At 46.3% G+C, this 55,258-nt stretch carries 66 protein-coding genes and 1 riboswitch (2 of these 67 running past the window's edge); of the genes, 15 read left to right on the top strand and 51 right to left on the bottom strand.

Annotated features, from left to right (window positions below):
- From MHB78_RS10695 to MHB78_RS10645, 11 genes are all read right to left on the bottom strand, one after another.
- Positions 1-476, bottom strand: partial view of a response regulator transcription factor gene (locus MHB78_RS10695; RefSeq protein WP_046129841.1) — the 5' portion only. The gene continues 247 nt to the left of window position 1, outside the view; 476 of the gene's 723 nt are visible here — the first part of the coding sequence; it begins with the start codon at positions 474-476; the stop codon falls past the left edge of the window.
- A gap of 145 nt (positions 477-621) precedes the next feature.
- A complete protein-coding gene (gene ccsB / locus MHB78_RS10690) occupies positions 622-1,797 on the bottom strand; it encodes a c-type cytochrome biogenesis protein CcsB (RefSeq protein ID WP_046129840.1) in 1,176 nt (391 codons plus the stop codon).
- Between the two features lie 12 nt (positions 1,798-1,809).
- Positions 1,810-3,450, bottom strand: coding sequence for a cytochrome c biogenesis protein ResB (locus tag MHB78_RS10685; protein WP_046129839.1), 1,641 nt, complete (start codon positions 3,448-3,450; stop codon positions 1,810-1,812).
- Complete coding sequence (locus MHB78_RS10680) at positions 3,450-3,986, bottom strand: thiol-disulfide oxidoreductase ResA (protein ID WP_096892169.1); 537 nt, start codon at positions 3,984-3,986, stop codon at positions 3,450-3,452. Before MHB78_RS10680 ends, MHB78_RS10685 begins: the two co-directional genes overlap by 1 nt.
- 85 nt (positions 3,987-4,071) lie before the next feature.
- Positions 4,072-4,806 carry a 23S rRNA pseudouridine(2605) synthase RluB gene (rluB, locus tag MHB78_RS10675; RefSeq protein ID WP_046129837.1) on the bottom strand — a complete coding sequence of 245 codons (735 nt, stop codon included), beginning with the start codon at positions 4,804-4,806 and terminating at the stop codon, positions 4,072-4,074.
- 162 nt (positions 4,807-4,968) lie between these two features.
- Complete coding sequence (locus MHB78_RS10670) at positions 4,969-5,505, bottom strand: spore maturation protein (protein WP_046129836.1); 537 nt, start codon at positions 5,503-5,505, stop codon at positions 4,969-4,971.
- A gap of 4 nt (positions 5,506-5,509) precedes the next feature.
- Positions 5,510-6,097 carry a nucleoside recognition domain-containing protein gene (locus tag MHB78_RS10665; RefSeq protein WP_046129835.1) on the bottom strand — a complete coding sequence of 196 codons (588 nt, stop codon included), beginning with the start codon at positions 6,095-6,097 and terminating at the stop codon, positions 5,510-5,512.
- Positions 6,085-7,236 (bottom strand): D-alanyl-D-alanine carboxypeptidase family protein, encoded by a 1,152-nt coding sequence (locus MHB78_RS10660; protein ID WP_046129834.1) that lies wholly within the window; start codon positions 7,234-7,236, stop codon positions 6,085-6,087. Before MHB78_RS10660 ends, MHB78_RS10665 begins: the two co-directional genes overlap by 13 nt.
- 113 nt (positions 7,237-7,349) lie before the next feature.
- Positions 7,350-7,838, bottom strand: a complete 489-nt coding sequence (locus MHB78_RS10655; protein ID WP_046129833.1) for a YpuI family protein — start codon at positions 7,836-7,838, stop codon at positions 7,350-7,352.
- A 102-nt stretch (positions 7,839-7,940) separates the two neighbouring features.
- The gene (gene scpB, locus MHB78_RS10650; protein ID WP_046129832.1) at positions 7,941-8,534 is read right to left on the bottom strand and encodes an SMC-Scp complex subunit ScpB; all 594 of its coding nucleotides are present in this window, start codon (positions 8,532-8,534) and stop codon (positions 7,941-7,943) included.
- Positions 8,524-9,285: a segregation/condensation protein A gene (locus MHB78_RS10645; protein ID WP_099047110.1), complete on the bottom strand. Its 762-nt coding sequence runs from the start codon at positions 9,283-9,285 to the stop codon at positions 8,524-8,526. Before MHB78_RS10645 ends, scpB begins: the two co-directional genes overlap by 11 nt.
- 355 nt (positions 9,286-9,640) lie before the next feature.
- On the opposite strand from MHB78_RS10645, the gene MHB78_RS10640 reads away from it, so the two are divergent.
- On the top strand, positions 9,641-10,165 hold the full coding sequence (locus MHB78_RS10640; protein ID WP_046129830.1) for a DUF309 domain-containing protein: 525 nt from the start codon (positions 9,641-9,643) through the stop codon (positions 10,163-10,165).
- A 14-nt stretch (positions 10,166-10,179) separates the two neighbouring features.
- On the opposite strand, the gene MHB78_RS10635 is transcribed toward MHB78_RS10640, so the two are convergent.
- From MHB78_RS10635 to MHB78_RS10610, 6 genes are all read right to left on the bottom strand, one after another.
- Positions 10,180-10,554, bottom strand: a complete 375-nt coding sequence (locus tag MHB78_RS10635) for a GNAT family N-acetyltransferase (RefSeq protein WP_046129829.1) — start codon at positions 10,552-10,554, stop codon at positions 10,180-10,182.
- A 102-nt stretch (positions 10,555-10,656) separates the two neighbouring features.
- Complete coding sequence (gene ribE / locus MHB78_RS10630) at positions 10,657-11,121, bottom strand: 6,7-dimethyl-8-ribityllumazine synthase (RefSeq protein ID WP_046129828.1); 465 nt, start codon at positions 11,119-11,121, stop codon at positions 10,657-10,659.
- 34 nt (positions 11,122-11,155) lie between these two features.
- Complete coding sequence (locus tag MHB78_RS10625) at positions 11,156-12,352, bottom strand: bifunctional 3,4-dihydroxy-2-butanone-4-phosphate synthase/GTP cyclohydrolase II (RefSeq protein WP_046129827.1); 1,197 nt, start codon at positions 12,350-12,352, stop codon at positions 11,156-11,158.
- 19 nt (positions 12,353-12,371) lie between these two features.
- Complete coding sequence (gene ribE, locus MHB78_RS10620; protein WP_046129826.1) at positions 12,372-13,019, bottom strand: riboflavin synthase; 648 nt, start codon at positions 13,017-13,019, stop codon at positions 12,372-12,374.
- Positions 13,020-13,030: 11 nt separating this feature from the next.
- A complete protein-coding gene (gene ribD / locus MHB78_RS10615; RefSeq protein ID WP_046129825.1) occupies positions 13,031-14,119 on the bottom strand; it encodes a bifunctional diaminohydroxyphosphoribosylaminopyrimidine deaminase/5-amino-6-(5-phosphoribosylamino)uracil reductase RibD in 1,089 nt (362 codons plus the stop codon).
- 117 nt (positions 14,120-14,236) lie between these two features.
- A riboswitch (FMN riboswitch) is annotated at positions 14,237-14,386 on the bottom strand.
- Between the two features lie 101 nt (positions 14,387-14,487).
- Positions 14,488-14,832, bottom strand: a complete 345-nt coding sequence (locus tag MHB78_RS10610; RefSeq protein WP_046129824.1) for a hypothetical protein — start codon at positions 14,830-14,832, stop codon at positions 14,488-14,490.
- Positions 14,833-15,428: 596 nt separating this feature from the next.
- On the opposite strand from MHB78_RS10610, the gene MHB78_RS10605 reads away from it, so the two are divergent.
- From MHB78_RS10605 to MHB78_RS10595, 3 genes are read left to right on the top strand one after another with little or no spacing between them, the layout of a single operon-like run.
- Positions 15,429-15,725, top strand: coding sequence for a transposase (locus tag MHB78_RS10605; protein WP_046129823.1), 297 nt, complete (start codon positions 15,429-15,431; stop codon positions 15,723-15,725).
- Between the two features lie 8 nt (positions 15,726-15,733).
- The gene (locus MHB78_RS10600) at positions 15,734-16,114 is read left to right on the top strand and encodes an IS3 family transposase (RefSeq protein ID WP_099047054.1); all 381 of its coding nucleotides are present in this window, start codon (positions 15,734-15,736) and stop codon (positions 16,112-16,114) included.
- Entirely contained in the window at positions 16,096-16,614 is a 519-nt protein-coding gene (locus MHB78_RS10595) for an IS3 family transposase (RefSeq protein WP_099047055.1), read from the top strand. The genes MHB78_RS10600 and MHB78_RS10595 overlap by 19 nt, the downstream gene beginning before the upstream one ends.
- A gap of 56 nt (positions 16,615-16,670) precedes the next feature.
- Here the strand turns inward: MHB78_RS10595 and MHB78_RS10590 are convergent, their stop codons facing one another.
- The 4 genes from MHB78_RS10590 to MHB78_RS10575 all read right to left on the bottom strand — a co-directional run bounded on the left by MHB78_RS10590 (position 16,671) and on the right by MHB78_RS10575 (position 19,282).
- A complete protein-coding gene (locus MHB78_RS10590; protein WP_128748174.1) occupies positions 16,671-17,108 on the bottom strand; it encodes an Hsp20/alpha crystallin family protein in 438 nt (145 codons plus the stop codon).
- A gap of 131 nt (positions 17,109-17,239) precedes the next feature.
- Positions 17,240-17,488: a hypothetical protein gene (locus MHB78_RS10585; RefSeq protein ID WP_046129821.1), complete on the bottom strand. Its 249-nt coding sequence runs from the start codon at positions 17,486-17,488 to the stop codon at positions 17,240-17,242.
- A complete protein-coding gene (locus tag MHB78_RS10580; RefSeq protein ID WP_046129820.1) occupies positions 17,478-18,608 on the bottom strand; it encodes a tetratricopeptide repeat protein in 1,131 nt (376 codons plus the stop codon). The genes MHB78_RS10585 and MHB78_RS10580 overlap by 11 nt, the downstream gene beginning before the upstream one ends.
- A 236-nt stretch (positions 18,609-18,844) precedes the next feature.
- Positions 18,845-19,282, bottom strand: coding sequence for a peptidylprolyl isomerase (locus MHB78_RS10575; protein WP_046129819.1), 438 nt, complete (start codon positions 19,280-19,282; stop codon positions 18,845-18,847).
- A gap of 280 nt (positions 19,283-19,562) precedes the next feature.
- Here MHB78_RS10575 and MHB78_RS10570 point away from each other — a divergent pair, with 280 nt between their 5' ends.
- Positions 19,563-20,459, top strand: a complete 897-nt coding sequence (locus tag MHB78_RS10570; RefSeq protein WP_046129818.1) for a DUF1002 domain-containing protein — start codon at positions 19,563-19,565, stop codon at positions 20,457-20,459.
- A 54-nt stretch (positions 20,460-20,513) separates the two neighbouring features.
- On the opposite strand, the gene MHB78_RS10565 is transcribed toward MHB78_RS10570, so the two are convergent.
- From MHB78_RS10565 to MHB78_RS10555, 3 genes are all read right to left on the bottom strand, one after another.
- Positions 20,514-21,317, bottom strand: a complete 804-nt coding sequence (locus MHB78_RS10565) for a poly-gamma-glutamate hydrolase family protein (protein WP_046129817.1) — start codon at positions 21,315-21,317, stop codon at positions 20,514-20,516.
- 167 nt (positions 21,318-21,484) lie between these two features.
- Entirely contained in the window at positions 21,485-22,915 is a 1,431-nt protein-coding gene (locus MHB78_RS10560; RefSeq protein ID WP_046129816.1) for a HAMP domain-containing sensor histidine kinase, read from the bottom strand.
- Positions 22,915-23,595 (bottom strand): response regulator transcription factor, encoded by a 681-nt coding sequence (locus tag MHB78_RS10555; protein WP_046129815.1) that lies wholly within the window; start codon positions 23,593-23,595, stop codon positions 22,915-22,917. Before MHB78_RS10555 ends, MHB78_RS10560 begins: the two co-directional genes overlap by 1 nt.
- A gap of 210 nt (positions 23,596-23,805) precedes the next feature.
- Here MHB78_RS10555 and MHB78_RS10550 point away from each other — a divergent pair, with 210 nt between their 5' ends.
- A complete protein-coding gene (locus tag MHB78_RS10550) occupies positions 23,806-24,714 on the top strand; it encodes a PepSY domain-containing protein (protein ID WP_046129814.1) in 909 nt (302 codons plus the stop codon).
- Positions 24,715-24,848: 134 nt separating this feature from the next.
- Here the strand turns inward: MHB78_RS10550 and lysA are convergent, their stop codons facing one another.
- Positions 24,849-26,171, bottom strand: a complete 1,323-nt coding sequence (gene lysA / locus MHB78_RS10545; protein WP_046129813.1) for a diaminopimelate decarboxylase — start codon at positions 26,169-26,171, stop codon at positions 24,849-24,851.
- 362 nt (positions 26,172-26,533) lie between these two features.
- On the opposite strand from lysA, the gene MHB78_RS10540 reads away from it, so the two are divergent.
- On the top strand, positions 26,534-26,851 hold the full coding sequence (locus MHB78_RS10540) for a hypothetical protein (RefSeq protein WP_046129812.1): 318 nt from the start codon (positions 26,534-26,536) through the stop codon (positions 26,849-26,851).
- Between the two features lie 39 nt (positions 26,852-26,890).
- On the opposite strand, the gene MHB78_RS10535 is transcribed toward MHB78_RS10540, so the two are convergent.
- From MHB78_RS10535 to MHB78_RS10445, 19 genes are all read right to left on the bottom strand, one after another.
- Complete coding sequence (locus MHB78_RS10535; RefSeq protein WP_046129811.1) at positions 26,891-28,360, bottom strand: spore germination protein; 1,470 nt, start codon at positions 28,358-28,360, stop codon at positions 26,891-26,893.
- Entirely contained in the window at positions 28,320-28,922 is a 603-nt protein-coding gene (locus MHB78_RS10530; protein ID WP_046129810.1) for a stage V sporulation protein AE, read from the bottom strand. The genes MHB78_RS10535 and MHB78_RS10530 overlap by 41 nt, the downstream gene beginning before the upstream one ends.
- A 6-nt stretch (positions 28,923-28,928) precedes the next feature.
- Positions 28,929-29,279 (bottom strand): stage V sporulation protein AE, encoded by a 351-nt coding sequence (gene spoVAE, locus MHB78_RS10525; RefSeq protein ID WP_046129809.1) that lies wholly within the window; start codon positions 29,277-29,279, stop codon positions 28,929-28,931.
- On the bottom strand, positions 29,279-30,298 hold the full coding sequence (spoVAD, locus tag MHB78_RS10520; protein ID WP_046129808.1) for a stage V sporulation protein AD: 1,020 nt from the start codon (positions 30,296-30,298) through the stop codon (positions 29,279-29,281). Before spoVAD ends, spoVAE begins: the two co-directional genes overlap by 1 nt.
- Positions 30,299-30,310: 12 nt before the next feature.
- Positions 30,311-30,760, bottom strand: a complete 450-nt coding sequence (gene spoVAC, locus MHB78_RS10515; protein ID WP_046129807.1) for a stage V sporulation protein AC — start codon at positions 30,758-30,760, stop codon at positions 30,311-30,313.
- A 13-nt stretch (positions 30,761-30,773) separates the two neighbouring features.
- The gene (locus MHB78_RS10510) at positions 30,774-31,196 is read right to left on the bottom strand and encodes a stage V sporulation protein AB (RefSeq protein ID WP_046129806.1); all 423 of its coding nucleotides are present in this window, start codon (positions 31,194-31,196) and stop codon (positions 30,774-30,776) included.
- Positions 31,186-31,806, bottom strand: coding sequence for a stage V sporulation protein AA (locus MHB78_RS10505; RefSeq protein ID WP_046129805.1), 621 nt, complete (start codon positions 31,804-31,806; stop codon positions 31,186-31,188). The genes MHB78_RS10510 and MHB78_RS10505 overlap by 11 nt, the downstream gene beginning before the upstream one ends.
- Positions 31,807-31,949: 143 nt before the next feature.
- On the bottom strand, positions 31,950-32,714 hold the full coding sequence (gene sigF, locus MHB78_RS10500) for an RNA polymerase sporulation sigma factor SigF (RefSeq protein WP_046129804.1): 765 nt from the start codon (positions 32,712-32,714) through the stop codon (positions 31,950-31,952).
- Positions 32,715-32,726: 12 nt separating this feature from the next.
- Complete coding sequence (gene spoIIAB / locus MHB78_RS10495) at positions 32,727-33,167, bottom strand: anti-sigma F factor (protein WP_046129803.1); 441 nt, start codon at positions 33,165-33,167, stop codon at positions 32,727-32,729.
- Complete coding sequence (gene spoIIAA / locus MHB78_RS10490) at positions 33,164-33,517, bottom strand: anti-sigma F factor antagonist (protein ID WP_046129802.1); 354 nt, start codon at positions 33,515-33,517, stop codon at positions 33,164-33,166. Before spoIIAA ends, spoIIAB begins: the two co-directional genes overlap by 4 nt.
- Before the next feature lie 93 nt (positions 33,518-33,610).
- Positions 33,611-34,783, bottom strand: coding sequence for a D-alanyl-D-alanine carboxypeptidase family protein (locus MHB78_RS10485; RefSeq protein ID WP_046129801.1), 1,173 nt, complete (start codon positions 34,781-34,783; stop codon positions 33,611-33,613).
- 148 nt (positions 34,784-34,931) lie between these two features.
- The gene (locus MHB78_RS10480; RefSeq protein ID WP_046129918.1) at positions 34,932-35,747 is read right to left on the bottom strand and encodes a purine-nucleoside phosphorylase; all 816 of its coding nucleotides are present in this window, start codon (positions 35,745-35,747) and stop codon (positions 34,932-34,934) included.
- 20 nt (positions 35,748-35,767) lie between these two features.
- Positions 35,768-36,952: a phosphopentomutase gene (deoB, locus tag MHB78_RS10475; RefSeq protein WP_046129800.1), complete on the bottom strand. Its 1,185-nt coding sequence runs from the start codon at positions 36,950-36,952 to the stop codon at positions 35,768-35,770.
- A gap of 188 nt (positions 36,953-37,140) precedes the next feature.
- Positions 37,141-38,031 (bottom strand): site-specific tyrosine recombinase XerD, encoded by an 891-nt coding sequence (gene xerD / locus MHB78_RS10470; RefSeq protein WP_046129799.1) that lies wholly within the window; start codon positions 38,029-38,031, stop codon positions 37,141-37,143.
- 6 nt (positions 38,032-38,037) lie between these two features.
- The gene (locus MHB78_RS10465; RefSeq protein WP_046129798.1) at positions 38,038-38,262 is read right to left on the bottom strand and encodes a YqzK family protein; all 225 of its coding nucleotides are present in this window, start codon (positions 38,260-38,262) and stop codon (positions 38,038-38,040) included.
- A 124-nt stretch (positions 38,263-38,386) separates the two neighbouring features.
- The gene (locus MHB78_RS10460; RefSeq protein ID WP_046129797.1) at positions 38,387-38,836 is read right to left on the bottom strand and encodes a Fur family transcriptional regulator; all 450 of its coding nucleotides are present in this window, start codon (positions 38,834-38,836) and stop codon (positions 38,387-38,389) included.
- A gap of 118 nt (positions 38,837-38,954) precedes the next feature.
- A complete protein-coding gene (spoIIM, locus tag MHB78_RS10455) occupies positions 38,955-39,611 on the bottom strand; it encodes a stage II sporulation protein M (RefSeq protein ID WP_046129796.1) in 657 nt (218 codons plus the stop codon).
- Positions 39,612-39,742: 131 nt separating this feature from the next.
- Entirely contained in the window at positions 39,743-41,053 is a 1,311-nt protein-coding gene (locus MHB78_RS10450; RefSeq protein ID WP_046129917.1) for a PTS sugar transporter subunit IIC, read from the bottom strand.
- Positions 41,054-41,080: 27 nt separating this feature from the next.
- On the bottom strand, positions 41,081-41,380 hold the full coding sequence (locus MHB78_RS10445; protein ID WP_046129916.1) for a PTS sugar transporter subunit IIB: 300 nt from the start codon (positions 41,378-41,380) through the stop codon (positions 41,081-41,083).
- Positions 41,381-41,640: 260 nt separating this feature from the next.
- Here MHB78_RS10445 and MHB78_RS10440 point away from each other — a divergent pair, with 260 nt between their 5' ends.
- Together MHB78_RS10440 and MHB78_RS10435 are read left to right on the top strand one after the other, a co-directional pair.
- A complete protein-coding gene (locus MHB78_RS10440) occupies positions 41,641-43,098 on the top strand; it encodes an NCS1 family nucleobase:cation symporter-1 (RefSeq protein WP_046129795.1) in 1,458 nt (485 codons plus the stop codon).
- 92 nt (positions 43,099-43,190) lie between these two features.
- Positions 43,191-43,751: a GNAT family N-acetyltransferase gene (locus MHB78_RS10435; protein WP_046129794.1), complete on the top strand. Its 561-nt coding sequence runs from the start codon at positions 43,191-43,193 to the stop codon at positions 43,749-43,751.
- A gap of 54 nt (positions 43,752-43,805) precedes the next feature.
- Here MHB78_RS10435 and MHB78_RS10430 read toward each other — a convergent pair whose 3' ends face one another.
- From MHB78_RS10430 to MHB78_RS10415, 4 genes are all read right to left on the bottom strand, one after another.
- The gene (locus MHB78_RS10430; protein ID WP_046129793.1) at positions 43,806-44,612 is read right to left on the bottom strand and encodes a TylF/MycF family methyltransferase; all 807 of its coding nucleotides are present in this window, start codon (positions 44,610-44,612) and stop codon (positions 43,806-43,808) included.
- Positions 44,613-44,705: 93 nt separating this feature from the next.
- Positions 44,706-45,170 (bottom strand): GNAT family N-acetyltransferase, encoded by a 465-nt coding sequence (locus tag MHB78_RS10425; RefSeq protein ID WP_046129792.1) that lies wholly within the window; start codon positions 45,168-45,170, stop codon positions 44,706-44,708.
- A 4-nt stretch (positions 45,171-45,174) separates the two neighbouring features.
- Positions 45,175-46,341 (bottom strand): TIGR00375 family protein, encoded by a 1,167-nt coding sequence (locus MHB78_RS10420; protein ID WP_065894572.1) that lies wholly within the window; start codon positions 46,339-46,341, stop codon positions 45,175-45,177.
- Positions 46,338-46,895: an NUDIX hydrolase gene (locus MHB78_RS10415; RefSeq protein ID WP_099047111.1), complete on the bottom strand. Its 558-nt coding sequence runs from the start codon at positions 46,893-46,895 to the stop codon at positions 46,338-46,340. The genes MHB78_RS10420 and MHB78_RS10415 overlap by 4 nt, the downstream gene beginning before the upstream one ends.
- Positions 46,896-46,971: 76 nt before the next feature.
- Here MHB78_RS10415 and mciZ point away from each other — a divergent pair, with 76 nt between their 5' ends.
- From mciZ to MHB78_RS10395, 4 genes are all read left to right on the top strand, one after another.
- A complete protein-coding gene (gene mciZ, locus MHB78_RS10410; RefSeq protein ID WP_046129790.1) occupies positions 46,972-47,094 on the top strand; it encodes a Z-ring formation inhibitor MciZ in 123 nt (40 codons plus the stop codon).
- An 89-nt stretch (positions 47,095-47,183) separates the two neighbouring features.
- Positions 47,184-47,780 (top strand): TetR/AcrR family transcriptional regulator, encoded by a 597-nt coding sequence (locus MHB78_RS10405; protein WP_046129789.1) that lies wholly within the window; start codon positions 47,184-47,186, stop codon positions 47,778-47,780.
- 6 nt (positions 47,781-47,786) lie between these two features.
- Positions 47,787-48,140 (top strand): DoxX family protein, encoded by a 354-nt coding sequence (locus MHB78_RS10400; RefSeq protein ID WP_099047057.1) that lies wholly within the window; start codon positions 47,787-47,789, stop codon positions 48,138-48,140.
- A gap of 82 nt (positions 48,141-48,222) precedes the next feature.
- A complete protein-coding gene (locus MHB78_RS10395) occupies positions 48,223-49,143 on the top strand; it encodes an aldo/keto reductase (RefSeq protein WP_046129788.1) in 921 nt (306 codons plus the stop codon).
- A gap of 399 nt (positions 49,144-49,542) precedes the next feature.
- Here MHB78_RS10395 and MHB78_RS10390 read toward each other — a convergent pair whose 3' ends face one another.
- Positions 49,543-50,835 (bottom strand): MFS transporter, encoded by a 1,293-nt coding sequence (locus MHB78_RS10390; RefSeq protein ID WP_046129787.1) that lies wholly within the window; start codon positions 50,833-50,835, stop codon positions 49,543-49,545.
- Between the two features lie 114 nt (positions 50,836-50,949).
- Complete coding sequence (locus tag MHB78_RS10385; RefSeq protein WP_046129786.1) at positions 50,950-52,338, bottom strand: PLP-dependent aminotransferase family protein; 1,389 nt, start codon at positions 52,336-52,338, stop codon at positions 50,950-50,952.
- A gap of 342 nt (positions 52,339-52,680) precedes the next feature.
- On the opposite strand from MHB78_RS10385, the gene MHB78_RS10380 reads away from it, so the two are divergent.
- A complete protein-coding gene (locus MHB78_RS10380; RefSeq protein WP_065894573.1) occupies positions 52,681-54,087 on the top strand; it encodes a right-handed parallel beta-helix repeat-containing protein in 1,407 nt (468 codons plus the stop codon).
- 111 nt (positions 54,088-54,198) lie between these two features.
- On the opposite strand, the gene MHB78_RS10375 is transcribed toward MHB78_RS10380, so the two are convergent.
- Positions 54,199-54,447: a YqkE family protein gene (locus tag MHB78_RS10375; protein WP_046129784.1), complete on the bottom strand. Its 249-nt coding sequence runs from the start codon at positions 54,445-54,447 to the stop codon at positions 54,199-54,201.
- Between the two features lie 149 nt (positions 54,448-54,596).
- On the opposite strand from MHB78_RS10375, the gene MHB78_RS10370 reads away from it, so the two are divergent.
- Positions 54,597-55,258, top strand: partial view of an alpha/beta hydrolase gene (locus MHB78_RS10370; protein WP_046129783.1) — the 5' portion only. Its footprint extends 268 nt past the window's final position; the window shows 662 of its 930 coding nt (coding positions 1-662); it begins with the start codon at positions 54,597-54,599; its stop codon lies beyond the right edge, outside the window.

Raw genomic sequence — 55,258 nt, 5'->3', positions numbered from 1 at the left:
GTTCCGTCCGCCATGACCCGGTGGGCGTCATGATCAATTGACAGATGGTTAAAAACAAGCACATTTTTTGCCGTCGTATCCGTATTGAGATAAGAGGTTTGCGATGATCTCCTAAGAAGCGCTTTAACCCTCAGCACGACTTCCCGCGGGCTGAACGGTTTCACGATATAGTCATCCGTTCCGACTTCAAAGCCCTGCACCCGGTTGGCTTCTTCCCCTTTCGCCGTCAGCATGATGATCGGCGTTGCTTTTTTATCGCGAATTTGACGGCATACTTCAATGCCGTCCGTACCCGGCATCATCAAATCAAGCAAGATCAAGTCGTAATGCTGGCCAAGAGCTTTATCGATGGCTTCATCTCCGTTCTCGGCTTCTTCAATTTTGTAGTTTTCCCTTTCGAGATACATTTTTAATAGACGTCTGATTCTTGCCTCATCATCTACTACTAATATTTTTGTCTCTTTTGTCTGTTCCATCGGTAAACCTCCCGAAATTGAATCTTCTTACATTCATTTTAGTAGAAAAGCTGCTGTAATCCAAGTGAGATTTGCTTTCCAACGTTTGAACGCCTAAAAATACCGGAGGTTCAAGGATGATCCCGAACCTCCTTAACACGAGGGATCATGCGTAGGAATGCAGACCTGCGATCACAAGGTTTACAAAAATAAGATTAAACATAATGATGGCAAAACCGATGACAGCGAGCCAGGCTGATTTTTCTCCGTGCCATCCTCTTGAAAGCCTGAGATGCAGATAGGCGGCATAAAACAGAAAGGTAATGAGCGCCCATACTTCCTTCGGGTCCCAGCCCCAGAATCTGGTCCAGGCAATCTGCGCCCAAATCATCGCAAAAATGAGCGCGCCCAACGTGAAAACCGGAAAGCCGATCGATACCGACCGATAGCCGATTTCATCGACGAGATCAAGGTTGACGTTTTTCACCAGCGGCTGAAGGAGCGCGCTGATCCGTTTTCTCGCGATCAGTCTGATGGCGCCGTAAAGCAAGATTCCTACAGCAAACGACCAGAGGACGGTATTTAATTTCCTGCCGGAAAATATCGGCGGAACATTGACGATCGGCTCCATTTTCCCCTCTGTCAACAGCTCGCCTTTGTTCGGTCCGATAAGCGGCGGAAGCTCATAGACCATCGTTTCTTCTACATTCTCTTTGTTTATCCACTTAAACTTTGCCTCATAGCCGCCGATTCTGAATGCACTTGTCACAAGGATAAACGCCAGGGTGGCAACAAGCATAAACATTACGAATTCGAGCCAGAACGTTTTTCTGCCGGGATTCGACTGATCCACATGCTTGAGCAGAAAAATGACGCCTGCGACAAAACTGACCGCAAGAATCGCCTGACCAAGCGCTGCCGTCGTTACGTGAATGTACAGCCACCTGCTTTGCAAGGACGGAATCAGCGGTGTAATATCGGTCGGGAACATGCTGGCGTATGCGATTAAAAGCAGCACGACAGGGAGCGTAAACAACCCTAAAGCTGATAACTTGTAAATAAAATAGATGATGATGAACGCCAAAACGAGCATCATGCTGAAAGCTGTTGTAAATTCAAAGAGATTGCTGACCGGCGCATGACCGGACACGATCCATCTCGCGATAAAATAACCGAGTTGGCATACAAATCCTGAGATCGTAATCAAGACGGCGATCGACGCCCATCGATTCTTTTTTTTCGGCGCGGATGTTTTGCTTCTGATCGAGCCCCCAAAAAAGAAGACTGCAGCCAGATACAAAAGAAATGCCGCGTACAATAAATTCCCGCTGAGCTCTGCCATGAAAACCCCTCCCTATGCTGGCCGTTTATTTTCTTCTTTGAACAGTTCTTTTTGATCAGCCGGTTCGGATATTCCCGTATCGGCCAGTACGGCCTGCAGATCTTTTTTCAGTCCGTACCAGTTTTTGTTCGTGTGGCCGGCGACGAGCACATCCCCGTCTATCGAACGCAGCCAAATCCGCCTGTGGTGCCAGTACATTCCTTGAATGACCCCGATCATAAAGATTGCGCCGCCGACCATCAATACCCACAGCGTCAAATCTTTTCTGACCGTCAGACCCGACAGGTTCTTTGTTTCTACATGGTCAAATTTCATTTTATATTTGTTGTCTTTAGATCCTTCTATCGTCTCCTGAATCGCCACAAAGCTTTTCTCCCCGCCGGGCTTGTCAGGAGCGCTGATCTGGAAAACAAAAGCCGGATTGTTCGGGTTTCTCGTTTTCGTGCTCGGCTCTCCGTCTTTATTGAAATAAAAGTCCGGAAGATAGCTTGCCAGATGCACTTTGTAACCGTTGCCAAGATCATAGTCCTGCTTCGGTTCGAACAGATCGATTGACACCTTCCCGAACGATTTCCCCGTGTCTTTTTCGATCAGCTGAAACACCATTTTGCTAAGCTCGCCTTCTTTGTAGGTGAGCTGATAAAGTGCATAAGAACCGAATTTCAGCGGCTCATTGACTTTGATTTTGCCGTTTTTCACCTTTTTTAACTTTGGCGATTCGCCGGGCAGACTGCTGTCTTTTCTTTCATACAGCTCGACATCGGTTTGATACGATTTGGCGACCATCCCGTCTCCCGCTTTGTTGATAGCCTCTGAAAATACCTTTTTCTCATTTTCGCTGTTGTACATTTCCTTCGTAAACTTGTTGCTTTTCAAATAATACTGCCCGTCTGTTCCAGGGATCGGAGCGGTTTCCCCTTCTCTGATCCAGAGATTTTCGTCAACGTACATGCCCGGAACAAAGCGGAGCATGACGCCGATGAGGAAAATGATCAGCCCGATATGATTGACGTATGGCCCCCATCTCGAAAAGCGGCCTTTTTCGGCAAACAGATTGCCGTTTTCCTCTTTTACCCAGTAGCGCTTTTTTTTCAATTTCTCGATGATGTCCGTTCTGACTTTTTCGGAAAGCTCCGTTTCCGTCCGGCTGAACAGCCTCTGTCTCTCCATAAAGTTCGGGTTTCGGGTGACCCCCTGATTTTTCAGGGCCCTGTATAACGGGACAACCCGGTCAAGGCTGCAGATGACCAATGATACGCCGATTGAGGCGACCAGAATAATAAACCACCAGGAACCGTATAGATTATGAAATCCTAGAGTATAATAGATTTGTCCAATCAGTCCGTATTGTTCCTTATAATATGTATCAGCCTGCGCTCCCGGCGGCAAAAATATCTCCTGCGGAAAAATCGTTCCGAAAGCCGATGCCGTCAAGGTAATGACGATCAGCCAGACGCCTACCTTTACAGACGAAAAGAAGTTCCAGATTTTATCGACGATCGTTTTGTTATACGTTTGTGAGCGTCTCGCGCTCCCGTCATACCGCATGTCCAGCAATTTTGCATCCTGCTTTTGCAGCGGCTTTCCGCACGATTCGCACAAAACGGTCCCAAGCGGATTCACATGCCCGCACTCGCATTTGATTTCTTTCATCATGAAGACCTCTCAGGTTTTATCATATTCATATAATCATGGATCATGCTCTCTGTCATAGTGCCTGTCACAACCTTTAGGATCTTTCCGTCCGGATTGATCAAAAATGTAGTCGGAAGCGGCGTGACATCATAAGCATCCAAAACCTGCCTGTCTTTATCAAGGACGACCGGAAAATTGACCCCGTAATCGTTCATAAAGTTACGGACGGCCAGATTTGATTCCCCGACGTTTACTGCGACGATTTCAACTCCTTGATCTTTGAACTCCTTATATTGGTTCGCCATATATGGAAATTCTTTTTTGCACGGCTCGCACCATGTTCCCCAGAAGTTTAAAAACACCCCTTTGCCTTTGAGATCACTCAGTTTCAGACGGTTGCCGTTAACATCCTCAAGCGAAAAGTTGGGAGCCTTCTCTCCTGCCGCTACGCTCTCTTTATCATCGAATACAGCGCTGTATAGCGTATAGCCAAGCGCAGCCAGCAGCACAAGAAGGATGACTGTCCGAATGTAAAAACGCTTTTTTTTCATAATCCGCCCCCTCATTTAGACACTCAGTACTATTATAGCACCTCTAAACTGACACACATTTTTCCTTTTTTGAAGGTTGTGTGAAAATTTAGAAAGCGTGTTTCCCGTGCTCCGCCATTGCTCTGAGCCGTTTCACTTCATGAGGCGTCAGCTCTCTCTTTTCTCCCGTTTTTAAGCCTTGCAGGTTTAAAAAAGCATATTCTTCCCTTTTCAGCTTCAGCACTTCATGGCCGATCGCATCAAACATCCTGCGGACTTGGCGGTTTCGCCCCTCATGAATCGTGATCTGGACGATGCTTGTCTGTTTTTTCTTGTCGATGGACAGCAGCTTGACCTTTGCAGGAGCGGTTTTGCCTTCTTCAAGCCGGATGCCGCGCTCCAGTTTTTTTAAGTGTTCTTTTGCGGGAATTCCTTTTAGTTTTGCCACATACGTTTTATCGATCTCATATTTCGGATGCATGAGCTTGTTGGCGAATTCGCCGTCATTCGTTAAAAGGAGCAGTCCGCTCGTATCATAATCAAGACGCCCGATCGGATAGATGCGCTGCGGGATCTCTTGAAAAAAGTCGGTTACCACTTTCCGGCCTTTATCATCTTTGACCGCTGAAATCACGCCTCTCGGCTTATAAAAGAGAAAATAAACGGGTTCTTCGCTTTCCAGCTGGATTCCGTTCACTTCAATGCGGTCTGAGCTTGTCACTTTGGTGCCGAGCTCTCTGACCGTTTTGCCATTGACGGTCACTCTTCCTTCTTTTATCAGCTCTTCCGCTTTTCTTCTCGACGCAATTCCGGCGTGAGCGATTACTTTTTGAAGTCGTTCCATATCTTTCACCTCATGTATTATCTTACTTTTTTCCAAACGAACAAACAAGCATGCCTTTTGTGCAGGCAGCATGTCTTAAAAAGCACAGCTTCCGCACTTAAATGTATCCTTTCTTACGCAAAAAGTAAAACGGTTTTAACAAAGAAAAAAAAGCGCCCTTTTTCAGGCGCTTCCAAACAGCAGCGTCACGATGATGATGGATGCGATGATCCCCGCTAAATCGGCAAGCAGTCCCACCTTTAAAGCATCCCCCATTTTTTTGATTCCAACCGCTCCGAAATAGACGGTCAGGACGTACAGGGTCGTATCCGTCGATCCCTGCATCACGGAAGCAAGCCGGCCGATAAAAGAGTCCGGTCCGTGGACAGCGATTAAATCGGTCGTCATGCCAAGAGCGGCCGTCCCCGATATCGGCCGGATTAAAGCAAGCGGCACGACCTCCGTCGGAATTCCGATGGCTGAAAAAACGGGCTTTAAGAGATCCATAAAAAAATCGAGCGCTCCGGAAGCCCGGAAGACCGTGATCGCAACGAGCATTCCGACCAGGTACGGGATGATGGAAAACGCGATTTGGATTCCTTCTTTTCCCCCTTCGACAAAGGCCTCATACGTAGGGACTTTTTTCCACGTGCCATATAAAAGAATCGAGGCGATGATAAACGGAATAAGGGCTAAAGAAAGCCAATTGATGAACTCCAAATGCTCACCCCTTTTTGTTTCTTCGATAATAAAAATACCTGTCGATGATGATGGCGAAGATTCCTGAAATGAGCGTGGCTAAAATCGTCGGACCGACGATATCTGTCGGCGCTTTTGCGTCATACGTCATTCTTACGGCGATCACCGTCGTCGGAATGAGGGTGATGCTTGAAGTATTCACCGCTAAAAACGTAATCATCGAGCGGCTTGCCTCAGACCGGTTTTGATTCAGCGATTTCATCTGTTCCATCGCTTTAATGCCGAGCGGCGTCGCCGCGTTTCCCAACCCGAAAAAATTGGCCATTAAATTCGATAAAATGTACCCCATCGCCGGATGATCCGGGGGAATCTCCGGAAACAGCTTCGAGATGAACGGCCGGCACATGCGGCTGAATTTTTCGAGAAGCCCCGCTTGTTCGGCTATTTTCATCAGCCCCAGCCAAAATACCAAGACGCTCATCAGTCCGATCGCGATCGTGACCGCCTCTTTAGCCCCTTTGAAGACGGCCTCATTGACTTCCTGAACCGTTCCGTTTATAAGCGCGAAAACAAGGCCGATAACGGTTAAGGCTACCCAGATTATATTGACCATGACGGACCGCCTGCGACTTTTTTAAATACGGATTGAAAGGTTTCCATAAACGATTTTTTCGGTTTTTTGTTCCGCTCGTTTTCGTAATAAACCGGCAGTTTTGCGATCGTTTCTCCGCCCAGCTGCACATTCATTTCGCCGACGATGTCCGGAATCGCCCGTTTGTCTTTCCACCACTTCTTTTTCGGCTCAAGAAGCTTTGTCTCGATCTTCACGTCTTCTTTTTCATCATCATTCAACAAATATGTAACATCCCTTTTAATGAATGCTTTCGTTCCGTAAAACGTATCCTTCAGTTCGGGGATGTCGCCTTTTTTGGCGAGTACATAGGTTTTATAATGATCGTGCACATAGTTGAACATCGCGATGTGATCGTTCCAATCGTCCGGTGCGTTTATCGTGACGGCGATCAGATCTGTTCCGTCTTTGGATGAGGTTGATACGAGCGTCCGTTTCGCAAGCTTTGTATAGCCCGTCTTGCCTCCGGTGCTGTACCGGTAAAGACCGGTCAGGAGCTTATTTTTGTTTTTCCAGATGCCTTGCATCGTTTCCGCTTTATACCGTTTCGTGCCTGCGATCTTCCGATACGTCTTATTCGTCATCGCGTATTTCGTTAAAAGCGCCATATCGTAAGCGGTTGAATAATGATCTTTATGGTCATCAAGTCCGTGCGGGTTATGAAAAACGGTGTTTTCCATGCCGAGGTCTGCCGCTTTTTGATTCATCATATAGACGAAACCTTCCAGGCTTCCGCCGACATGCTCGGCGATCGCAACGGCCGCATCGTTTCCGGACCTCAGCATCAAACCGTATACGAGGTCTTTGAGCTTTACCTTTTGCCCGCTTGTTAAATAGATGGAAGACCCTTCAGTCCGGACCGCTCTGTCACTGACCGTTACCGTCTCCTCCATTTTTCCCGACTCTATCGCTAAAATGGCTGTCATGATTTTCGTGATGCTGGCAATGCGCCGTTTTGTATGCTCATCCTTTGCAAATAGCACCCTTCCGGAGTTCCCGTCGATGATAATCGCGCTTTTTGCGCTGACATCGATGAAGGGCTCTGCTTTACTGTTTTGATGCGAAGAGAAAAAAAGAGAAAACGTGATGAACACTGCTGCAGCTCGTTTTAGAAAGCGCATTTTCTCACGTCCTTGCCTGTGGTTTGTACAAGTTTATGCGCTTGTCTTACAGTTATGAACATCAATTGTCCGATTTCCGCAAAAAAACTCCCCCGCAAAGGGAGAGTTTCTTTTTATCTGGATTGAACCATTTTCATCCGATAGTCCGTCCCGTAGTATTCCAATTCTTCTCTCATCGATTGATATCCGGTTTCAAGAGAAGCCATCAAATTCTTTAATGAGGCTGGTGCCGGTTCGCGAAAGCGAATGGCGTTTTTCCCCGTATACGCTGCTCTAGAGTCTTCGTACCACGTATCTTTTTTCGGCGTAAAAAATTCTTCTATGCATCGATGATAAATCTGATAGAGCATCCTTTCGGCAGCAGCATCCTGAAAAGGCTCCTGCTGCAGCCTGATGCGGCAGGCCTCAAGCCCTTCTTCACAGTAAACCGAAAGCCTCCTTAAATTGCTGAGGATCTCGCGGTAATAATCACCTCGCCCCGGCTCTTCCTTTTCCAATGATGCGAGCGTTGTATCATTTAAAAATGCGCTCAACGCCTGAACGGCCTGTGATAAAAATTTTTGCGCCTGTTCGGTTTGGGCTCTTGCCATTGAATGTTCCATTGTTGTCGGCAACCTTCCCCTCATTGCTTTGTTACAATCGTATTCAAATAAACATAAAAAATACGATAATATATATTATCATACTTCGGACATAACGTGAATCTATTTTATATCTTCAAACGTTTGATTGAAATTCTCAAAAAACAAATCGGCTTCCTCCTGAACCCCGTCTTCTTCGACGTTTTCAGGCAGAGGCGGAAGCTCCTCGATCGCTTTTAAGCCAAACTGCTCAAGAAACGTCTCGGTCGTTCCGTATAAAATCGCCCGGCCGGGACCATCCGCACGTCCGACTTCGCACAAAAGCGCTTTTGCGACAAGACTTTGGAGAATCCGTTCTGATTTGACTCCTCTGATGTCTTCTATTTCGGCTCGTGTAATCGGCTGTTTGTAGGAAACGATCGCCAGCACCTCGAGGGCTGCCTGGGAAAGTCCTTTTGACGGAGCTTCGATCAATTTTTTTAAATAGACGGCAAAGTCTTTTTTTGTCGAAAGCATGTACGTATCTGCGTATTCGACAAGCTCTATGCCTCTGTCTTCTTTTTCGTAGCTTTCTTTGACGTCCAGCATGATATCCCGAAGTTCGGTTTCATCAACCTCCAACACGGACAGCAGCTGTTTTTTGGTGAGGCCCTCGTCTCCCGCCGCATACAGCAAAGCCTCGACGATAGCCTTCCAATTCACGATATCAAGCGTCATGAATCGCTTCACTCCCTGTTATGTAAATATCGGAAAAATTGCGTTCCTGTTCAATAATGATCAGCTGATTTTTCATCAGCTCCAAAATCGCTAAAAATGTCACCACCAAATGCTGTTTTTGTTCGTAAGGGAACAATTCCATAAAGTGCATTCTTTTCCCCGACGATTTCAAGCATTCGACAATCTGGGTCATCCGTTCTTCGATCGGAATCTCCTGCCTGGAAATTCTCGTTTCCGAAGGACGGCTGATTTTTTTTCGGTTCAGCACCTTTTGAAACGCGCCGAGCATGTCGTATACCGTAACAGAGAGCTTCTGTTCGCTTAATTTAACTTCCTTGGCGTATTCGCTTAAATCGCTCGGCGGTTTGGCAAACGATTTTTGCCTCTCCTCTTCGCGCTCTTTTAAAGTCTGTGCAGCGCTTTTATATTTTCTATACTCTATCAATTTTTCGATTAATTCGTCTCTCGGATCCTCTTCTTCTTCCAGCATCATCTCTTCATCAAACAGTTCCTCCTCCTGTTTCGGGAGAAGCATCCGGCTTTTAATGCTGAGAAGAGTGGCGGCCATCACCAAATACTCGCTTGCCACGTCAAGCTCAAGCTCGCGCATCGTGTGCACATATAATAAATATTGCTCGGTTATCTTCGCAACAGGTATGTCATATATGTCGATTTCGAGCCGGTTGATTAAGTGCAAAAGCAAATCTAAAGGTCCTTCAAACGCCTCGATCTTCACCTGATATTCCATGATCATTTCTCACCATTTTCAAATCGCTTCTAAGCCGGCTTCAAACTGGCTACCCTTAAGTATAAATTACGCGTCTGCATGAAGTCCAATATAATTTAAGAAACGACGGCTTTTGTCTATACAGATTGAGATAAACACACATAGAATAACCGTGTAAAATCGTTGATGGAATAGAAGAAAACAGCATGGGAGCCAACGCCTGCGGCGGAAGATTCGCTTTGATTGTCATTCTGTTGGAGCGCCTGGATCTGTTAATTCCATTCGCTCATGCTTTTCATCTGCCGGGGTGCAGGCGTGATTTTTCCTCCGTCTCTTCTCTGTGATACACTTGAATGGAAGGGTAAAAGGAGGATGTCAGATGTATCCTGAAAGCTATATCGATTACTTAACCGAGTTTCATGGCGCGAGGGATTATTTTGAGTGCCATGAAATTTTGGAGGAGCATTGGAAAAAGGATCCTCCGGGAAAACGGAAAATATATTGGGTCGGCTTGATTCAGCTTGCCGTCGCCCTCTATCATCAGCGGAGAAACAATTTCACAGGAGCGGAGAGGCTGATGGCAAACAGCCTCCGTATTCTTGAAGCCGAAAAAGCTGCAGTCGAGTCTCTCGGCTTAGATCATGAGCGCTTGGTCAGCCTTCTGCGGGAGACTCTTCAGCATATAGAAGCACATTCGCCTTACGAAAGCATCATGCTCCCCATCACAGATGAAGCGCTGATCGAAGCCTGCCTGAGAGAGTGCGAGCGGAAATCCTATCATTGGGGGCAAAACAGCCGAATGACGGATGATTTCCTAATTCATAAACACAGGCTGAGAGACCGGACAGAAGTGTTTGCTGAAAGGGAGAAGGAAATCGCACGGCGAAAAAAGAGCAGAGGCTAATGAATCGCCTCTGCTCATTTGTTATATGTGATGTCTTCATTTTCGTGATCCTGACAGCGTTTAAAGAATCCTTTTGTTAATTCATTCGGAACCAGCGGTTTAGGTTCAAACATTTGTGAAAGGGCGGAAACCATCTTTTTGCCGATTCCTTGGTGACGGTGAGACGGATTGACACTGATATGCTTGATTTCAACTTCTTCATCTTTTTTTTCAACCCCTACACAGCCGACAATGTCCTCGTCTTCCTTCCAGAGGAACAGCTGTCTGTCAGTGTCCGTTTCATAGTCTTTCATTGTCTGCTGAAGCTGCTTGACGTCCTTCTCATTCGGCATGAACGAAAGGAGACCCATCGCAATCTTTTCGAATGACTTTTTATAACGAATTAACATAAATACCCCTCAATATATCAAAATGTGGATCTTAACGAAGGCTGGTCGCTTCACATCACATTATAAACATTTTTATAACCTTTTTAAACTCTTTTTCGGGAATTAATGAAGCGACCGGGTCAGGTTCGCCATCTCAATCGCCGCTGCGGCGGCTTCGGCACCCTTGTTTCCGGCTTTTGTTCCAGCCCGTTCAACAGCCTGTTCGATCGTATCTGTCGTCAGCACGCCGAAGATCACCGGAACGCCCGTTGACATGCTGCTCTGCGCAATTCCCTTTGCCGCTTCGTTGCACACATAATCATAATGACTTGTCGCACCTCTGATCACCGTTCCAAGCGTGATCACGGCGTCGTACTTTTTCGTTTCAGCCATTTTTTTTGCGATCAATGGAATCTCAAATGCGCCGGGAACCCAAGCAACATCAATGTCCTCTGATTTAACCCCGTGTCTTATCAGCGTATCTTCCGCCCCGCTTAACAGTTTGCTCGTAATAAAATCATTGAATCTTGAAACAACGATACCGATTTTCAAATCTGTTCCAATTACATGGCCTTCAATTTTATTCATATGAATCCCGTCCTTTTTTGTGAATGTTTTTATATTAAAAATGAAGCAAATGCCCTAATTTTGTTTTTTTCGTTTTCAAATAGTTTTCGTTATCTTTCTTCATTTCCATCTGCAACGGTATTCTGTCAGCAATCGTCAAGCCGTATCCTTCAAGCCCTGCGATTTTTCTCGGGTTGTTCGTCAAAAGCTTCATGTTTTTCACGCCGAGATCCCTCAGAATTTGGGCGCCGATTCCGTAATTTCTTAAATCGGGCAGAAAACCGAGCTGTTCGTTCGCCTGGACCGTGTCGTATCCTTCTTCCTGAAGCTTGTACGCCTTCAGCTTATTGATCAGGCCGATGCCTCGCCCTTCCTGTCTTAAGTAAACGAGCACGCCGCGCCCTTCCTTTTCAATTTGCGAAAGCGCTGCGGCAAGCTGCGGACCGCAGTCACAGCGGTGCGAACCGAACACATCGCCTGTCAGGCACTCTGAATGAACGCGGACTGTCACCGGCTCATCGTCAAACGGGACATCGCCTTTTACAAGGGCGATATGCTCTTTTTGATCGATGTCGTTCGTGTAGCCGAACACCTTGAACGTCCCGAAATCGGACGGAAGCGTAATGCTTACTTCGCGGTTGATCAGCGTTCCCCTGCTATAGCGGTACTTGATTAAATCTTTAATCGTAATCATTTTCAAGCCGTGCTGATCGGCGATTTTTTTCAATTCGGGAACCCTTGCCATCGTCCCGTCTTCATTCATGATTTCACAAATGACGCCTGCCGGTACGGAACCGCATGCCTCGGCAAGGTCGACCGCTGCTTCCGTGTGCCCCGCTCTTTTTAATACCCCGCCTTTTTTCGCAATCAGCGGGAAGATATGGCCGGGTCTTTTAAAATCTTCGGGACGCCCGTGTCTGTCGATAAGGGCTTTTACGGTCAATGACCGTTCCTGGGCGCTGATTCCCGTCTTTGTATCGCGGTGATCGACGCTGACCGTAAAAGCGGTGTGGTGGGAGTCGGTATTCTCGTCCACCATCGGATGCAGATCGAGCCTTGAAGCGATCTCTTCATTGAGCGGCGCACAGATCAACCCTCTGCCGCAAGTCGCCATAAAGTTGATTACCTCCGGTGTCGCGTATTCAGCCAGCGCGACGAAATCGCCTTCATTCTCTCTGTCTTCATCATCGACGACGATGATGACTTTACCCTGTTTCAGATCGTGTATGGCCTCATCAATTGTATGAAACATAAGCCGCTCCTCCTTTCGTTTAAAACCCGTTTTCCTTTAAAAACGTTTCGGTGATTATTTTCGTCTGTTTTTCTTCATTTGTCCGATGGAGAAACCGGTAGATGTATTTGCCGATCATGTCGCACTCAACATTGACGATGCTCCCGACCTTTTTTTCGGAAAAAATCGTTTCGTCGAGCGTATGCGGAATGAGCGAAACCGTAACCTCATCGTCCGTTAATCCGAATATCGTCAAACTTACGCCGTCAACTGCGATTGAGCCTTTCAAAACGAGCATTTTGGCAAGCGCGGGGTCCAGTTTTAAATCATAGTATATGGAGTTTTCCGCTTTTTCTATCCTTACGATGGAAGCTGTGCCGTCAACATGCCCAGACACCATATGCCCGCCGAAGCGGCCGTTTGCCGCCATGGCTCTTTCAAGATTGACGGAGCTTCCGATTTTTAAAGCGCCGAGCGATGTTGCTTTCAGCGTTTCAAGCATGACATCTGCTGTGAACTGATCTTTTTTGTAGCCGGTGACGGTCAGGCAGACTCCGTTGACCGCAATGCTGTCACCAAGCTTGACATCCTCGGTCACCTTCCTCGATGCAATGACTAAAGACATGGCGTTTCCGGTCTTTCTCATGTCTTTGATGGTTCCGATTTCTTCAATGATGCCTGTAAACATGGGTCACCACCCTATTCTGTTAAAGGTTTTGCCGAAAGTTTCAAATCCCGGCCGATTTTGGTTATGGATGTGAATCGTAATAAGGGGACATCTTTCATCGATTGAAAGCCTTCACCGGAGATGGCGCTGGGAGAAGAGAGCCCTCCGATTAATTTCGGGGCAAGATAGAAGATGATTTCTTGATAAAGCCTTTCTTTGACAAAGCTTGCGTGAACGGTTGATCCTCCTTCGACATACACCGACGTGATGCCGTTTTCCGCCAGGTGCAAAAGCACATCACGCACGGAAATCGTCTCCGTGTCCAGCACAGTGACCCGAACGCCTTTGTCTTCCAGAGACCGGACGGTTTCGGGATCGGCATTGGCGCCTGCATAAATCCAAGTAGGCGCTGCTTTGTCATGAATGACTTTCGCTGCAGGCGGGATCGTCAAATTCGTGTCAAGGATTACACGGACCGGCTGATGTGCCGTACCGGGCAGGCGGCATGTCAGACTCGGGTCATCCGCTTTGATGGTGCCTACGCCGACTAAAATGCTTTGATGATTTTTCCGGTACGCGTGTGCATCCAGCCTGGCTTCTTCTGAGGTGATCCATTTGCTGTCACCGGTGGCCGTGGCTGTTTTGCCGTCGAGGCTAACCGCGGCTTTCAGGGTGACATACGGCATTCCCGTCCGCATAAAATGCATGAATTTTTCATTCAACTCTTCCGCCTGTTCTTTGAGAACGCCTGTTGTGACTTCGATCCCCGCTTCTTTAAGCATGCTGATTCCCCTTCCCGATACAAGGGGATTCGGGTCTTCGGCTGCAACAACTGCTCTCTTCAAACCTGAGCGAATAATCAGCTCAGCACAAGGCGGCGTTTTCCCGTAATGGCTGCACGGTTCAAGCGTGACGTATATCACCGCTCCCTCGGCATGCCGGCCCGCCATTTGAATGGCATGCACCTCGGCATGCGCTTCACCGTATTTTAAATGGGCGCCCATTCCGACGATCTGTCCGTCTTTGACGACGACCGCTCCTACCAGCGGATTTGCGCGCGTCTGGCCCTCGCCCTGCTTTGCAAGCTCTAATGCGAGATTCATATAGTGCTCATCCGTCATCGTATTCCCTCCCTTCTTTTTAGCTTCACACAAAAAACCCCGGAATATTCGTTCCGGGGTCTGATTTTCATGCATGAGAAATAAAACTATGCGGTACAGTTTTTTTACATAGTTTTCTTCATCCTTCTCCCATCCAGACTTTCACTGTCGGCTTCAGCTTTTCACTGAATCCACCGCCTGCATGTAAGCAAAAGCGGGTCACGGGCTCTAAAGCGTCATCGCTTTACTACCGCCGGTCGGGATTTCCACCCAGCCCCGAAGGATACAATCGATATTTTCTTGTCCTTATGCGTATTATAGCCACAGAAAATTCAAATTGCAATGAAAACAGCTCTGCAAAATAAAAACTCCCCTTGCGGCAAGGGGAGTTAATTTGTGACTTTGACGACTCTGATCAACCCGTCGATTCTGTTGGCATTGCTGAAGTAAGCCTTTACTTTGTCTCCTTCTTTAATGTCGGACAGATTTTGATCAAGATTTTTCGAATTGAAGATAATTTTTGTGCCGTTATCCGAAATTCCTTGATACTCCGTTCCATCGATCTTAGTGATTTTATATTCGTAAACGGTATAGTTTTTTTCTTCAGACGAAACCGTTTGGCTGAGCGCCGTCGAAACATCTTTCATGCTTCCGTTTTTTAAATAATAAAAGCCTCCTGCCAGGACAGCCGCCAAAATAAGCAGGATTGTAAGCTTGACTCTTATTTTCCCCATGGTCAAAACCTCCAGAACACGTTCTGAACTATCTATATGTTTTTCCCCTTCAATTGATGAAATCAAAACATATTCGTTTCAGACGGAAAAATACGTAGTTTTTAAGTATAACGCAAAATGAAGCCGAATCGTTTCATTTTCCCTCGAAATACTCCTAATAACCTACGAATATACATTCTGTTTTCAGGGGCGCATGGTGAAACAAGATGAAAATCACGACAAAAAGACGATATAATTTCCAATCAAATAACGAAAATAAACGGCTTAATTCCCGCTGTGTATAGAACAGTTCCTTTTTTGAAGACTGCCGGCAATCTTTTCAAGATCTTTTCTTATTCATCAGAAACGGCCTCCTTTTCCCGGCATCCAAACATGTCAAAAGACCTAGTGATTTAATCGAAACCAAAAACCTGTATCGTTTCTCACTTTTCGTTTTGATCTATACATACACATCATACGGTTTCTTCTAACAATATACGAGTGTTTCGGTTATTTGTTTCAAAAAATAAAAAAGATCCCTGACTTTGATATGATCCCCTCATAGTAGACAGAAAAAAGAAAGGATATTAATCTGTCTACTATGGAGGGGATTTTTTATGGGAGAAATCATGAAAACATACGATGTGACTTTCAAGAAAAAAGCAGTCGATTTACACATGAAAGATGGGATGGGTTTCAAGACGGTTGCTAAAGAATTAGGAATATCTAAATCAATGGTAGCTCGTTGGGTGAAGTATTATGAGGCCGAGGGAATGAAGGGATTGGAAGAAAAACGAGGAAAAGCAACAGGATCTGGCAAGGGCAGACCAAAAAAACGACTTGAAGATCCTGAATCTAAAATCAAACGCCTTGAAGCAGAGGTGGAAATGCTAAAAAAGCTCTTAAAGATGTAAAAGGGGGAATGGATGAGGTACCAACACGCAAGAAGTTTGAAGTTATCAAAGAAATGTCTGCGGGGAATAGTTCTATTCAATTATTATGTCAGATAGCTGGAGTATCTAAAAGTGGTTATTACAAGTGGCTAAAAAGACAAAAAACGCCTTCTGAAAAGCAGTTAAAGGACGAGAGTATGAAAAAAAGAATCATGGAGTGTCATAAAAAACATAGGGGGATTTACGGATACCGGAGAGTACAGATATGGTTGAAAAAAACATATGGATTACATATTAACCACAAACGTATTCAACGCCTTATGAATAAATTGGGGATCCGGCAGTCATCCGAAAGAAGAAACCATATTACGGAAAGAAGGAAGCATATGTCATGTCAGACAACCATCTGAACAGAGATTTTACGGCTTCCGCGCCTAATCAAAAATGGGTAACGGATATTACCTATTTAATGTTTAACGGTCAAAAACTGTATTTGTCCGCCATTAAAGACTTGTACAATAATGAAATTGTTGCTTACCAAGTCAGTCGAAGGAATGATTTGAAGCTTGTGGTAGACACCCTTAAGAAGGCAAAGAAAAAACGGAATGTAAAGGGAGTTCTCCTGCATAGCGATCAGGGGTTCCAATATACATCCCGCTTATATAACAACCTAATTAAAAAATATCAGATGAAAGCCAGTATGTCCAGAAAAGGTAACTGCTGGGACAATGCATGTATGGAAAATTTCTTTAGCCACTTTAAAACGGAATGCATTTACTTATATTCGTTCAAAACAGCTGAAGCAGTTAAGGACGCTGTATGTAAATACATTCGTTTCTACAACCATCAACGGTTCCAAAAGAAATTAAACAACCTGAGCCCCTATCAATACAGGACTCAGGCTGCCTAGTACCTTTTTAAAAGCTGTCTACTTGACAGGGGTCACTCCACTTGAGGGACCTCATCTTAATGAAATTCGACATCTATTCTTTTTTTCTGCTCCTTCATGTCTTTCGGCATTCGTACTTCCAGCACCCCGTTTTTATAGGACGCTTTGATTCCTTCAGTCGAAACCGGCCCCGGAAGTGTGACCGACCTGTGAAAACGTCCGACAAACCGTTCTTTCCTGTGGATGTTTTCCTCTTTTACTTCGTTTGATCTGTTTACTGAGCCGCTGATATGCAGCATATTGTTTTCGACATCAATATGAACATCTTCCTTGCTTTCGAGTCCGGGAATGTCGCAGGAAGCTACGATTTCACTTTCGGTTTCGTGCACGTCTACCCGAATTTCTCCAAAGCCGTGTTCCCCTCCGAAAGTCGCCGGAAAATCCGCAAAAACCCGATCAAATTCCCTTCTGACGCTATTCAAATGTTTAAATGGATCATAAGGTACTAATGGCATTTTCTTTCCTCCTTGATCTTATAGTAACTTTATGATGTTCTCATTCTTCATATATTATTCATGTCATAACTGAAAGCAAAAAAGCAGTGCTCCGCCTGCGAAGCACTGCCGTTTTTTCCTCTCAAATGCCTTTATGTCACATTTCTTTCTGCGGTATGAATCGGTGCAGATGGTTTTGATGTTACGTTTCTTTCCGCTGTTTGAACCGGGGCGGATGGTTTCGATGTTACGTTTCTTTCTGCGATTTGAACCGGGGATGTATTAGATGTCACATTTCTTTCTGCCGTGCTCACATCTTCTGTCTTTGCCGGTAGCGCAAGACTTGTTAAAGACAATCCAATGACTGAAGCAGCGGCGGTTAACAACAGCTTAGACTTCATACGACCAGTCCCCTTTTTTGATTTGTTTGCGGGCGTTGAATACGATTTGATAGAAATAAACCGAATCGCTCAAGAGCCCAATTTCATTATAGTATTCAGCCGCTTCTAAAGCCAGGTCTTCTATGTCCGGATACATTTTTCTTGACTCTAGCAGCTGAAAAGTCTCCGATAGTGAATCCATGCCGTCTTCATTTATATATAAAGCTTGTAAGAAATGATATTTTGATATATATATCGCATCATTTGATTGTTGAGCGATTTTAAAGCCTTCGTTAAAAATATCATGAGCCTGTTCGTTTTGCTTTAGCTTAAAATACGCAAGGGCAAGACTGAAACATGCTTTTGTGAGAGTATCAGAAGTCTCTTCCTTATAAATCACAACAGCCTTGTGAAAGTATTCAGCTGCTTGATCTGCTTTCCCCATCTTGTAATAGCAATTCCCCAAATTGTAAAAGGTATGTCCTTCTAAAATCCGCTGGCTTTCTTCCCGGACAAGCTTCAGGGCATTTTCAAGATGCGGCAATGCTTTTTCGCTCGACTCCAAATCGTCGTAGTTCCCGGCAATCACAAATTCACACTGAATTCTCCGCACCTTGTAAGTCTCATGCGCCTGATACGTTTCAATGGCCTGGAGCGCATAGTTCATTGACACATGGCTTTGCTTCATATGATAAAAGATTTCAGCCATTTTAAAATGAAATTCCGCTCTCTCGATTTCGTCTTCCACATGACGGAGCTTCTTTTCTGCACGCCTGTAAAAAGAGATCGCTTTAATATAGTCATGGTTATTATATTCGTACATCCCTCTGAAAAAGTTAAAATAATATTCAAGCAAGCCAGTCAGCTTGCCTTGTTTATCTTCGATATCTTTTAATATTTCAGAAAAATCAGGCGGAACTTTTTCTTCTTCCAGAGGTCTAATATAGTCAAGCATGATTCTATGTCTGAATTCCATTAAGGCGTAATACAATAATAAATCCTGATCTTCTTCCATACGGAATATGTCGCGCTCAATTTCTGCCTTGAGCATTTCCGCGTCCGTTACATTGAATTTGCGTATCGCATTATACCAATCATTGATTTTAACCCCTACTGACGCCGATGGAATTTTTACAGCCAATCCTTCCGCCCCTTTCCTTTAGCAAGTTGACGTTCTTTATGCAGCGCATCGATGAATATATTTTACATAAAGGGACATTTTTTTACAATTGTTTTTTTGATAAGAATTGTTTTTATTTGCGTGGCTGATCAAAATCGATTCGGAGAGGGTGGCAGCCTAATTTGTCAAAGCAACTTGAGAATCCGCCGTTCATCAGCAAAAAAAAACAGCCCGCAACCTGCGGACTGTTTCTTACCTTATGCATCAAATACTTCGACTTTTTCCATTCCTTGCCCCTGCTCCATTGAAGTGACCGCTTCAAAGCCGGAGGTGACTTTTCCGAAAACGGTGTGAACGCCGTTTAAGTGAGGCTGCGGTTCGTGCACGATAAAGAATTGGCTGCCGCCCGTATCTTTTCCGGCATGTGCCATAGAGAGAGAACCGGCTTCGTGTTTATGGGGATTCCCTTCTGTTTCGCATTTGATCGTATAGCCCGGTCCGCCTGTTCCGTTACCGTACGGGCAGCCGCCTTGGCTGACGAAGCCCGGGATGACCCGGTGGAATTTCAGGCCGTCATAGAAGCCCTCGTTCGCAAGTTTTTCAAAGTTGGCGACAGTGCCTGGCGCTGCCTCCGGATATAATTCAAACTCGATTTTTTTGCCGTTTGTTAATTGTATGTATCCTTTTTTAGCCATCATGATTCTCTCCTTTCGTTTTCACAAGGCTCATTATAGCATAGAAGGGAATCACTGAGCCAACTTCAAAAGGAACATAAAGTGCTTATATGATTTTGCGAGCAAAACCAGGACTCTCAATCTATTAAAAAGGCAAATTTTAATTGAAACCTCCCGCTCTTTTCATCCGTCTATATTGACGGAACGAATCGCGAATATAGGTATCGTTCCGGCAGGCTTCTCCCCAAAACGAACAGCAATCTTCTGCCTGAAGCCTGCATTTTTAAGGAGGGCATACAGCTTGAAAAAATCAATACTTGGAATTTGCACAGCATTGTTTCTGCTTATTATGCCGCAGATCAGTTATGCTGACTCCGCAGTTGGAGACGTGATCATTACACTCGGTAAAGACTTGTCAGCTCAAGACAGACAAAAAGTGCTGAACGAAATGAATGCGCCTGAAAATGCGACAATTATTGAGGTGACGAATGCTGAGGAGCATAAATATTTAGGAGATTATATACCAAAAGCAGATATCGGAACGAGAGCGATTTCTTCTTCATCGATTACAGTCGCAAAAGAAGGCAGCGGTTTGGAAGTCAAAACAAACAATATCAGCAAGATTACGGATGAAATGTATTTAAACGCGCTGATGACGGCCGGAGTCAAGGATGCAAAAGTCTACGTGACCGCTCCGTTTAAAGTATCCGGAACGGCTGCGCTGACCGGGTTAATGAAAGCTTATGAGACATCATCTGATCAAAAAATTCCGGACGACGTCAAAAAGGTCGCCAATGAAGAGCTTGTCACCACGTCCAAGCTCGGCCAAAAAATCGGCGATGAAAACGCATCAGCGTTAATGGCAAAAGTCAAAGAAGATATCGCGAAAAACGGCGTCCCGCAATCCCAGGACGAATTGGAGAAAAAGATTGATCAGGCCGCTTCCGAATTAAACGTAACACTGACGAACGACCAAAAGCAGTCGCTTATCTCTTTATTCGACAACATGAAAAACATCAAAATTGACTGGAATCAGGTTGGAGACCAGCTCGACAAAGCGAAAGACAAAATTGCAAACTTCATCAACTCTGATGAAGGCAAAAACTTCATTCAAAAAGTGATCGATTTCTTTGTCTCCCTCTGGAACGCGATCGTTTCCATATTTACCGGAGGCGGAACAACAGAATCAAACGGGTAATGAACACGGAAAACACCTCCTTTCATAAGGGGGTGTTTTCTTCATTGGCGGGCGTCAGGCGTGAAGGGGTTCGTAATTGTCCTCGATAAAACGCGACAGAACCTCTGTAAACCGGTAAAAATCCTCATTTTGCGTCAAGGCTCTGTCCTTTAACGTAAACGTATCAAACAGAGACTTTCGAAAACCTGTGCTCATTTCGAGCTGAATGCTTAAACCTGTTATCGATTTGTTGGCAATATTATCTGGGCTCGTTCCCGCATATTTGTCGCCTGGCTCAAGCATTTCGGCGGCAAAGCCTGCTTGATGCAATTTATCAACCAATTTGCTCATTTTATTGCGGTCTGTGCCGCCCACTTTGATATTGCGGTCTTCAGCATAGTATCCGTGAAGCGACAAAATATACTGATGCCCGGCGGCCATCTCAAGCGCCGCCGGTTCATCAAAATGGGTACTCGTAATATGCAGGCTTGAATTCCCCGATAATTTCAATCCTTCAAACAAATACATGGAATACTTGCGCGAGAGTTCATTTGCAATTTCGCTTGTTCCAGGCTCGATTCCGCCGCCGTGAATGGCCATGATCAGCATTGTGCTGCCTGCTTGCTTTGTCGCGATTCGGTATACTGAAGGATCTTCATTTTGTTTTAATTCCTCGAAATTTGCATATTTATCGTCGGAGAACACAGTCGGCCCTCCGTCATGAGCCAGTGCAAAAGACGGGATCAAAATCACAGAAGAAATTAAGGAAATAATCACAAAACTGTTTATTGCTGTAAAGAGGTTTGCTGTGTTACAATCAACACATTGCTTCAGGCATTGGAGCATGCGGCGGGATAGGGATACTTTGGTCGGTTCCATCTACCCCGCCTCTACTTCGGAATGCACAGCATTTTGCTTCTTTTGAATCATAAGCTGAACCATCTCCTTTGTTAAATTTTTGTTAAATTCCCAATATTATATACAATTATCCTGTATGCTGTTCTATACAGAACCTGTTCTTTTTTCATAAAAAAACACTTCCTAAGTCAGGAAGTGCTGTTTTCTTTCGGCATACGGATTTGAAAAACCGTTCTCTTTCCCGGTTTGCTCTTCACTTCTATCGATCCTTGATGAGCGTCAACGATCGATTTTGTGATTGCAAGCCCGAGGCCTGCTCCTCCGTATTTTCGCGAACGCGATGCTTCAGCTCTGTAGAACCTTTCAAACAAGTGCGGGAGATGTTTTTCCTCAATTCCCGTTCCGTTATCCTCAACCGCAAGCACCAGGTTTTGATCTTCGCTCTTTAGCGTCAGTTTGATGAAGCCCTTCTCCGGATCCGTATGCTGGACGGCGTTTTGGCAAAGATTAAGGATGACCTGTTTCATTTTATCTTTGTCAAATACAGCTTCACCTTCGGTTTCTATGGAAAATTCCAGTTTTCTGTCTTTTACAAGCAGCCTGAGCTGGGATTCCATGCTGGAAATGACCGAGGCAAGGGATCCTTTCTCCATATGGAAACCCGGAAGCCGGTCGAGTTTGGCGAGGAAGAGCAAATCCTGAACGAGATGATTGGCCCGTTTGGATTCTTCAAACATGCTTTTTAACGCGCGTTCAACTTGCTCAGGCTTTGACACCGCACCGCGAAGCATAATTTCCAGGAATCCATGTATCGACGTAAGGGGCGTACGCAGTTCGTGTGAAGCATCTGAAACAAAGCGGCGCATCTGTTCTTTCGCCTCTTTTTCGACTCTGAACGACGTTTCGATTCTTTCCAGCATGCCATTGAAAGAATTGGCCAGGTCATGAATTTCGTGCTGGTTTTTGTAAAGTGGCAATCGTCTGTTTAAATTGCCGGCATTGATTTCTCCCATCAGGTCGACAATGGTTGATAAAGGCTTAAGCGTATGCTTAATGATCGGATAAAAAGTGAACACTCCCAATAGAAGAGCGGAAATTGAAATAATCGCAAAAAACACCATTTGCTGAAAAATCCCCTCTTTCATCGGAGCCGTTTCTGTGCTCATTTGCACGATGCCTTCGAGCTTTCCTTTTAATATGATCGGCTGAAGCACGACAAGCTCTTCATTTCCGTTACGATTTTCTGCGATTGTAAAATGCGGATTATAGTTTCTATTGATAACCTCTTGATACTCCCGTGTTAAGACAGGGGGCGAGCCTGAGTGCATGTCTTCCGATAGAACGGTCAGTTCTCCGTCCTGTTTGATAAAAGCGATGGTTACACCGGGATAAAACATGCTGAAATCCTTTGGACTTTGGGCGCTCTTAACCCAGAAATCAGCGCTGACAGAGCTGATGAGCCCCTGAATGCTCATCGATTTGTTATCATACGCTGACTTTTTCACAAAAACGTATTGAATCGTCCCGATTAAAATGAGCAGCAGGCTGAGCATGCATAAGGAACGGAACAGCAGCTGAAAACGCAGCGTCTGAAACCGAAAAATCTTCCGCTTTTTCATCAGATGTCCAACCTGTAGCCCGCTCCGCGAATCGTGCGAATTAAAGCGTGTTCTTTATCTTTCAGCTTTTCTCTTAATGAACGGACATAGACTTCAACAATGTTTTCCTCGCCGTAAAAATCGTAGCCCCATACTTTGTCCAATATTCTCGCCTTGCTCAAGACAATCCCATGGTTAAAAATGAGAAATTTCAGCAGTTCGTATTCGGTTGCAGAAAGCTTCAGCACTTCCTCGTGGAAGCGGATTTCCTTGCGGCTGTCGTCAATTCGAAAGGGGCCGATCGCCACCTCTTCCAATAAATGAGGAAAATGATTGCGGATTCTTGCACGGATCCGGGCAAGCAGCTCCTCAAAGCTGAATGGCTTCACCATATAATCATCCGCCCCTTCGGTCAGCGCTTTTACCCGGTTGTCAACCTCCTCTTTTGCCGTCAACATAATAACGGCGGTATTCCCCATTTTTTTTAACATTCTGGATACTTCAAATCCATCCATTCCCGGCATCATGACATCAAGTACTGCCACATGAGGCTGAAACGATTTCGCCAAGTTGATCCCTGTCATGCCGTCTTTTGCCGACATCACTTCGAATCCTTCGTTTTCAAGCCCCAATGTCAAAAATTCAATGATCGCCTGTTCATCATCGACAAGCAAAATCTTGATGCCTTCAAGTTTATTCATTCGTTTTCTCTCCTTCATGGGCATAAATCTATGCTTCATTTTTTGTCTATCTACATCCTATTATTCGCTCCTATCTTGAAATGAGCTGAATATCTTCTGAAAAATAACTGAATTCAGCAATTTTTCAGCTAATCCTCATGCGGCTTTAGCTTGAGCCTGTACAATCGGTTTTGTTGGCAGGCCAACAGTACATCTAAAGGAGGAATCACCATGAATCATGTAACAAAAGTTTTATCAGGAGCTGCTTTAGGGACAATCATTTCACTCAGTTCATTAACGTCAGCTCATGCCGCCGTTGTTCAGCAAAGCGATACACATTCAAAAATCGAAGTGAAAGCGGAGCAGGTGTCCGTCTCAAAAGCAACGGCGCAAAAAACGGCTTTGAAAAAGTGCAAAGGAACGGTCACTTCCACTAAACTGCAGAAAGAAGGAACAGTGTACGTCTACACGATCACCATTCTCGGGGATGACGGCAATGCGCATACTGTCAAAGTAAGCGGCGAAAGCGGCAAAGTCGTCAAACAGCAAATCCAAAAGAAGCAGGTCGCCATTACGAAAACGAAAGCTCATTCTATCGCTTTAAAGAAATATAAAGGGACCGTTACATCTTCTAAGCTGAAAAAAGAAAACGGGGTTTATGTTTACATCGTCAGCATCCACGGACAAGACGGCAATGTGCATACTGTAAAAATAAACAGTGAGAGCGGCAAAGTCGTCAAACAAGAAACACAGAAAAAACAAGTCTCCATTACGAAAGAGAAGGCTCATTCTGTCGCATTAAAGAAATGCAAAGGAATCGTTACATCTTCTAAGCTGAAAAAAGAAAACGGAGTTTATGTTTATATCGTCAACATCCTCGGACAAGACGGCAATGCGCATACTGTAAAAGTAAACTGTAAGAGCGGCAAAGCGGTGAATCATGTCATACAGAAAAAGCAAGCTGCTATTACAAAAGAGAAGGCTCAATCTGTCGCGTTAAAAACGTGTAAAGGCACAGTTACATCATCCGAGCTGAAAAAAGAAAGCGGCCGGTATATTTATATCATTAAGATTGAAGATCATAAGCAAAAAGAACATACAGTAAAAGTGAATGCAACAAGCGGAACAGTTTGTTCATAAATAAAATCCTTGCTGCCCGAGACTACTGATCTCGGCAGCTTTTTTATATGAAAAAAAGAGTTCCAGCACCGCAAAAAACGGCCATCATAAAAAAGCTTGCAGGGAACAGTCCCCTGCAAGCTTTTGTGATCTTACTACGGTTGTTTCACTTTGGATTTCAGCGGCAAATCAAGTTTGACCAAATCCTCATATGACTCCCGCTGAATGACAAGCTGCGCTTCACCGTCTTCGACAAACACGACGGCCGGGCGCGGGATGCGGTTGTAGTTGTTGGCCATGCTGTAGCCGTAAGCGCCTGTACAGAATACGGCCAGAACGTCGCCGTCTTTTGCTCTTGGAATTTGCAAATCCCATATGAGCATATCGCCGCTTTCACAGCATTTCCCCGCTATAGATACCGTATCATCGCAGGCAGCATCCATTCTGTTCGCCAGCGCTGCTTCGTACTTGGCTTCGTAAAGCGCCGGTCTGATATTGTCGCTCATGCCCCCGTCGACCGCCACATATTTGCGAATGCCGGGCACTTGTTTTTGCGAACCGATCGTATAAAGCGTCGTTCCGGCATCCCCGACAAGCGATCTGCCGGGTTCAATCCAGATTTCCGGCATGTCAAAGCCGAAATGCTCGGCGTTTGCTTTGACCGCTTCAATGATTTTTTTGACATAATGATCTGCTGCGAGCGGTTCGTCCTCTTTTGTATAGCGGATGCCGAAGCCGCCCCCGAGGTTCAGCACCTTCGGAGTATAAGAATAGGCGTCTCTCCATTCCGCAAGCTTTTCAAAAATTTTGTCGGCCGCAAGAACAAATCCCGCGGTATCAAAAATTTGCGAACCGATGTGGCAGTGCACGCCGAGCAAATGGAAAGCAGGTGACTGAAGAACCCGCTCAATCGCTTGTTCCACCTGTCCGTTATGCAGGTCAAAGCCGAATTTCGAATCTTCCTGCCCCGTCGTAATATAATCGTGCGTATGCGCCTCGACACCGGGGGTGATTCTGAGCAAAACGTCCACAGTTTGTCCCGCATGCTTACAGAGCTCCTCCGTGATCGAAATCTCATGGAAATTATCCAGCACAATGCAGCCGATTTTATGGTCAAGCGCCATCTGCAGTTCTTCCGGACTTTTGTTGTTTCCATGAAAATGAATCCGTTCTGGAGGGAACCCCGCTTTGATCGCTGTAAAAAGCTCCCCCCCTGATACAACGTCCAATGACAGCCCCTCTTCTTCGGCCAGCTGAATCATCGCAACCGAAGAGAACGCTTTGCTTGCATATGCGACTTGCGCCTTCAAATCGGCATCCCTGAAGGCTTCCTGGAACTTTCTGGCGCGTTCCCGTATTAAAGCGACGTCATATACGTAAAGGGGAGTTCCATATCTTTCTGCCAATGATAGAACATCGACACCTCCGATTTCGAGATGTCCGTTTTCATTTTGTCTGCTTGTACCGTGTAAAAACAATTGTCATTCCCTCTTTCTCTATCTACAAAAGTGGAAGGGACAGTCCGGATCACTGCCCGATACATCTTTTTCGCTTAATGTATTGCAATTTCTTATTGTGTATTATAACATTTCGTCCAAAAATCTAAACCATCATTTTGTTCAAATTTTCTTAATTTACATTTGTCAGTGAATCTGCAGTCAACCTCTATTTTTTATAGCATAACAGAAAACCGCAATTGATAGAAATAGGCATCAGCAACATTCCTGCACATGAAAAAATAAAAGCGGCTTACCTGGGGCTTTGCCTATACGGCTGGGCATTAACCTGCATATATACATAATAATAAAGCCAAGAAAAACGATGAAAAGAGGGTTTTCGCATGTATCAAGATTTTTATCCTTATACACCTTCTGATGTTACGGACCATTCTTATGATGCCGGCGCGTATGACTATAGAATTTATGAGCCGTTCGAAGGGCAAATCATTACGGCTCCGGCGAATACAAGATACTGGCGCAGAGGAACTGAAGTTTTCCTGCATTCATCAGCCATTGACCCGTACGGCCGGGAAATGCTGTATATCGCCTATCCGATCAGAAGGCCGAACAATGTATGCAGCTTGCGTGCCGTTGCCATATCGGCTAATGAATACAGAGGAATGCAGCCTTACACGCAGAGATACGGTTATCACCCGTAAACAAGAAAAAGAGGCTTGATAAGCCTCGAAAGAGCCGACTCACTGTCTGACCCTGTTTTTCGGGTGAACGATGCTCGGTCTGATTTTGGCTCCCGGAACAGAAGTACGCACGAGAACGTTCCAAAACGCTTTGCCGTTAAACGGGAGAAACGGCCAAAGATACGGCGTCTCCAAAGAACGGATCGAGACCATGATAATCGTTAAGATCGTAAAGCCTATGACAAACCCTTCCACTTTAAACAGCGCCACCAATATGAGCATAAAGAGCTTCACCATTTTGTTCGCCAAGCTTAGCTCATAGCTTGGTGTCGTATATGTCCCGATGGCAGACAGCGAGACGTATAAAATGACTTCAGGAGAAAACAGGCCGACATTGATCGCGATATCCCCGATTAAGACGGCGGCGATCAAACCCATGGCTGTCGAAAGCGGCGTCGGCGTATGGATGGCGGCCATTCTTAAAAATTCGACCCCGAGATCAGCTAAAAAAATCTGCATAATAATCGGGATGTGGGAATCCTTATTTAAACCGATATACTTTAAATTGTCGGGCAAAAGCGATTGATCGATGACAAACAGCAGCCACAGCGGCAGCAAAAAAGTCGATACAAATATGCCGAAGAAGCGCACCCATCTTAAAAACGTTCCAACCGCCGGCGTTTGCCTGTATTCCTCAGCATGCTGGACATGGTGAAACAGCGTGGTCGGCGTAATGATGACGCTCGGTGACGTGTCAACAATAATAATGATATGCCCTTCTAAAATGTGGCTTGCAGCGACATCGGCTCTTTCCGTATACCTGACGAGAGGAAAAGGGTTGAAGCCCTGCCCGACGATGAATTCTTCAACCGATTTGTCAGACATCGGCAAACCGTCGACTTGCACATTTTCGATTTCTTTTTTTAATACGTTGACAAGGTCCGGGTCTGCCACATCTTCCAGATAGCAAAGGCAAATATCGGTTTTTGAGCGTTCTCCGATATGGAGCATTTTATACCTGAGCCGTTCGTCCCTGATTCTCCGTCTGATCAAGGCTGTGTTGACGATAATGCTTTCGACGAGTCCGTCTCTTGCTCCGCGTACGACTCTTTCTGTGTCAGGCTCTTCCGGCGTCCTTCCGGGATAGCTTCTGACATCGACGATAAAAGCAAAGCCCGCATCCTCGACGATGATGGCGACCAATCCTGACAGTACTTGATCGACTGCTTCATCAAGCGTTTTCGCTTTTGATACCTGTTGGTTCAGCAGCCTGTTTTCAACGATTTCTTCTGCTTCGCCTGATTCTTTTTCCGAATCGTTCAAATGAACCAGTTCCCTCAGCAGGTGAATGATGTACTGCGTATCACACAATCCGTTTACATAGTAAATCTGGATTTCCCGGTCGAGGACAAACACCTTCCTGACTCCGAGATCAAAGCTTTCCCCCATCCCGACCCGCTGTTTGAAAAATGACTCATTCTTAGAAGGATCATGGAATACTCTTGTCTTCTCTTTTTCCTGTGCACTCATCATACCCGCTCCTTTCTAAAATGAGCTCGACCGCCTTCATTGTGATCGGCGACCCTTTTTTTACATCGTCTTTTCTGCCCATTTTTCCGATATCGCCGATTCCGACGACGATAGGAACATCAAGCTGGTCAAGGCAGTAGACCGTATCTCCGCTCATCCGTTTGACGTCAAATTCTCTGACTCCGTACTTGTCAACTCCAAACTCTGTCAGCTCCCCTTCCGCATCAATCGACACATCTACTTTTGTCCACTCCGCGTAGTGGGTTTTCGAAGCGACGGCGATGACGCCGAGCACCTCAATATCAGGATGTGCAGCCACATACTTCATCGCCGTCTCTCCAGGCCCCTCCCCTTGGAGGCCGGAATCGTCAAACATTACGAACACGGGATCATGCGGTGTTTCAAGAATCATCGATACGAGCTCGGGACCCGTTTTCACGCTCGGGTTTCCCATCGACTGGGAAATCGAGCGGCCGCCGATCTGCTTTGCCGCATATTCAATCGATTTTGCAGCATAGATATCGCCGTCTGTTACCAAAATGACTTTGCGTTTTGCTGTCATTGTTCCTTATCCTTTCGGTTTAAAAATCACAGCCACGAGAAAAGCGAATAAAATGGCGGCAGATATACCGGCGGACGTCAGCTCAAATATCCCCATTCCGATTCCGATAAAACCGTGCTCTTTAGCCTGGTGCATCGCGCCGTGCAACAGGGAATGCCCGAAGCTGACGATCGGCACGGTCGCCCCCGCCCCGGCAAACTCGATGAGCCGGTCATAAATGCCGAATCCGTCCAGGATCGCTCCCGCTACGACAAAGGTTGACATAACATGCGCCGGTGTCATTTTGCATACATCGAGCAGAAGCTGTCCGACTATGCAAATCAAGCCGCCGACGATAAACGCGATGATGTATTCCATTACGCGTTCCCCCCTTCGGCCCGTTCGAATACGACGCCGTGCGCGATGCACGGAATCGATTCCTTCTGCTGAACAACGGTCGGGCTCAGGAGTGCACCCGTGGCCACGACAAGCACCCTGTTTAATCTTCCCGCTTCAATTTCTTTAAAAATATGGGCGAAGGTGACGACAGCCGAGCAGGCGCATCCGCTTCCTCCGGCAAACACCTGCTGATCGGGCGTATAGATCATCAGCCCGCAGTCATTGTGCTTTGTGCCGACACGAATCCCTTCTTCTTTTAACAGATCCCTTACAATCGGGCTTCCGACACCGGAAAGATCGCCGGTAAGGATCAAATCATAGTCATCCGGCGTACGCCCGAGATCCTCGAGATGCTGTTTGATCGTATCGGCGGCAGCGGGTGCCATCGCTGATCCCATGTCCTGTGAATCTGTGATACCAAAATCGATGACCTTTCCGATGGTCGCGCTCGTGATTTTGATCCCGCCCGGATTTTGGCTGAGCACCACCGCTCCGCTTCCTGTTACGGTAGAGGTTGAAGTGCCGGGCTTTTGCCCGCCGTATTCCGTCGGGTAGCGAAATTGCCGTTCAGCCGTTGCATTGTGGCTGCTCGTCGCTGCAAGGGCCCGTTTTGCAAAGCCGCCGTCAATCAGCGCCGAACCGAGCGCAATCGCTTCCATTGAAGTGGAGCAAGCCCCAAATAAACAAAGAAACGGAAGCTTCAAATGCCTTGCCACAAAGTTGGCGGTCACATTTTGGTTGAGCAGGTCCCCTGCCAAAAAGATGTCGATGTCATCTTTTTTCAGGTTTTGTTTAGTCAATGCTGATTCGATTGCATCCTCCATCAGCTTGCGCTCGGCCATTTCCCAATTTTTTTGATTGCAGTGCATGTCATCGTATGTCTGATCAAATAAATGTCCTAAAGGTCCCTGCTTTTCCTTTGGACCGACCGCTGTGCCGCTTGAATTGACAAACAGCGGGTTTTGGAACACCCATGTTTGTTTTCCCGTTGTTTTCATGACATCTTCCTCCTAAAACAGCTTGTCAAAAGCGTAGCGGATAATTCCGACAATATACGCTGCGACAACGCCGAAGACGATCACGTTTCCGGCGAGTTTAAACATGTTTGTACCGACGCCGAGGACATATCCTTCGCTTTTATGTTCAAGCGCCGCGCTCGCCATACTGTTGGCAAATCCTGTCACCGGAACGGCCGAACCGGCGCCGGCGAACTGCCCGATTCTGTCGTAAACCCCGAGCCCTGTTAACAGGGCAGATATTAAAATAAGCGTGGCGACCGTCGGATTTCCCGCTGTTTTTTCATCAAAATGAAAAACGGCCATGTAAAAGTTTTGGAACGCCTGGCCGATCATGCAGATCAGCCCGCCGACGAGAAACGCTTTTAAACAGTTCAGCACATAAGGCGGAGTGGGCTGATACGTTTTCACTTTAGACTGATAATTATCTTTTAAGCTTGACATGAACATCCTCCTTTTATGACAAATGAACAAAGATCAGCCATTGAAATAAAGATCCGATAATCTTTCCGAAGACAATGGCCATCAATAAAATTAAAATCCTGTCCCCCATGCCGATCCGTTTGACCAAAATCGGCAGCACGTTCAGCACTTCCGTAAGAGCGGCCGCAAGCATTCCGATAAACAAGCCCGCGAAGAGGCCGATCGGAATCATGAACCATTTCGATAAAAAAAATCGGTTCATATTAAGCGACTCCCATCCTCCAAAAACGGCGCCGACAATGACGGCCCATTCGTATGCCTGGATATACGCTCTCGTTTTTGTCAGCTGCATCAGCCTCGGAATGATGCCCAGCACCGTGAGAAAAGCGACAAAACCGGAACCTACTGCCACACCTCCCGCAAGACCGAGAAAGATGATCATTACGCTAATGATCATGGATATCCTTTGTCGTTTCTTTATTTTCGTGCATGGCCACATATTGGTCCAAATCGAGCTGATATTTGAACATCTCCACTTCAAGGGGGCTGGGCTCTTCGTTGAATCGTTTTTTAAATAAGTGGTTAAAAAACAAAATCATCCCGAGGCCCAGGCCAATGCTGTATGGAACCTGCAAAAGGTAGGGGTAGCGGTTTTCTTTTCCCGTTATCATTTCATAAAGCCGGATGTGCACTTCCCTCATGCTGACATCTTCATGAAAATTCATCACGGTAAGACCCGCACCGACGAACAAAAGCAGCCAGACAGCGATGAAAAGCACGGGAGACAGGCCCCGTTTTGGATATTGAACCTCCACGATGGTTTCGGCACCGCCGACGGTTTGGACATCAAGGTCTGGAAACGATTTATGTATGGCTTCAATCACCTTCATCATGTCCAATACCACCAAGTTTTGATCCGATTTGCTCACCTTGTATATAGGCAGCTGTTCAAGCTTTTTTTTGCAGCGCCGGTCGCCCGCCACCTGTGCGATATCTCCGAGCCTGATCAATTCATCCGGATCGGCCACTAGACGGTGGCGGAGCCTGATAAAAACTTGACGTTCCATCTGGGTCACTTCCTATATGATGGTTATAGTTGTAGTATGAGGTTCATCTCATTTATCATTCAGCACCGAAAGAATGACCATAAATTACCACACTAAAAAAGCCGGCCCATCGCGGGGGCCGGCTTGTATCCGGGATTGCCTGTTTAGCTGTCATTGTGATCCATCTGGTTTTTGATTTGCTTTAAGATTTTTTTCTCGAGCCTGGATACCTGAACCTGGGAGATGCCAAGGCGGTCGGCAACTTCTGATTGCGTCTTGTCCTTGTAATACCTTAAGTAGACGATCAGCTTTTCCCTTTCGTCCAGGTCTTTGATCGCTTCTTTCAAAGCGATTTTATCGAACCATTTGTCCTCCGATTGGTCGGCGATCTGGTCGAGAAGCGTAATCGGGTCTCCGTCGTTTTCATATACCGTTTCATGAATGGACGAAGGCGAACGGACGGCTTCCTGGGCCAGTACGACCTCCTCGGAAGAGATCCCGAGATGTTCGGCGATTTCCTGAACGGTCGGAATTCGTCCGTTCGTCTTGGAGAGCTCGTCTTTCGCCCTCCTGATTTTGTTGCCGAGCTCCTTCAGCGAGCGGCTCACCTTAACCGTTCCGTCATCTCTGATGAACCTTTGAATTTCGCCGATGATCATCGGGACGGCATAGGTGGAGAACCGGACATCATAGGAAAGGTCGAATTTGTCAACCGATTTCAAAAGACCGATACAGCCGATTTGAAAGAGGTCATCAGGCTCATACCCTCTGTTCAAAAAACGCTGAACGACGGACCAAACAAGACGCATGTTTTTTTCTATGAGGAGGTCTCTTGCTCTTTGATCGCCGTTCTGGCTGTTTTTAATCAGTTCTTTTACCTCATGGTCTTTAAGCTGGGTATTCAGTTCTTTTTTAACCTCCACATCCATAACAAATCTCCCTTAATTGCAAAGCGCTTTGCTTTTCGATAAGTGCTTTGTTAAGTGTATTGTGGTGCCCATTTCAGGCGAGGAATCGATCGTGATATCATCCATGAAGTTCTCCATGATCGTAAAGCCCATCCCCGATCTTTCGAGTTCCGGCTTCGTCGTGAACAGCGGCTGGCGAGCTTCTTCAAGATCCGTGATCCCGATTCCTTCATCGCGGATCGTCAAATAGACGATATGGTCTTCCAGCGTGACAGAGATATACACGGTTCCTTCGCCTGAGTTTTCGTATCCGTGGATGATCGCGTTTGTGACCGCTTCTGATACAACCGTTTTAATTTCGGTTAGTTCATCCATCGTCGGATCAAGCTGGGCGATAAAAGCAGCGACCGTTACCCGTGCAAACGATTCATTTTGGCTGAGCGCTGTAAACTGGATGTTCATCTCATTTTTCATGATGCCACCCCCAGTGTTTGAAGCGCATGCTGTTCGGATTGCTCAAGGCGGATGATTTTAAACAGCCCTGACATATCGAATAATCGCTTGACGGCCGGGGAAATCGCGCAGACGATCATTTCTCCGCCCAGCTGCTGAATTTCCTTATACCGGCCCAGCACGACGCCGAGCCCTGAGCTGTCCATAAATGAAAGTTCTTCAAGATTTAAGACGATATGACGAATGTCGTATCGTTCCATATGTTCGCTCACCTGGTTTCGCAAGGTTTCCGCTGTATGGTGGTCGAGTTCACCTGTCAACCGAATACAAAGCACGGATTCTTTGACGTTAAAATCGATTCCGAGGCTCATCCTCATTCCTCCTTGATATAAATCGGATAATGAGTGTTTCGATTCAGGCTTTCTAAATTCCTTCACCATGACAAAACTAGTGACCGTTCGGCATTATTCATCCCACTTCGTCCAGTTTGTCATCGTCCGCTTAAACAATGTCCACATTCCCGCTTTGTCCATGTCTTTTTCAGCGACGAGCGGGCTTTCATGCAGCACCTTTCCATCCTTTTTCAGCACGAGCGTCCCGAGCTCTGTCCCTTTTTTGACAGGAGCCTGGATATCCGTTTTCTTTTTGATTTCCTTCTTGACGGCTTTGATGTTTTCGCCTTTTTTCGTCAAAAGGGAAATCGGTTCTGAAGTAACGAGATTTATTTTCTGCTCGCTGCCCTTATTGACCTTTAATTCGGATATGACTTCATTCCGCTTGTATATTGGATGGGTTTCGTATTGGCTGAACGCATAATCGAGCATTTTGGTGATCTGCGCATTTCGCTCTTTCGGGGTACTGGCGCCGAAGACGACGGCGATCACACGCATATTTCCTTTTTTCGCGGAGGCCGTCAAACAGTACTTCGCTTCATTTGTGAATCCCGTTTTAACTCCGTCGACTCCCGGATAAAATTTGATCAGCCTGTTTGTATTGACAAGCCAAAACTTTTTATCGGTGTTTTCCCTTAAATAATCCTCGTACGTTCCTGTAAATTTCGTGACTTGATCGTATTTCAACAGCTCTTTCGCCATGACGGCCATGTCGTAGGCTGTGCTGTAATGGCCTTCTTTAGGAAGTCCTGTCGTATTTTTAAAAGACGTGTCCTTGAGGCCGAGCTCTGCGGCCTTTTCGTTCATCCTTTTTACAAATTCCTCTTCAGATCCGGCGATATGCTCTGCCATCGCAACAGAGGCATCGTTTCCGGAACCGATGGCGATGCCTTTCAGCATATCTTCGACAGTCATCTCTTCGCCGGGTTCAAGAAAGATCTGCGAACCTCCCATCGATGCGGCATATTCGCTCGTTCTCACCTTATCTTTCATTTTAATTTTTCCTTCATCAAGAGCTTCCATGATCAAAAGCATGGTCATCACCTTTGTCATGCTGGCCGGAGGAAGCTTTTCATGGCTGTTTTTGTCATACATGATCTTTCCGGTGTCCCGCTCGATCAAAACGGCGGATTTCGCTTCATGGGCAAGCTCCGATGTTTTCGTATCGCTTTTTTCCGCAAATGCGGCCGGCGCTGTCATAAGAATTATCGTAAAAATCATCAATGTGGATAAATGACGTTTCATCACCCAGACCTCCATTTCGTAATCCTCTCTATTTTTTCCAATAGAGGTGGATTTATACGGATGATTGGTAAAAATTTCTCCCTATACAAAAAAGCCAATACATGTCCTGGCTTCGGACATGTATTGGCTTTCATACGTGTACCTTATGTTACGCTATCTCGCCGATTTTCGCGACTGCGGCTTTGATGAGGCGCAAAAAGTCTGATTTTACTTTTTCGGTTACTTCCATGACTTCGTCATGAGACAGCGGCTGGTCCAAAATTCCGGCTGCTGCATTTGAAATGCAGGATATGCCGAGCACGCGGAGGCCGGAATGCCTTGCCACGATAACTTCCGGAACGGTTGACATTCCGACGGCATCAGAACCGATCGTTCTGAGGAAACGAACCTCGGCAGGCGTTTCATATGACGGACCGGAAACCGCGGTGTATACGCCTTCCTGAACCGGGATGTTCAATTCTTCGGCCGTTTGCTTTGCCATGCGGCGAAGCTCTTTGTCATAAGCTTGCGACATATCCGGGAATCTGACGCCGAGCGCTGAATCGTTCGGACCGATCAGCGGGTTTGTTCCCATATAGTTGATGTGATCGGAGATGATCATTAAGTCACCCGGACGGAACGATTCATTGACACCGCCAGCGGCGTTCGTCACGATCAGCGTGCCGATGCCCAGCTCCTTCATGACCCTTACCGGGAACGTGACTTTATCGAGTTGATAGCCTTCATAAAAATGAAAGCGCCCTTGCATCACAACGACCGGCACACCTTTCAGCGCGCCGATGACGAGCTGCCCTGCGTGTCCTTCAACCGTAGAAACCGGAAAATCCGGAATATCCTCATATTTGATCCGGACGGCATCTTCAATTTCATCGGCAAGCACGCCGAGTCCCGATCCCAATATCAGACCGACTGCCGGTTCGTGTTTTGCCTTGCTTTTAATATATTGAGCAGCGTTTGAAATCATCTGTTTCACGTCGTATCCTCCTATTTAAGCAGGGATAAAAAGCTTTTTCCGTACTTAGGCATTTTCGTTTTGAAATTGTCGGCGATCGTTGCCCCGATATCCGCAAACGTATCAGCGAGCGGAAGCTCTGCCGCGTTTTCGTTCTTTTTGCTGTATACAAGCAGCGGAACATATTCCCTCGTATGGTCCGTGCCATGGTGAATCGGATCGTTCCCATGATCGGCGGTGATAATCAATAGATCGTCTTCACGCATCTTTTCAAATACTTCCGGAAGGCGCGCATCGAACTCTTCAAGCGCTTTTCCGTATCCTTCAGGATCGCGGCGGTGTCCGAACAGCGCGTCAAAGTCGACGAGGTTGACGAAACTGATGCCGGTGAAATCCTGGCCGAGCGTCTGAATCAGCTTATCCATCCCGTCCATATTCGACTTGGTTCTGAGCGCTTCCGTGATTCCCTCGCCGTCATAAATATCTGAGATTTTGCCGATCGCAATGACGTCAAAACCGTCATCCTTCATTTCATTCATCACCGTTCTGTCAAACGGCTTCAGCGCATAGTCATGGCGGTTCGGCGTCCGCTTAAACTCGCCGGGCTTTCCGACGAACGGACGGGCGATAACGCGGCCGACCATATATTTTTCGTCAAGCGTCAGCTCGCGTGCGATTTCGCAGATATGATAAAGCTCTTCAAGCGGAACGACTTCCTCGTGAGCGGCGATCTGCAGAACGGAATCAGCAGAGGTATATACGATCAAGGCCCCCGTTTCCATATGTTCGGCGCCCAGTTCGTCCAAAATCGCCGTCCCTGAAGCCGGCTTGTTTCCGATTACTTTTCTTCCGGACCTTTTTTCAAGTTCCTGGATCAATTCGTCCGGAAAACCGTCGGGGAATACCCGGAACGGTTTATCTATGTACAGCCCCATGATTTCCCAATGACCGGTCATCGTATCCTTTCCGTTTGAGGCTTCCTTCATTTTTCCGTAGTAGGCGAGCGGTTGTTCAGCCCGCGGCACTCCTTTGATCTGGCGGATGTTGCTCAGCCCGAGCTTTGCCATGTTCGGCAGGCTGATGCCTCCCATGTGTTCGGCGATGTGGCCTAAGGTATCCGCCCCTTTGTCGTTGAATTTTTCAGCGTCCGGTGCCTCGCCGATTCCGACGGAGTCCATGACGATTAAAAAAACGCGGTTATATTGATATGCAGGCATTCTGACGGCCTCCTTCTTTCATATGATCTTTAAGCTGACCTGTTTTCGCATGCTAGAAATAAATGCCGCTGTTAGTCAAGTATAAACCGTTTACACAACGGTTGACAACACGAACGGAAATAGTGAGAAACTTCCCGCAATTTTTGAAGTTTCAGGCAAATGAAAAACCGCGCTTCGCCTTTTTGGGGCTATGCACGGGGATGATATTGCTTATAGACGTCTTTCAGCCTTGTCTTTGTCACATGGGTATAAATCTGCGTCGTCGAAATGTCGGCATGTCCGAGCATTTCCTGGACGGCCCGCAAATCCGCTCCGTTTTCAAGCAGATGCGTCGCAAACGAATGCCTTAGCGTATGAGGGGTGAGTTCCTTCTGAATCCCTGCTTCCAAAGCGATTTTCTTTAAGTTTTTCCAAAATCCCTGCCGGCTCATCTGTCTGCCGTGATGGTTCAGAAACAGGGCGTCTTCCGTGTTTTTCTTAAGAAGTTTTCCCCTTGCCTTTTCGAGGTATTCCCCGATCGCATGCGAAGCCGTTTCGCCGAGCGGGACAATCCGCTCTTTTCTTCCTTTTCCGAAGCAGCGGATGAATCCCATTGCCAAATGCACATCGGCAAGCTTCAATTCGATCATCTCGCTGACGCGGATTCCCGTCGCATAAAGCAATTCCAGCATCGCTTTGTCACGATAGCCGAACGGAGTCGAAAGCTTCGGAGTCTCAAGAAGGGTTTCCACTTCCTGCAATGACAGCACCTTCGGCAGCGTCCGCTCCGTTTTTTGCGATTCGATATGGACGGACGGATCCTGCGCCGTCACTTTTTCTCTCAGCAAAAACTGATGAAATGCCCGGATGGAAGCCAGGTGTCTGGCGATCGTCCTTCCGGATTTTCCGGAGTCTTTCAAATGCTTTAAAAACTGGATGATATGCAGCCTTGTCACTTCGTTGAGGGAGCCCAAGCCCTCTTTTTCTTCCAAAAAAGCGGCATAGCTGTTCAAATCCCGTTCATAGCTCACGACCGTATTATGGGAAAGCCCCCGTTCTACCACGGCATAGTGGATAAAATCTTTAATATGAACTTTCACGCTATCCTACTCCCCGTTTAAATAAAAAAAGATTAACCGGTTAAACCAGCCGTCCCGTTCGTCCCCGTCCATCGAGGCGACCTTGAGGGCGGCTCCTTCGGGTTTATCGTACCGATGATAGTTTTCATACTCTGAATTTATCCATATCATAGCATAATAAAACAAGACGGTAAAACCGGTAAACAGCACAAACACCTTGATCATGTCAGCGGCCGTTTTCAGCATTTTCATTCCTTTTCAGGTCCCTTCTATCGATTCGATTACTAAAACATATGCCAAATGAGACAAGTTTTATACGTATGAATCAAAAAAGAACCCGTTCGGGAAAGATTGAAAGGGTTCTCGCACATCCGGTTTACTCGGCTTCTTTTTGCTGACAGTTGTGGCAAATTCCGTGAAAGGTCAGCCTGTGATCTTTTATTTTAAATTTCCAATCCTTTTCAATGATGTCTTCAACGTCCTCAAGCAAATCTTCTTCGATTTCAACGACTGACCCGCATTCCATGCAGACAAGATGATGATGGAAGTGGGCCGCTCCTTCCTTGCGAAGGTCATACCTTGACACGCCGTCGCCAAAGTTGATTTTATCCACTACTTTTAATTCGGTTAACAATTCAAGAGTTCGATATACTGTCGCAAGACCAATTTCAGGAGATTTCTCTTTTACGAGGAGGTATACATCTTCTGCGCTTAAATGGTCTTCCTCATTTTCAAGCAGCACCCTTACAGTAGCCTCGCGCTGAGGGGTGAGTTTGTAGCTGGAAGAATGCAATTGTTTTTTGATTCGATCAATACGTGTTTCCATTGACTTTCCCTCCTACGCCGCATTACCTAGCTTATTATAACAAAACGAGCGCGGAGAGCCAACTATAATTATTATAAATTGATAAACAAAATGAATATTTTTTAATAATGATTATAAATTAATTCGATTTGACCTGAATAAAATCGATCACCTTCTCCATTAACAGCGGCGAAAGGAAGGCTTCAAGAAAAGACGATATAACCGACATGACAAGAATCAAAACGAGTACGAAAGCATATCTGCCAAACCAGTGAACAGGCGCTTCCGTAAGGCTCCTTTTCACAAACAGCTGTCTGATAAGCCTCATGGAAAATGCGATGGCGCATGTGCCCATGATCAAGTATGCCGGGATCAGGAGAAGATTTTGCGGGAGCACGGAGACAAACGACAGGAAAAAACCGTTGATCCCCATTTGATTCACTAAAAAACCGACCGTAAAACCGACAACGATCCCTTTTAAAAAGACCATGATAAATATGACGGGCAGGCCGATGACCGAGATTCCGAGAATCCACATCAATCCAAGATACTTCATATTATGAAGAAGGCTCTGCAAAAACATGTCTTTCGAGCTTGCCGCTTTTCCTTGTGAGAGTTGTCCAAAAAATTGGTTCAAATAATAAAACAAATCTTCCTTTTGGCTGATCGTCATGCTGTTGACAATAACCGCACCGAAAATCACACCCATTAAAAATAATACGGAGACGAATAAATAGATCGACAAATGGTCTTTCATATGCTGAAATATAAGCTCTTTCATCGAGTGCTTCCGCATGTATCTTCCTCCCAGACGCGCTTTTGATTTTAATAGATTGTATGAGAGAAAAGAGAGCAGCATGACTTTTTTATATAAAAAAGGAAGGCAAAAAAGCGTCTGCCTTCCCAAAACCGTTTTCAGATGTTCGCTTACCCGCCGCCGTCGGTTTTCACCGTCTTATTAGCGGCCATTACAAACGGCAGGTAAATGATCGTTGAAATGGCGAGGCAGAGAAATCCGACGGCAAGCGCGGCCCAGTTCCCGCCCGTTCCGAGAAACGGAATCAGCGGTCCCGGGGTCGTCCACGGAACGGAATAGGCGATCGGCGGAATGATCTTAAAACTAATAAACAAATACCCGACTGACGTATTGACGGCCGGCACGATGATGAACGGAATCATAAAAATCGGATTTAACACAACCGGCAGGCCGAAAATGACGGGTTCATTAATATTGAACAGCCCCGGGCCGATCGAAAGCTTGCCGATGTCTTTATAATCCTTTCGCTTTGAAGCGATAAAGATCGCAATCAAAAGGCCGAGCGTCATCCCGGAGCCGCCGTAGTTGGCAAACGCATCATTCAGCGCCCATGTCGCCGGAAACGGAGCGTCCCATGCAGATCCTGTTTTAGCTGCAAAAGCAAGATTTTCGAGATTTGCTTCAGCAAAAATCGTTTCTCTGATCGCCGCAATCGTATTCGGTCCATGAATGCCGAAGAGCCACAGAAAATTGGCGACAATGCCGAGAAAAACAACCGTGAAAATGTTGGTCCCCATATCCCGTAAAGGCGCCTGCAGCAATGTATATACGAGTTCATGAAGCCCGTTTTTCGCAACGGACGTAAGAGCGAAGCTTACGATCGCAAAACCGATTGTGATGAAAATTATCGGAAACAGCACTTTAAACGTTCTGGCGACCGCCGGAGGCACCTGCGGAGGCATATGAATTTGCAGGCGCTTCGAATTGGCGAGTCTGCTGAAAACTTCGCCGACGATGATGCCGATGATTAAAGCGACGAACAGCCCTTGGGCGCCAAGCCATTTCATCGTTAAAAGGCTTTCATTGTCAATGAGCCGATACGGCGGATAGATGATAAAGTAGCATGACACTGCCGTCAGCCCCGAAAGAAGCTCATCAGCTTGCAATGAAATGGCGAGATTGCGTGCGACAAGGAATACGACAAAAACGGACATGATGTCAAGCGATCCCCGCAGAACAGGCGTAAAAACCGTCTGGTAATCGGCTAAATTCGGAAACAATTTGTCGAGAAATAAAATGTTGGCGATAAAACCGTCCGGAGACAAAATCGCAAAATTGAGCAACGTGATGATTGAGCCTGCCATGATAATCGGAAAACATAAAATAAAGGCGTCTCTGATCGCACAAATGTGCCGCTGTGAATTCAGCCTGGCCGCAATCGGAACCAAGAATCGCTCAACGGTTCGTTCAAATTTCTCCATAAATCCGCTCAAAATGACCCCCTCCTTTTATTTGATCAGCTGCAAAGCTTTCTCCAGTACAGCTTCGCCATTCATGGTTCCATAGTCCCTCATATCGATCACGGCTACGGGAACGTCCCCGGCCATTGATTCAACCTGAGATTTTTGATAGCGGACCTGCGGGCCCAACAGAACGATGTCGGCTTCGGCGGCCATCGTCCCGGCTTCTGCAACGGGCAGTGCCGTAATCTCAATTTCCTCTTCGAGCTGCTCAGCATGCTGTTTCATTCTGTTGACTAAGAGGCTTGTGGACATGCCTGCTGCGCAGACCAATAAGATTTTTTTCATTTGCAATCGATCCCTCCTTTTGTTTTACCGGGCGCCCGATATGGGAAACGCTTTCATTTCTCTTTCGGGAACTTGTAACCTGGTCTTTTATCCTATGATCAAAAGGGGCGGCTGTTTCTTGCAAAGCAAAAAATTTTTCGGACACCTTCTGATGATTTTTGGACAGCCTCTATAAACGCTCCCGGAAAAATTGTTCAGTTTATCCGATGTCATTCTAAGGTGACTGCGTTATATTTCATAGAAATATGTAGAACAGGGGGATGACAATGAACAAGGAAAACGCGCTAAGCAACAAAGATTTATTGCCGTTAGAGCCACAAGAACGAACATGGAAAGCCGTCAATTTCGCGTCGATTTGGATGGGCTGCATCCATAACATTCCGACATATGCCACGGTGGGCGGTTTAATTTCGATCGGGCTGTCTCCATGGCAGGTATTGGGGATTATTGCCGTGGCCTCTCTCGTCCTCTATGCCGCCCTTGCCCTGAACGGCCACGCAGGTGCAAAGTACGGCGTGCCTTTCCCCGTATTGATCAGATCTTCTTTCGGCATTTACGGCGCGAATATTCCCGCGCTGCTCCGCGGTTTTGTAGCCATTATGTGGTTCGGCATTCAAGCGTTTGCCGGAAGTACGGCGATTAACATCCTAATGCTGAATATATGGGGCGGCTGGAAAGACATAGGCGGAGATTGGAATCTGTTGGGACTTCATCTGTCAGGGCTTTTGTCATTTATTTTCTTTTGGGGGATTCATCTGCTTGTGCTGCATCATGGAATGGAATCGATCAAAAAATTTGAAGTTTGGGCAGGACCCCTGGTCTACCTCGTATTCGGAGGCATGGTTTGGTGGGCGGTCGATATTGCGGGCGGGCTCGGCCCCATTTATTCGCAGCCTGGAAAATTTCGAACGTTCAGCGAATTAATATGGCCTTTCCTCGCCGGGGTGACGGGAATTATCGGAATTTGGGCGACGCTGATCTTGAATATTCCCGACTTTACAAGATTCGCAACCTCCCAAAAAGAACAGATCAAGGGGCAGTTTTTCGGCTTGCCCGGAACGTTTGTGCTATTCGCATTCGCCAGCATTACCGTAACCTCGGGTTCACAGGTCGCCTTCGGAAAACCGCTGTGGGATGTCGTCGATATTCTGGCCCATTTTGACAATCCGTATGTCATCGCCCTTTCCGTCATTACGCTTTGCATCGCGGCGGTTTCGGTGAATGTGGCGGCAAACATCGTCTCTCCCGCTTATGATTTGGCCAATTTTTTACCAAAGTATATCGATTTTAAGCGGGGCAGCTATATCACCGCCGCTTTGGCCCTGTTTACGTTTCCGTGGAAGCTGATGGAAAACGAAGCAAGCGTGTTCTCGTTTCTCGGCACCATAGGCGGTATTTTGGGTCCTGTCGCGGGTGTAATGATTGCCGATTATTTCGTGATTCGAAAATGCACGATCCACGTCGACGAGCTGTATTCCGCAAGCGGGCGGTATATGTATTACAAAGGCTACAACTACCGGGCTTTCGCCGCTGTCGCGCTCGGGGCGTTTATGTCTTTAATCGGGAGCTGTATTCCCACGTTAAAGCCGTTCTACGATATATCCTGGTTCACGGGGGTAATTCTTGCATTTGGAACATATATCATCCTAATGCGCCTTCCCCCGCCTCTGGCGGTGCACACCGAAACGGCCGAATACGCTGTCGGCGGCAAGATGTAAACATGCGGCTGCGGGACGAGCTCTCCGTTTTGAATTTACTTTTTTATATGTTTATAGGATAATAGGCGAAAATCAATACGGAGGGATCCCCTGTGAATCCTATTTTGCTGGATTTTCCGGACAGCTTTCAAACCGGGCGTCTGCTTGTCAGAGCGCCGAAGGCCGGTGACGGCAAAGCCGTTTGCGACGCGATCCGAACGTCTTTAGCTGAGCTTAAACCGTGGATGCCGTTTGCAAGAGAGGAACCGAAAGAAGACGAAGTCGAAATCAACATCAGGCGTGCCCAGGCTGATTTTATTTTGCGCAAAGACTTGAGGATGCACATTTTTCATAGGGAAACAGGCCGATTTGTCGGAAGCACAGGGCTTCACCGCATGAACTGGGAAGCCCGGAGGTTTGAGATCGGCTACTGGTGCAGCACCGCACATGCGGGACAAGGATACATGACAGAAGCAATTCAAGGACTCATTGATTTTGCCCGTCGCCATCTCGGAGCAAAGCGGCTGGAAATATGCTGCGACAGCCTCAATCTGAAAAGCAGAAAAATGGCTGAGCGCCTCGGTTTCGAGCTTGAGGCCGTGCTGCGGAGCGATGACCTGTCGAACGACCGAAGCGAATACAGAGATACGTGTTTATATGCGGCCGTATTCTAAATCATCTTCAATATAAAAAAGGCTCGACTTTTTGTTGAGCCTCTTGTCGTTTGATTATGGTTTTCGCCAATATACCGAATAAGGATCGATGGAAACGAGGATCGATTCATCCAGGCCTTGTTCTTTAAGGAAATCGAGCACGGCAGCATGGCAGCCCTTTAGAGAGAAATCATCGATGATGACAAAACCGCCCTTTGATACTTTTCCGTACAAATTGGCCAAACTGTCCATTGTCGATTCATACATATCGCCGTCCAGCCGTAAAATGGCGAGCCGCTCAATAGGCGCCTCAGGCAGCGTATCTTTAAACCAGCCTTTCAAAAATTGAACGTTTTCATCAAGCAGATCGTATTTTTCAAAGTTGCGCCTTACTTCCTCCAGCGATACCCTTAAAAAATCAACCTCATGATGGCGGTCCCCCGTATCCTGGGGATATTTTTCGATATCCGGCGCCGGCAGGCCTTCGAACGAATCGGCCACCCATACCGTACGGCCGTCTTCTCCATGAACTTTTAAAAAGCCTTTCATAAAAATGCAGGCTCCGCCCCGCCATACGCCTGTTTCAATAAAGTCTCCCGCTATGTTTTCTTGTAAAACCGTCTCCATGCACATTTGCAAGTGATTCATCCGCACCCGGCCGATCATGCTGTGTGCAATCGGCGGCCAATCTGTTCCCGTTCTCCGCAATTCCGGATTTGGGACGACGCAGCGTACGATTTTCAAATCGTTTAATCCGGTTTCTTTTTGCAGCGATTCGGGGACAGGCACACCGATCGGAATATATCGTTCATGCTCCTGCCAAATTTCGAATAAGACCGTTTTTTTTAACAGTTCGAGATACATTTGCTTTGCCTGGTCCATTCCATTTATGCCCCCTCGTGTTCAACATGTTCTTAACATGTTATGCCAGGGGCAAAAAACGCGTTCTGATGACGTCATCCAAAATACGGAAAATCATTGTTGCCTTGAGGCGCCGGAAAAGCTTTTGACCATGTCAACGTGAGGGATGCCGTCTTCCAGATAGACTTCCGATACTTCCTTAAACCCGAACGACCCGTAGAATGAACGCAAATAGTCCTGACCTTTAATTTTGACCGCTTTTTCTTTCCATTCGTTTTCCAAAAAGCTGAGGGCTTTGTCCAGAAGGGCCTTTGCATGGCCTTTTCCCCTGTCCCGGCTGCGGACGATGACGCGGCCGATCGATGCTTCATCATAAACCTCGCCGCTCCGAAACAGTCTGCAATAAGCCAAAATCGCGCTTCCTTCGGCCAGATACAAGTGATGCGCCTTTTGATCCATATCATCAAGCTCGTGGTAAGGACAGTCTTGCTCGACGATAAAAACGTCGATTCGGAGCTTTACGATTTGATACAGCTCTTCTTTCGACAATTCCTCAAACGATTTCAGTTTCCAGTCCATCTCGCTATCCCCTTTTTACTTTTCCGTAGGTTCCGCCGCCTCCGGCCTCAAGCTCCATGTCTCCCTTTCTCGCTTTGATCAGAAGCTTGGCCGTCTGCGGACGCAGCATGCCGAGAAGATCGTCTTCGGCCACATGATGAAGAATGTTCATCTCGGTTCCGAAGGCCTCCTTCAGCTTCTCGATCGTTTTCGGACCGATGCCGGGAATCATCTGAAGCGGCACCTGGTGGATGTACGGCGGCCGCTTGACCGGGCTTTCGTCCTGATCATAAAGCTCCTCAAGGCGCGTTTTGACTCCTTTTGTAAATTTTGCGCTGCCGCACCCTTTGCACGTCTTCTCATCCGCCTCTTTCAGGAGGCCGCAAGATTCGCAGGCAGTTTGGTAATATTTTCCGAGCTCAGGATTCATCCCGTAGTTTGCGGCAACTGAGCGGCCCTCTTCGCCCTTTAACGCCAGCGAAAATTCTTTAAAACTCGCGTGCTTCATCTTCAGCTTGTTGTACTCCCTGCCGATTTTTCCGAGCGAATGGGCATCTGAATTGGTCAGGAAACAATAGGCGTTCAGCTCTGATACGTGCGACGCCATGTGCGTATCGCTGCTCAGCCCGAGCTCGACCGCATCAATCAGACATTCATCAAATACCTCTTTCAGAGACGACTTGACTCCTTTTCCGTACAAACTTTTATGGGGGGTAAAAATATGGGCGGGGATGAATAAGCCGCCGAGTTCTTTTACCGTTTGCTGAAGGCGGAGCCCTGTCTCATAGATGCGCTGTGAGCTGAGATGAATGTTCGTCACTCTTTTTGAAAGCCATTCGGAAAAGCGCTTCATTTTTTCGATCGTCGGCATGAATGCCAAAACGTGAATCGGACCGCGGCACTTCTCGTCATAAATCTCAATTTCCGCCCCGCAAAGCAGCACGGTTTCTTTATATTGGATGCCGCCGTCGGCAAGTTCCGTATAACGGCCGCTTGCCACCCCTTTTTCGATTTCGGCCAGCACTTCCGGCGAGTGGCAGTCAATAATGCCGATCAGCCCCATTCCTTTATGTTCGCTTGCTTCTATCAAAATCTCGTCAAGGGTAAGCGATCTGGCCGCCGTGATTTTAACCGGCCGGCCTGATTCGGTCTGCCCGATATGAATATGCATGTCTGCGAATATTTCTTTCATTTCTTCGCCTGCAGCGCTTCGCGCAGCTCTAAATACTGAATGGCATAAGCCGTTTTCGCATCGTAAATATCCCGGCTTTCCACAAGCTTCCGCGCGTCGGCAAGCGGCACCTCCATCACTTCGACAAATTCGTCTTCGTCAAGCTCCCGTTTTTCTTCAAGACGGGTCAGCTGTTCGGCAAAATACAGATGGACCAATTCGTCCGCAAACCCGGGAGATGTATAAAAAGCAGTGATTTTCTCTAGTTTCGCCGCCGTGTATCCCGTTTCTTCCTCAAGCTCTCTGAGGGCGGTATATTCAGGCTTTTCGCCTTTTTCGAGCTTCCCGGCGGGGATTTCAACAATCGTCCGTTCGAGCGCTTTTCTGTACTGTTTGACGAAGATGATGTTTCCGTCATCCGTCAGCGCCAAAACTGCCACGGCCCCCGGATGCTTTACGATTTCCCGCTTGCCCGTTTTGCCGTTCGGCAGTTCGACATCTTCAAGATAAAGATCGATTACCTTGCCTGAAAAAAGCTTTTCTTTTGAAATGGTTGTTTCCTCTAAATGTTTCAGTTTGATCATCTCCTACGTTCTGTTGCTGCTCTTTATCCCATACATTTTATCATACACCATCAAGGGAGGTGGCGCCATGAAGGTCTATCGCCTGCCGAACGGAATCGTGATGTCCGGAAAAGCGTGGGAAATCCGCGCCAAACTGAAGGAATACGGCCGGTTTTATCGATATGTGAAGGATTGGGTCATTTCCCCTTAGGCCGGGCTTTGACAAACATTTGGGCGATATGAAATAATACTCGTGAGTAACATTACTTGCGAGTATTATTTTTTTGGGGGGATTCTATTTTGAAATCCGGAAAAGGACGCAAAGGACAGGAGAGCCGGAAACGTTTGCTTAAAGCAGCCGCGAATGAATTTTCGCTTCACGGATTTCACGACACCAAGGTCAGTACAATTGTGAAAAGAGCCGGACTGACGCAGCCCTCCTTCTATCTTTATTTTCAAAGTAAAGATGCCATCTTCGGGGAGTTAATAACCGACTTCCACTCTCATTTGAAAAAGCTGACAAAGTCATTCCGCCTGGAACAAGGAATAAACCAAGAAGATGTGTCACAACGGGTTTTGACTGCGGTGGAAACCGTTTTCGCGTTCCTTGCTGCAGACCCGGATTTAACCCGGATCGGCTTTTTTCTCAATCCAGACGCTAAAAAGGTGAAGAGCGATTTGGCGATGGCTTTGAAAGAGAACTTGGAAGCGGAACAACAGCTCGGCTACTTTCGCCCCGAGCTGGACATGGAAACGGTTGCCGAATGTTTGATCGGCATGATTGAACATCTGACAGATTCTTATTTGCTTCCCGGGACGAGAGATCCGGCAAGTCTTGCAATGCAGGTTGTCGATCTTTTGATGCAAGGAATGCGGCCTGGGCAAGCTTCAGAGTGAGGTAAAGTGATACCGATTGTGATGAAAGCCTGTTTGGCAGCTTTTATGTTCACCGGAGGCGTGATAAAGATTTTGCATGTCCCCTTTCAAGTAGAACATTGGCGCCATTATCAATACCCATTATGGTTTCTTACGGTTACCGGCTGTCTCGAAATCGCCGGGGCGCTTATAATGGCATGGGGAATATGGAACCCGAATTTAGCTGTCGCAGCAGGGATATTGTTCTTCTTGCTTATGATGGGAGCGATCCATGCGCACATTTTCCGGGCCCGTCAATCTGTTTTCACGGCGATTCCTGCGGCGATTTGTTCCATTGCCTCCGTCATCATCGTGTTGCTTGAGCTGAATGCAGGCTTTTAACGATTGTTTCAAGTGCCGATTAGTTGAAAACTTCGCTCCTTTATATTACGTTCAGGTAGAAGGAAGAAAGGAGTGAAGCGCGATGAAAAAACGGACGCTTGGACAATCTGATTTAAAAGTGAGCGAAGTCGGCCTCGGCTGTATGTCTCTCGGCACGGAAAAACAGCGCGCCTTATCCATTTTGGATGAAGCGCTTGAGCTTGGCATCAATTATTTGGATACTGCCGATTTATACGATTTTGGGCTTAACGAAGAAATCGTCGGGGAAGCCATCAAGTCGAGGCGCAAAGACGTCATCCTCGCCACAAAAGCGGGAAACCGCTGGAAGGAAGGAAAGCCGGGCTGGTTTTGGGACCCTTCAAAAGCTTACATAAAGGAAGCGGTCAAACGCAGCTTAAAGCGTCTGCAAACGGATTACATCGACCTTTATCAGCTTCACGGGGGAACGATCGAAGACAATATCGATGAAACGATCGAAGCCTTCGAAGAATTAAAAGAGGAAGGCGTCATCCGTTATTATGGAATCTCTTCTATACGCCCGAATGTCATTAAGGAATATGTCAAAAAATCAAGCATCATCACCGTCATGATGCAGTACAGCTTATTGGACCGCCGCCCTGAGGAATGGCTTCCTATCCTTGAAGAAAACGGAATCAGCGTGATTGCAAGAGGACCGCTGGCTAAAGGACTCCTCACGGAAAAGCCCGTCTCCGAGGCAAACGCCGATATAAAGAGTAACGGCTATTTATCCTATTCGTATGAGGAGCTTGTCAAAACAAAAGCGGATATAGAAAAAACGGCGCCGGATCTGACCGCGACCGAAACCGCCATGAAATATATCCTCGCCCAGCCCGCTGTCGGCGCGGTGATCCCCGGGGCTAGCAAACTCGAACAGCTGAGGGAAAACGTCAAAGCCGCAAGTGCTCGCCCGCTGACGGAGCAGGAAATCAAAGCGCTTCGTTTTTACACGAAACGCGATGTGTATACGGCCCACCGCGAATAACAAACGGAAAGCACCGTCTCCCCTATAGACGGTGCTTATGCTTTCATTCGCAATCGGGATTTCCCTGTTGATGTTGGCGGCCCTCGTCATGAGTGGGATCGCATTGTTCGTAAACGGCACCATATATTTCTTTCATCATTCGTTGCCGCATTTTGAATCGGCGCGCTTCGTAACTATGCCTTCAATCTCATTCTTCCCGATCTCATCTGAAGTTATCTCTAACATAGCCGAGGACACCATCAACTATCCTAATGTAAGGATGACCTATTTTAGGCCGGCGAAGCGAAAAAGGCGCATACTAATCAGATGAGAACGTCTTCGGGACTGAAAGCGTTCCGTCATGGCTTCGCCGGGCGCCACACGGATCAAGGACGGTGAGTTTTCCTTCTACAATCCGGCTTATTTTTTACCACCATGAGACCATATCACCACTGGAATCAGGAATAAGGATAAAATCCCTCCAGCAAATGATAATGCTGGATAGCTTGAGCCTGCCACAATCATTCCAGACAATGCTCCGCCGGCAGCTCCTGACAGCGCAATCAAAACATCCACTGTACCTTGAGTTTTAGCCCGTGTGGAAGTTTCTGTTGAATCGACAATAAGTGCAGTCCCGCTTATCAAACCAAAATTCCATCCTAATCCAAGTAAAGAAAGGGCAATTACTAGAGGAACCATAGAATCTCCTGATGCAAATGCTGATATTAAACCTGCCAGAAGCAACGTAGTTCCAGACGCAACAGCCATCGCTGTACGCCCCAGCTTATCAACAAGGACACCTGTAACCAGTGAAGGAAGATACATGGCGCCTATGTGAAAACCAATAACTAGACCTACTGCACCCAAGCCATGTCCATGATGCCTCATATGAACCGGTGTCATTGTCATAATAGCCACCATTACAATTTGAGTAAGAACCATAATCGTTGCACCGACGATTATGCCTCTTTTGTTTGCTGTATGTTCAGTTGTTGCTGAATGTCGTTTACCGCTGGGTTCTTGGCTGGTCGCTTCTATAGATCTTGCTATAACCAATGGATCTGGACGAAGCATGATGAAAAGGACAACACCTGCCAGGATATATGCTGCTGCTAAAATGAAAGGACCGGCAAGTGATGGAACACCAATAGAAAGAGCGAAATTACCCATCACATTGACTAAATTCGGACCTGCAACTGCACCAAATGTTGTAAACACCATCGTAATACTAACAGCAGTCGCCCGCTGTTTAGGATTTGCCAAGTCCGTACCTGCATAACGAGCTTGTAAATTTGTCGCTGTTCCTGCACCATAAATAAGCAATGAAGCAAATAACAGAAAAACACTGTTTATTAGTGCTGCAATGATGACTCCTATTGCTCCAAGACCGCCAATCATAAAACCGGCTGATAGACCTGTTCGACGGCCATAACGTTGAGAAAGTCTCCCAACAAATAATGCAGCTCCTGCCGACCCTAAAGTAAATAAAGCAGAAGGTACACCGGCAAATGCATCTGTACCAAGCATTTGCTGTGCAATAAGGGCACCGACAGTAACGCCAGCTGCTAATCCTGCACCGCCAAAAATTTGCGAAATACTTACAATGAATAATGTACGCTTGTATAACGTTTTTTGTTTTTCAGGAGAACGAATGTAGCTTTGTAACGAAGCTGTTTGGAAGTCTAATGATTTTACACTATCCTTTTGTAACATATTCTGACCCGCCTTTCGAAAACCTATTTCTATATCTAATCCTCCAACTTGATTTGGATCATCGTAACACGCGCAAAAAAACCATACAATAATATAATTGTATGGCAAACAATATTAGGTAAGATCGTTTAGCAAACGTGTAAGGATCATTAATCCCCGCTCCAGCTCTTCGAGCGTTTTTGGTGCGCATACAGAAACCCTTACAGCCCTTTCCGGACGACTATTTCCAACCACAAAGCGTTCAGCCGCATACACTTGCACTCCATGTTGTGCAGCTAATTTTTCAAATTCAGCACCTGTCATTTTACCTGGCAACAACAGCCAGCGAAAGATGCCCGTTTCAACACCTAAACATGTATATTCCGCAAAATATCGATTTACGATTTGGTTTCTGCGAATGGTTTGTTCCCGATGACCTTCAATTAAGACTTCAAATTGATTCGATACAATCGTACGTGCTGTAAGTTCTGATAACAGCGGGGAAACTGTTATATTTAAATTATAAAGCGCCTTCGAAATGGGTTCTTTAAATTGACCCGGCACTGCCACATAGGCTAGCCTCAACCCCGGTGCTAATGATTTAGATAAACTTGCAATATGGATAACCTGTTCCGGCGCAAATGATGCAAGTGCTGGAAGCGGATTTTTGCCCAGAAGATGGTACGATGCATCTTCAATAACAAACAGATTGTATTTCTTTGCAATGTCTGCAATCATCCTTCGATTCTCAACAGACATAAAGGAAGCTGTCGGATTATGATAATCCGGGATCAAATAAATGCCTTTAATATTTTCATTTTTACACGCATATTCAAGTGACTCCGGACTCATTTCATCATTCTCTGATTTTATCGGTACGATTTGCACACTAAGCATTGCTGCAACGGTTTTTAAGCCGGGGTACGTATGATGGTCAACACCAATGCGGTCTCCAGGCTTACAAAGACTCGCCAATGTAGCAGCAATCGCATTTTGCCCCCCGTTTGCAAATAAAATGCGGTCAACGGCTGTTTCAAACCCACCCCTTCGGATTAACTTTACAGCTGCATCCTTTTGCCAAAGGCTTTCGCCTGCCCGGCCATAACTAAACCATTTTTCATAATCAGTCTCTTGCACCATACTTTTTAGTTGGAGTAGCAGCGGCTCGTAAGAAGCATTATCTGGTAGTGTTGCTCCCATTTCAATTAAATGCTTCGGCTTTGTATCTTCAAGTAAATACGCATTCGATAACGCATCATACGATACAAAGGTGCCGCTTCCGACAGTTGCACTTAGCAAGCCCTTTAACTCGCAAACTTTAAACGCTTTCGAAATGGTACTTACATTTAAATCCAAATAATCGGCCAGTTCTCGCTGTGGAGGAAGTTTTGTTCCAGGTAATAAAACTCCGTCTAATATATCCTGTTCCAATTTCCCTGCAAGTGCTTTATAAATGGGCTTTTCAGTTTTATCAATCGATGGCTTCCAGCTCATCGGATAGTTTTCAAAAGAATTAAACGGCATGATATGCATCCTTTTTCACTCAATTATATGATTGTGTCGTTTATAAAACAATTTAACTTTCATATTTTATGCCTTTAGCTAATGTCAGAGTAGCGATTCTTTTGACTTTAATTTTTCGAAAACAGCTAAGCTGAGGCGTTCGGCTTGTTTCCTCCCCTCCTTCAAAACACGTTGGGATTCATCTTCGGATATGAGCGGGTTCATCAAAAGCGATATGCAGCATCAATTGACCAAGCTTGGATGGCACCGCGGCATTCTTTCGCATTTTTGCGATGGTTTTCCATATATGGATCATTTATAATTGTGCTGGCAATCTATTTTAAATAGAAAGGAGAATTGAGTTTGAGAGTATGGTATTTTATTTTGTCGGCAGGCATTTTAACTTGCATTATCATCGCCGCGGCTTTCGATAAGACACAGGCGAATGAAGAAGAACCGGCAAACTGCTTATATGTTTCTCCAAATGGAAATGATCAAAATGAAGGAACGAAAGAAAAGCCGTTCCGTACATTGGCGCATGCCGCAAAAGAAGCTGTTGCCGGCACAACCGTGCTGATTCGGGAAGGTACGTACAAAGAAACGCTTGACATAAAGCACAGCGGTACAGAGGGAAAACCTATTACGTTCCGCAACTATCAGAATGAACAGGCCGTGATTAAGGGAGACTTTGTTACGGGCGCGAAATACGAAACACCGTTAGTTCGCGTTCACAATAAACATTACGTTACAATCAGCGGTCTGACGATTCAGGATCTTTCTGTTTCATCTGAAGAAGCAACCGCCATGGGAATTTACGTTTCAGGCTCAAGCAGTCATATTACCATTAAGAACAACCATATCCGGGATATTAAGACAACGGCGGATGAAGGCAATGCCCACGGAATTGCAGTCTATGGAACCGGCAGTATGAAAGACATCAGCATCCAAGGCAATACGGTTGAAAAACTGACGCTCGGAGCGAGTGAAGCAGTAGTCCTGAACGGAAACATCGACGGTTTCACGATCAGCGGCAATGTGGTCCGTGACAATAACAACATCGGTATTGATCTTATCGGCTATGAAGGAACTGCGGATCAAAACGATTATGCGCGAAACGGCGTCATCGAAAATAATACGGTTTACCGCAACTCAACTTACGGAAATCCTGCTTATGGAGATGATTACTCAGCGGGCGGAATATATGTCGATGGAGGAAAAAGCATTGAAATTAAGAACAATACCGTTTACGAAAACGATCTCGGTATTGAAGCAACGTCTGAACATAAAGGGAAATACGCCGAGGATATTCACATAACCGGCAACAAGGTGTATCAGAACGCTTATACCGGCATTTCAATCGGCGGATATGACAAAAACCGTGGAGGCACCGTCAATTCTGTCATCGCCCGCAATATTGTTTACCGTAATGACACCAAAGGGCTGTATGGCGGGCAGCTGCTGCTTCAGCACGATACAAAAAACAACAAAATTGAAAAGAATATCGTAACGGCCGGCGATTCGCGATTATTTATCGTAAACGAATTTTCGACAAATGAAGGAAATACGGTCAACCATAACGTTTATCATAAAGAAGCTGGAGAAGACGGATTATGGATGTGGAAAAAGAAGGAGTACGACTCATTTTCCTCATATCAAAAGACAACCGGCAATGATCTTGGCTCTATTTATGCCGATCCGATGTATCGCGACGAAGAGTCTTATGATTTTACGTTAGATCCGGATTCACCGGCTCGATCCGTCATTGAGTAAAGCACATGTTGTAAAAAACAGCGTTCTATTCCGGTTAACGGAGAACGCTGTTTTTTCTTTACACCAATTGATCGAAAAGCTCCAACGCCGCGACAAGGCCGGCCTGGTGTTTTACTTATACTGCCTCCAGTCGAGCGCGCTCTCATTCAGCAGCTCCTCGAAGCTCTTGTTTTTCTCCTTTTCTTTCCGCTGCTTGATGAGGCGTTCCCTCTCACTCGCTTGTCTCTTTTCGCCTTCTTCCTTTAGCTCTGTTTTCATTTGCTGAAGCTTTTGCTTTAAATCATCGGCGAGCGCGTCCTTCAGCTGCTGTTTATCTGATGTTTCATGTTTTTTCTTTCCCACGCCATTCCCTCCGTTCATCCGGTTTGTGATGTTAGTGTATCAGGAAGAAACGGATTTTCTCAAGCAGAACACTTGTACATCAGCGCCTAAAGCTTGGGCATTTTCACTTTTGATGTGCTAAGATAGACGACAGAAGCTTCATTTTAAGGAAAGGAAGTAAACCAGGGATGTTCATTTGGCTTGCTGCTCTCGGAGCGGTGCTGCTATTTCTTGCTGCACTCGGAATATTTTTTACGAATCAGATCATGTATATTAAAAAACGGACCGATCAATTCATTATCGAGCGGGAAACGGCGGAAGGACATTATGCCGAAGAGGCGTTTCAAGCCCTTCCGAAAGAAGAGGTTACCCTTTCCTCACCATTCGGCTACGAGATTAAAGGGTACTATGTCCATCCGAACAAGACGAAGCATACCGTCATTATTTGCCATGGGGTGACCATGAATCTTTTGAATTCGGTTAAATATATGAATCTGTTTTTGGAACTCGGCTGGAACGCCCTTATCTACGACCACAGAAGACACGGGATGAGCGGCGGGAAAACGACGAGCTATGGTTATTATGAAAAAGAAGATTTAAAAACGGTCGTCAATTGGCTGAGGAAACGGAATGGAGATGAGGCCGTCATCGGCATTCACGGCGAATCAATGGGTGCCGTGACAACGCTTCTGTACGCGGGAATGGCCGATGCCCGCGCCGATTTTTATGTGGCTGACTGCCCGTTTGCCACGTTTGAAGACCAGCTGATTTACCGGCTGAAGGAAGATTTCCGCCTTCCGGGGTTTATCTTGCCGCTTGCCGACGTCTTTTTGAAATTCCGGGACGGCTA

Source organism: Bacillus sp. FSL K6-0138 (assembly GCF_037982765.1).
In the GTDB taxonomy this organism is placed as follows: domain Bacteria; phylum Bacillota; class Bacilli; order Bacillales; family Bacillaceae; genus Bacillus; species Bacillus glycinifermentans.
This window is presented reverse-complemented; position numbering and strand designations above follow the sequence as displayed.

What these genes read in the sequence shown, in the direction of transcription:
- MHB78_RS10685 (WP_046129839.1), bottom strand. Translation starts at nt 3,450, where the DNA reads ATGAAAGAAATCAAATGCGAGTGCGGGCATGTGAATCCGCTTGGGACC.
- spoIIAB (WP_046129803.1), bottom strand. Translation starts at nt 33,167, where the DNA reads ATGAAAAATGAGATGAACATCCAGTTTACAGCGCTCAGCCAAAATGAA.
- MHB78_RS10375 (WP_046129784.1), bottom strand. Translation starts at nt 54,447, where the DNA reads ATGAACGGAGGGAATGGCGTGGGAAAGAAAAAACATGAAACATCAGAT.
- spoIIM (WP_046129796.1), bottom strand. Translation starts at nt 39,611, where the DNA reads ATGCGGAAGCACTCGATGAAAGAGCTTATATTTCAGCATATGAAAGAC.
- MHB78_RS10425 (WP_046129792.1), bottom strand. Translation starts at nt 45,170, where the DNA reads ATGGACTGGAAACTGAAATCGTTTGAGGAATTGTCGAAAGAAGAGCTG.
- MHB78_RS10665 (WP_046129835.1), bottom strand. Translation starts at nt 6,097, where the DNA reads ATGGTCAATATAATCTGGGTAGCCTTAACCGTTATCGGCCTTGTTTTC.
- MHB78_RS10530 (WP_046129810.1), bottom strand. Translation starts at nt 28,922, where the DNA reads ATGACAGCAAAACGCAAAGTCATTTTGGTAACAGACGGCGATATCTAT.
- MHB78_RS10510 (WP_046129806.1), bottom strand. Translation starts at nt 31,196, where the DNA reads ATGATCATTAGCGTAATGATCATCTTTCTCGGTCTTGCGGGAGGTGTG.
- MHB78_RS10560 (WP_046129816.1), bottom strand. Translation starts at nt 22,915, where the DNA reads ATGAAAAAGCGGAAGATTTTTCGGTTTCAGACGCTGCGTTTTCAGCTG.
- MHB78_RS10465 (WP_046129798.1), bottom strand. Translation starts at nt 38,262, where the DNA reads ATGAAAATGCTGAAAACGGCCGCTGACATGATCAAGGTGTTTGTGCTG.
- MHB78_RS10460 (WP_046129797.1), bottom strand. Translation starts at nt 38,836, where the DNA reads ATGGAAACACGTATTGATCGAATCAAAAAACAATTGCATTCTTCCAGC.
- MHB78_RS10610 (WP_046129824.1), bottom strand. Translation starts at nt 14,832, where the DNA reads ATGGGGAAAATAAGAGTCAAGCTTACAATCCTGCTTATTTTGGCGGCT.
- spoVAD (WP_046129808.1), bottom strand. Translation starts at nt 30,298, where the DNA reads ATGAAAACAACGGGAAAACAAACATGGGTGTTCCAAAACCCGCTGTTT.
- MHB78_RS10420 (WP_065894572.1), bottom strand. Translation starts at nt 46,341, where the DNA reads ATGAAAGAAATATTCGCAGACATGCATATTCATATCGGGCAGACCGAA.
- ribE (WP_046129826.1), bottom strand. Translation starts at nt 13,019, where the DNA reads ATGTTTACAGGCATCATTGAAGAAATCGGAACCATCAAAGACATGAGA.
- ccsB (WP_046129840.1), bottom strand. Translation starts at nt 1,797, where the DNA reads ATGGCAGAGCTCAGCGGGAATTTATTGTACGCGGCATTTCTTTTGTAT.
- MHB78_RS10395 (WP_046129788.1), top strand. Translation starts at nt 48,223, where the DNA reads ATGAAAAAACGGACGCTTGGACAATCTGATTTAAAAGTGAGCGAAGTC.
- MHB78_RS10565 (WP_046129817.1), bottom strand. Translation starts at nt 21,317, where the DNA reads ATGGAACCGACCAAAGTATCCCTATCCCGCCGCATGCTCCAATGCCTG.
- ribD (WP_046129825.1), bottom strand. Translation starts at nt 14,119, where the DNA reads ATGACGGATGAGCACTATATGAATCTCGCATTAGAGCTTGCAAAGCAG.
- MHB78_RS10555 (WP_046129815.1), bottom strand. Translation starts at nt 23,595, where the DNA reads ATGAATAAACTTGAAGGCATCAAGATTTTGCTTGTCGATGATGAACAG.
- ribE (WP_046129828.1), bottom strand. Translation starts at nt 11,121, where the DNA reads ATGAATAAAATTGAAGGCCATGTAATTGGAACAGATTTGAAAATCGGT.
- MHB78_RS10660 (WP_046129834.1), bottom strand. Translation starts at nt 7,236, where the DNA reads ATGCGCTTTCTAAAACGAGCTGCAGCAGTGTTCATCACGTTTTCTCTT.
- MHB78_RS10600 (WP_099047054.1), top strand. Translation starts at nt 15,734, where the DNA reads ATGGATGAGGTACCAACACGCAAGAAGTTTGAAGTTATCAAAGAAATG.
- MHB78_RS10605 (WP_046129823.1), top strand. Translation starts at nt 15,429, where the DNA reads ATGGGAGAAATCATGAAAACATACGATGTGACTTTCAAGAAAAAAGCA.
- MHB78_RS10540 (WP_046129812.1), top strand. Translation starts at nt 26,534, where the DNA reads ATGTATCAAGATTTTTATCCTTATACACCTTCTGATGTTACGGACCAT.
- spoIIAA (WP_046129802.1), bottom strand. Translation starts at nt 33,517, where the DNA reads ATGAGCCTCGGAATCGATTTTAACGTCAAAGAATCCGTGCTTTGTATT.
- deoB (WP_046129800.1), bottom strand. Translation starts at nt 36,952, where the DNA reads ATGCCTGCATATCAATATAACCGCGTTTTTTTAATCGTCATGGACTCC.
- rluB (WP_046129837.1), bottom strand. Translation starts at nt 4,806, where the DNA reads ATGGAACGACTTCAAAAAGTAATCGCTCACGCCGGAATTGCGTCGAGA.
- MHB78_RS10585 (WP_046129821.1), bottom strand. Translation starts at nt 17,488, where the DNA reads ATGAAGTCTAAGCTGTTGTTAACCGCCGCTGCTTCAGTCATTGGATTG.
- mciZ (WP_046129790.1), top strand. Translation starts at nt 46,972, where the DNA reads ATGAAGGTCTATCGCCTGCCGAACGGAATCGTGATGTCCGGAAAAGCG.
- spoVAE (WP_046129809.1), bottom strand. Translation starts at nt 29,279, where the DNA reads ATGGAATACATCATCGCGTTTATCGTCGGCGGCTTGATTTGCATAGTC.
- MHB78_RS10625 (WP_046129827.1), bottom strand. Translation starts at nt 12,352, where the DNA reads ATGTTTCATACAATTGATGAGGCCATACACGATCTGAAACAGGGTAAA.
- MHB78_RS10655 (WP_046129833.1), bottom strand. Translation starts at nt 7,838, where the DNA reads ATGGAACATTCAATGGCAAGAGCCCAAACCGAACAGGCGCAAAAATTT.
- spoVAC (WP_046129807.1), bottom strand. Translation starts at nt 30,760, where the DNA reads ATGTCAAGCTTAAAAGATAATTATCAGTCTAAAGTGAAAACGTATCAG.
- MHB78_RS10480 (WP_046129918.1), bottom strand. Translation starts at nt 35,747, where the DNA reads ATGATTTCAAACGCTGCTCAATATATTAAAAGCAAGGCAAAACACGAA.
- MHB78_RS10595 (WP_099047055.1), top strand. Translation starts at nt 16,096, where the DNA reads ATGTCAGACAACCATCTGAACAGAGATTTTACGGCTTCCGCGCCTAAT.
- MHB78_RS10640 (WP_046129830.1), top strand. Translation starts at nt 9,641, where the DNA reads ATGTATCCTGAAAGCTATATCGATTACTTAACCGAGTTTCATGGCGCG.
- MHB78_RS10450 (WP_046129917.1), bottom strand. Translation starts at nt 41,053, where the DNA reads ATGGAGAAATTTGAACGAACCGTTGAGCGATTCTTGGTTCCGATTGCG.
- MHB78_RS10485 (WP_046129801.1), bottom strand. Translation starts at nt 34,783, where the DNA reads ATGAAACGTCATTTATCCACATTGATGATTTTTACGATAATTCTTATG.
- MHB78_RS10430 (WP_046129793.1), bottom strand. Translation starts at nt 44,612, where the DNA reads ATGGACCAGGCAAAGCAAATGTATCTCGAACTGTTAAAAAAAACGGTC.
- MHB78_RS10550 (WP_046129814.1), top strand. Translation starts at nt 23,806, where the DNA reads ATGAATCATGTAACAAAAGTTTTATCAGGAGCTGCTTTAGGGACAATC.
- MHB78_RS10635 (WP_046129829.1), bottom strand. Translation starts at nt 10,554, where the DNA reads ATGTTAATTCGTTATAAAAAGTCATTCGAAAAGATTGCGATGGGTCTC.
- scpB (WP_046129832.1), bottom strand. Translation starts at nt 8,534, where the DNA reads ATGACGCTTGATATCGTGAATTGGAAGGCTATCGTCGAGGCTTTGCTG.
- MHB78_RS10385 (WP_046129786.1), bottom strand. Translation starts at nt 52,338, where the DNA reads ATGCCGTTTAATTCTTTTGAAAACTATCCGATGAGCTGGAAGCCATCG.
- MHB78_RS10445 (WP_046129916.1), bottom strand. Translation starts at nt 41,380, where the DNA reads ATGAAAAAAATCTTATTGGTCTGCGCAGCAGGCATGTCCACAAGCCTC.
- MHB78_RS10505 (WP_046129805.1), bottom strand. Translation starts at nt 31,806, where the DNA reads ATGGAACGTCAAGTTTTTATCAGGCTCCGCCACCGTCTAGTGGCCGAT.
- MHB78_RS10575 (WP_046129819.1), bottom strand. Translation starts at nt 19,282, where the DNA reads ATGGCTAAAAAAGGATACATACAATTAACAAACGGCAAAAAAATCGAG.
- sigF (WP_046129804.1), bottom strand. Translation starts at nt 32,714, where the DNA reads ATGGATGTGGAGGTTAAAAAAGAACTGAATACCCAGCTTAAAGACCAT.
- MHB78_RS10440 (WP_046129795.1), top strand. Translation starts at nt 41,641, where the DNA reads ATGACAATGAACAAGGAAAACGCGCTAAGCAACAAAGATTTATTGCCG.
- MHB78_RS10590 (WP_128748174.1), bottom strand. Translation starts at nt 17,108, where the DNA reads ATGCCATTAGTACCTTATGATCCATTTAAACATTTGAATAGCGTCAGA.
- MHB78_RS10390 (WP_046129787.1), bottom strand. Translation starts at nt 50,835, where the DNA reads ATGTTACAAAAGGATAGTGTAAAATCATTAGACTTCCAAACAGCTTCG.
- MHB78_RS10535 (WP_046129811.1), bottom strand. Translation starts at nt 28,360, where the DNA reads ATGAGTGCACAGGAAAAAGAGAAGACAAGAGTATTCCATGATCCTTCT.